Origin of the sequence: Ciceribacter sp. RN22, assembly GCF_024054295.1 — a bacterium.
GTDB classification, from domain to species: Bacteria; Pseudomonadota; Alphaproteobacteria; order Rhizobiales; family Rhizobiaceae; genus Allorhizobium; species Allorhizobium lividum.
In genome coordinates, this window is the sequence record NZ_JAMXLD010000001.1 from 738375 (window position 1) to 794012 (window position 55638).

Sequence of the window (55638 nt, forward strand, 5' to 3'; positions counted from 1 at the left end):
TCAGAGCGCGCCGAGACCGCGTCCCGGCTTGCCGGGACGGCCCGCAACAATTCCGACCGTTCGGCGGGGATCGTCGGCGAGGCGGTGAACGCGATGGCGCGCATCGAGAGCGCCTCGTCGGAAATCTCGAAGATCATCAACGTCATCGACGAGATCGCCTTCCAGACCAACCTGCTCGCGCTCAATGCCGGTGTCGAGGCGGCGCGCGCGGGCGAAGCCGGCAAGGGTTTTGCCGTCGTCGCGCAGGAAGTCCGTGAACTTGCCCAGCGTTCCGCCCAGGCGGCCCGCGAGATCAAGGCGCTCATCATCAAGTCCGGTGACGAAGTCGCAAGCGGCGTCGGGCTCGTCAAGGAAAGCGGCGACCTGCTGTCCTCGATCGCCGGCCAGGTGGTCGAGATCAACGACCACATTCACTCGATCGCCACTGCGGCGCGGCAGCAGTCGGAGGGACTGAAGGAGATCAATTCGGCCGTCGCGCGGATGGAGGACGTCACCCATCAGAACGCCCGCGCCGCCGAGCAGACCGACCGCGAGATGACCACGCTCTCGAACGACACCCAGACGCTTTCCGATGTCGTCGGGCAGTTCAACGTCGACCGGAGCCTCGCGCCGCAGGGCGCGACCGGCCTCAGGCAGGCTGCGAGTACCGGCCCTGCCGAGCCGCGGGTCTTCCAGGCGCCGTCGCCGCGTCCGCGCGTGACACCGGCCAGCCAGACCTCCCGTCCCGTCAGTTCGCCGGCCCGTGCGCTTCTTGGAAAGATCACCAACCGGCTGAACGTGAAAACCGGCGCTTCCGGCGCCGAGGCTTCCAGTGGCGGGGACTGGGAAGAATTCTGAGACCGGCGTGGCGGCTTCCGCCGCCTATGCCTGAATCGGGACGAAAGGATCAGCCTTTGCCGCTCGGCACCACATCGCCTTGCGGCGCCGGCTCCCCTTGCGGGGTCTCATGCGTCTGGCCGAGATAGCTGTCGAAGATCTGCTCCATGCTCTTCTGGTAGCTCTTCTGCACTTCGAGCCCGCTGTCGAACATGGCGTTCACCATCGTCGTGAACTGCTCGGTCGCCTGACCCTTCGGCTTTTCGGCAGGCTTGGCGGCCTCGCCCTGTGGCGTCGGAGCCGGCCCGGCATAACCCGCCATCATCTCCTGGAAAGCCTTGGTGAAAGGATTGTCGAAGAAGGGGTTGGCGGTCGGTGCGGGTTGCGGCTGGGCGGGCTTGACGCCGAACATCGTCTGCATCGCCTGCGTGAACGGATTGTCGAAGAGGTTCGGCTCCTTCGGTTTGGCCTTCGGTGCGAAGCCCATGCCTTCGAGCCACTGCCGGGTCATCGCTCCCATCGGCGAGTTGGCGAAGGCCGTGGCGTCGAACTGGCCGGTGGTCTGCTTGGAAAGCCCGCCCATGATCGTGTCGGCCATCACCGGCATCATCTTCTTGAAGATGTCCTGGCTGATGCCGGTGAACTGCGCCGCCTGGGCGGCGATTGCGCGCGAAACCTCCTTTGAGCCGAAGAGCTGTTCGAGCACGGTGTTGCCGTCGGCGATGCCCTGCGGCGTAAACGCCGCGGTCATGTCCTCGAAGTATTTCGCATAGTTCCCGGATGCCATCGCGCTGAGGAGCGCCGTCATGTCGTAGGGATTGGTGGTGTTGCGCTTGAAGCCGGAGGAAAAGGCCGGCATCAGCGCCGCCACCGCCTGCGCAGCCTGCTCCTGCGCGAGGTTGAACTGTCTGGCCACCGCTTCCATGGCCGTCCCGTTCTGCGCCTGCAACATCATCTCGAACAGTGGTAGCATGGATGGCGGCCCTCCGGTTGCATGCAGCGCGTCGTTCCCGCACTATAACCGGAAAAAGCCGAGCGCAAACCGCTTTTTAGCGGCGCCCGGCCGGGTGGGGCGGGGTGCGGCCGATGGTGCCTGCCTCAGTACTGGTAGTCCTCGAAGACGTGGTCGATATCCCGGTTCCACCGACCGTCGTAGAGTGCCAGCATGTCCTCGGCGAGCGTCGTCTTCTTGGCGAGGATTTCATCGAGCGATGCGAGGAAGACGCTCTCGTCCTGGCCTTCGCTGTTGAGGCGCGCACGCGCCTTGAGGCCCGCGCGCGAGAGATCGACGACCTGCCGTGCGACGTCGAGCACGCTACGGCCGGCAACTTCGGCGGCCAGCGCCTTGGCCGGCACCGCGTCGCGCATGGCGATGACGTCGGCATGGGTCCAGTTACGGGTGAGGTCGTCTGCCGCGGCAAGGCTCGCATCGTCGTAGAGGAGGCCGACCCAGAAGGCAGGCAGTGCGCAGATTCGCCGCCACGGCCCGCCGTCGGCGCCACGCATCTCGAGGAAGCGCTTCAGACGGACATCGGGGAAGAGCGTCGAGAGGTGGTTGGTCCAGTCGCCGAGCGTCGGCTCCCAATCGGCGATTTCGCCCTTCAGCGCGCCGGCCATGAACTGGCGGAAGGTGACGTGGGTGCAGTCGTGGTAACGCCCGTCGCGGACGACGAAATACATCGGAACGTCGAGTGCCCATTCGACATAATCGGCAAAGCCGAAAGTCTCGTTGAAGGCGAAGGGCAGGGCGCCGGCACGTGCATTGTCCGTATCCCGCCAGATGTCGCCGCGCCAGGAGAGCAGCCCGTTCGGCTTGCCGTCGGTAAACGGCGATGAGGCGAAGAGGGCGGTCGCGACCGACTGCAGCTTCATTGACACGCGCATCTTCCGGCGCATGTCTTCTTCGGACGAGAAGTCGAGGTTCACCTGGATGGTGCAGGTCCGGTACATCATGTCCAGTCCCTGGCTGCCCACCTTCGGCATGTAGCGCGTCATGATCTCGTAGCGCGATTTCGGCATGCGCGGCGTTTCGGCAAGCGTCCATTTCGGGCTGCCGCCCATGCCGAGAAAACGGATGCCCATCGGCTCGGCGACGTCGCGCAGCACCGAAAGATGCTGGTTCGATTCCCGGCAGGTCTCGTGAAGCGTTTCGAGCGCGCCGCCGGAGAGTTCGAACTGCCCGCCCGGCTCGATGGAGATCGCGCCTTCACCGTCGCCGCCGGCAAGTCCGATGATGTTCTCCCCGTCCATGATCGGTTCCCAGCCGAGCTTCTGCTGCATGCCGTTGAGCAGCGCCGAAATGCTCGCTTCGCCGGAATAGGGGACCGGGCTGTTGTCCGCCCGGAAGAAGGCGAACTTCTCGTGCTCCGTTCCGATCCGGAAAGCCTCCCGCGGCTTGCAGCCGTCTGCGAGATAGGCGACCATTTCGTCGACCGACGTGAGCGGAGTGTGATCGGTGGTGTCGCGGGCCATGCAGTGAACCTTGTTGGCGAGGTCGGCCCAAGGAGCGGACCATCGCGTGAATGGACCGGAATGAAGCCGGTGCGCAAGTGAAATTCTCTCAAGCCTTCGTCAAAAAAATCGGAAGCTTGCGGCAGGTCAAGCCCGTCTCGTCAACGCCAGTCGCCGACGGTTGCCTGCACGACAGCAAGCGCCGCGACCGCGGCGGTATCGGCGCGAAGGATGCGCGGCCCGAGCGGGATCGCAGTGACGAAATCGAGGTCGCGCAGCAGGGTTCGTTCCTCCTCCGAAAAACCACCCTCCGGCCCGACGAGCAGGGCGAGCGAGCGCTCGCGGATACCCTGAAGGGCGGCGAGCGGGTTTTGTGTCGCGCTATCCTCGTCGCAGAAGATGATCCGCCGCGTCGCGGGCCAGCGTTCCAGCAGGTCCTTCAGCCGCTTCGGCGCCTCGACCGTCGGGATCGAAAGGACGCCGCACTGTTCGGCGGCCTCGACGGCGTTCGCCTGCAGGCGGTCGAGATTGGTGATCTTGCCCTGGACGTGCTGGGTCATCGCCGGCTGCAGGAGCCCCGCACCCATTTCGACGGCCTTCTGCACGAGGTAGTCCATGCGCCCGACCTTCAGGGGCGCAAAGAGAAAATGCAGGTCGCAGGGCTCGGGCTGCGGGCGCGTCTGTTCCGCCGCGGTCATGACGATGCGCTTGCGCGTCGGGAAGGCGAGGGTCGCCTTCCATTCGCCGTCGCGGCCGTTGAAGAGGAGGAGTTCGGAGCCTTCCGCCATCCGGAGCACGTTGGCGAGATAGTTGAACTGCTCCGGGCTGGCCTCGACCGTCGCGCCGGCAGAAAGCCCCGCGGCGACGAAAAGCCTCTGCATCCGGTAGTTGGCGCGCATGGGTTCCCCGTCTTCCCCTCGTTACACGAAGAGCTGGAACATAACCCAGTAGATCAGCGCCGCAAGCCCCGCAGCCGCCGGGACGGTGATGATCCACGCGGCGACGATCGTCATGAAGTGCGAGCGCCGGACGAGATAGCGGCGACGCATTTCGTCTGAGTTGCGGTCGGTGGCTTCCTCGACGACCCAGCGGTCCGACTTGGCGCGGATGTAGTCCACGCGCCGCTTGGAGTTGCGGGTATACCATTCGCGGAAGAAGCCGACCCCGAAGACCGCACCGACGGCGATGTGCGTCGAACTGACCGGCAGACCCAGCCAGGAGGCGACGATGACCGTGACGGCAGCCGACAGCGAAACGCAATAGGCCCGCATCGGGTTGAGCTTGGTGATTTGCTCGCCGACGAGGCGGATGAGTTTCGGGCCGAAGAGGAAGAGGCCGAGCGAGATGCCGGTCGCGCCGATCACCATCACCCAGATCGGAATCTCGACCTTGGCGGCGATCTCGTGCGCGCGGATGGCGTGAACGATTGCAGAGAGCGGACCGATCGCATTCGCCACGTCGTTCGCACCGTGGGCGAAGGAAAGGAGTGCTGCCGCGAAGATGAGCGGCAGGCGGAAGAGCTTGCGGAGCGACTGGTTGCGGTTTTCGAGCCCGACGGACTGCCGCCGGATGAGCGGCACGCTGAGCGCCCAGCCGATCGCCCCCGTCACAACGCCGACCAGCACGGCGGCGGTAAGGCTGACATGCATCAGCTGCTTCAGCCCCTTCAGCGCCAGATAGGTGCAGAAGGTTCCGATCATCAGCGCGATCAGGATCGGCACCCAGCGTCGGGCGGCCGCGATCTTGTCGTGCCGGTAGATGATGAATTCCTTGATGAAGGCGAGGAACAGGGCGGCGATGACACCGCCGAGCAGCGGCGAGATCACCCAGCTTGCGGCGATCCCGATCATCGATTCCCAGTTGACCGCACCGACCCCGGCAGCGGCAATTCCCGAACCCATCACCCCGCCGACCACGGCATGGGTCGTCGAGACCGGCGCGCCGATCCAGGTGGCGAGATTGACCCAGAGCGCCGAAGAGAGCAGAGCGGCCATCATCGCCCAGACGAAGACTTCGGCGTTCGGCACCTGTGCCGGATCGACGATCCCTTTGGAGATGGTCGAAACCACGTCGCCGCCGGCAATCAGGGCGCCGGCGGATTCGAAGATCACCGCGATGACGAGCGCCGTCGTCATCGTCATCGCCCGCGATCCGACCGCCGGGCCGACATTGTTGGTGACGTCGTTGGCGCCGATGTTCATCGCCATGTAGGCACCGATCGCGGCCGCCGCGATGACCATGACGGCGCCCGGCTGGTTGATCACATAGGCGCCGGCGAAAATCATCGTCGTCACCAGGAAGATCAGGCCGATGCCGACCGGCGCGTAGCCGCGGGAGATGTGCTGGGCTGCCTCCTCGACATAGGCGAATTTGTCGAGATCCTTGTCTAGGGTGGGCTTGACGAGGCTGGGCGGCGACTTGGCCATGACGATACTGCCTTCCTGAGGGGCAACCCCCGAGGGCCGCCCTTCCACGAAATCCTGTAGATGACGACGAAACGCTGCTGTGACCGTCCGGTTCTGCGCGATGTTCCGAATTCGCCCTTTGCCCTAGTGGCAAAGCGGCGCAGGCGCAATATGACAGTTTTATGACAGCTCGATTTTACGAGCCTTCGACAGGATTCTTGGGCTTGGCGAGTGCACCGGCCGTCTTTTCGGCGAACGCGTGCAGCAACACCTTCAGTTCCGGCTCGCGGACCCGGGCGGCTGCTTCCTCGGGGCTCACCCATTCCAGCCGGCGCATCCCCTTCTCCGGGAAGTCCTTGGTCATTTCCTTGACCTCGAGCGCGTGCACCTGAACCCGGCACGCGACCTTGAGGCCCCCTTCCATGCCCTTGGCATAGCCGTAATAGCCGATCGGCTCGCGGGAGACCTTGCCCCGCACGCCGGCCTCTTCCCAAGCCTCGCGCTCGGCCACGGTATGGGACTTCTTGCCGGCCATCGGCCAGCCTTTCGGGATCACCCATCGGCCGGTGTCGCGGCTCGTCAGCAGAAGGATCTCGATGCCCCCCTGCTTCTTGCGCGGACGGTAGCACAGGGCGGCATATTGCTGGCGCGGCGGCCGCCGCAACATCAACTGCACGTCCGAGGCTATCCGGCTCATGATCGTCAATTCCCGCTGTCTCCCGTCTTCGAAGCTTACGCTCTGGTTGTGTTCGTTCGGTGACCTCTCCGGATTCACACGGCGAATCAGTCAAACGACCGTTTAACCGTCGATGTTGGATCAACGGCACGTCAGGTCAAGTGTTCCGCTTGTCCACTTTTGGGCTATGCGCCGATCGTGTGCCGCCCGATCTCCTGCCAGTAGTGGAGCCCTTCGATGACGCCGTCGGCCCGGGCGCGATCCGCGAGATAGACGTCGTCGCGTTCCTCAGCGAGCCGGCGCAGTACGGTGTGCCCATTCGAGGGAACGATGCCGCGCACGCCGTCGAGAAGGAACATGCCGAGGTCGTTGCCGGTGTCGCCGGCGACGACCGCCTCATGCAGGCCGATGCCGAGCTCTTCGCAAAGCCAGGTCAGCGCCTTGCCCTTGTCGGCATTGCCCGGCAGCACGTCGAGGTCGCGTCCGCTCGAATAGACGAGCTTCACCGACAGGCCCTCGGCGCGCAGTTCTTCTTCCAGTGCCTCGATGCGTTCGAGCGGGGCATCGTGGAAATACCAGCTGGACTTGTGCATGTGCTGATAGCGTTCCGGTTGACGCCTGATGCCGGGCAGGGACTGCAGCCGCTCCGCGATCCGGAGCGGGTCATAGTCGCGGTCGAGCGAAGCGGCATAGGCCGCCGCGATGTCCGGCACTGTCGCGGCGTGCATCATCGTGCCGACGCCGCCGATGAGGTAATCGGCCTCCGGCAAGCCCTCCTCGGCGATGAAAGCCAATATGTCTTCGATCAGACGCCCGCTGTTGTAGACAAGCAGCGGGCGGCTGTCAGGATCGAGGCTCGCCCAGTAGTCGGCGAACCGCCGGGAGGCGTCACGATCTCCCGCGAGCGTGCCGTCGAGGTCGGAGGAGAAAATCCGCGCTGGGTTCAGTCGCCGTCGTTCCATGGTTCATCCCAGTCCGCGTCATCGAGCGCCTGCGCCACCGGACGGCCTTCGACAAGCGCCACGAGCTGTTGGGCGATCCCGGTCCAGGTGAAGAGGCTGCGGGCCTTGTGGGCGCCCATGCGCGACAAACGACCATAGAGGCGCGGATGCTTCAACGGTTTCATCATCGTGATGCCGAGATCCTCCTTGTCGAAGGGATCGGCAAACAGCGCGTGCCGGCCATAGCTGACCGCACGGAAGAGGCCGCCGTGAACGGTGACCACGGTCGGCGTGCCGCTGGCCATGGCCTCGATCGCCGTCATGCCGAATGGCTCGTAGCGGCTCGACAGCACGAAAAGGTCGGCTGCGCGGTAATGATCCGGCAACTCCTCGTCGGGGATGAAGCCGGAGAAATCCACGCGGTCGGAGAGTCCCAGTGCTTCCACCTGCTCATGCAATTGCTTGAGAAGGGCGCTTTCCTGGGCGTCGAGATTTTCGCCACCGAGCGCCAGCCGAAGCCGTGCGTCGGGAATGCGGCTCGCGAGCACCGAAAAGCCGTCGATGAGAAGGTCGTAGCCCTTGTTGGTGGCAAGCCGCCCGAGGGCCAGCACCACGTGATCGGAAAAGCCGAGCCGCTGCCGGATCATCTGACGCGACGCCTGTGAGACCGGGAAGAACCGGTTGTCGTCGTAGCCGGGCGGGATCATGTGGACGCGGCTGCGCGCGAGCCCGTAATCGTCGAGCAGCATGTCGAGCTGGATCGGTGTGGTGGCGATCACCAGCTGGCAGCTGCGGTAGATGATCAGCTCGTGCTGGATGCGTTCGCGGAAATTGAACTCTTCCTCGAACTTGTCGGCGCGCTCGGGATAATCCGTCTCCATCTGACGCTTCTTCCACATGCCGAGCGAATGCGGCGTGTGGATGTGCGGGATCGAGAGCGCCTCGGAAAGCCGCTGGCCGGCGACGCCGCCGTCCCAGTAGTGGCTGTTGACGAAGAGATAGGAAAGGTTCTCGTTCTTGATGAAGCGGAGAGCCTTCTCGCCCCACTCCGCCAGGTGCCGGTGCAGGTACTCCTTCGGGATGAAATCCGGTCCGCCACAGGGAATGCGGATCACTCGCACATTGTCGTCGACGATGTCGACCGGCGGCTGGTCCTCGAAGAGTCGGGTGTAAATGTCGACCTTGTGCCCGAGCTGGCCGAGCTTCTTGGCCAGCTCGAGGACGTAGACCACTTGCCCACCGGTATCGGCGGCGCCGAGTGGCGGATGGGCGGCGACGTAACCGTGAGTAGAGACGAGCGCGATCCGCGGCGTTTCGACCAGTTCGTTGATTGTATTCGTCATCCTTGAACAGTAGAAATTTGGTTCATAAAAGGCAAGTTTTTAATGCCAAAATACGGAACTTTGTTCCTAAACGAGAACGAAATTTCTATTTTGTACCTGGTGGCGGCAACAAGACAGGATGGCCCGCAGGCCATCCGAAGCTTCACGCGGAGGGTTCGCCGACGATGACGATGTGCAGCGCCCGCGGCCCGTGGGCGCCGAGCAACAGCGTCTGCTCGATGTCGGCGGAGCGCGACGGACCGGTGACGAAGTTCACGGTACGCGGCATCGCGGCCTTGCCGTTCACGGCCCGCAGCCGCGACCAGACCGCTTCCATGTCGCCGGCGATGTCGCGGGCGTCGAGCGCGACGATGTGGTGCTCCGGCAGGAAGGTCAGGGTCACCGGATTGTCCGGGCCTGAAAGGAGCGCGAGCGTTCCCGTCTCGGCGATCGCGCCGAAGGCATGGCTGATGGCGGCAAGGTCGTGGCCGTCGGAGGCGCCGTGGCGGATTTCGAGTGTGCGTTCCTCGCCCCATGGTGCAACGGCGAGCCGTGGATCGTTTCCGATCCGCACGGAGGCCGGCAGGTTGCGGCCTTTCAGATAGTCCGCGACCGCGGCAGGCAGTGCCGAGAGAGCGGCGATGCGCGTGGTGCTGGCGTTGTACTTCTCCGCCATCGCGACGAAGAGGTCGAGGCGTGCCGCGCCCGGCAGCTGGCCACGGGCAGGAATGATGCCGCGCGGCGTTTCGGCGAGGCGTGAGGCGACCGCAGAGCGGCGCGCGGAATCGTCCGGCGAAGCCTTCAGCGAGGCGCGGACCTTCTTGAGAATTGCCGATTTGCCGTCCATGACGCTCACGCCTCCTGCCTGTTTGCCTGCCGTTCTGCCCATTGCTGCACGAAGGTCCGGCCTTCCGGTGCGGGTAGGTCGCGGTATTTCGTCCAGCCGGAGGCGAGCGGCATGGCGCCGATCCTCCGCTTGTCGCCGCCGAGCATCGCGAGCGTCCGGGCGCCGAGCGAGGCTGCCAGCCGGTAGAGAGCCGGCCGCCTGGCGAAGAAGGCCCAGAGGCCGAGGCCGTAGCGGCTCGTCGCCGGCGTGAGGTGCCGCTCGAATTCCCGCTCGCGCCAGTGCCGCATCATTTTCGGCAGCGGGATGCGCATTGGGCAGACGCTCTCGCAACGCCCGCAGAAGGTCGAGGCGTTCGGCAGGTGGCCGGACTGGTCGATGCCGAAGAGCGACGGCGTGAGCACGGCGCCCATCGGACCGGGATAGACCGATCCGTAGGCGTGGCCGCCGACCGCGTGATAGACCGGACAATGGTTCATGCAGGCGCCGCAGCGGATGCAGCGCAACATCTCCTCGAACTCGGTGCCGAGCATGGTCGAGCGGCCGTTGTCGAGCAGCACGACGTGGTATTCGTCCGGGCCGTCGGGGTCTTCCGGACGACGCGGGCCGGTGGAGAAGGTGGTGTAGACGGACATGTCCTGGCCGGTCGCCGAGCGGGCGAGCAGACGGAGGATCTGCGCGCAGTCCTCGAGCGTCGGCACGATCTTTTCCAGCGAGGCGACGACGACATGCACCTTGCCGAGTGTCTGGGTGAGGTCGCCGTTGCCCTCGTTGGTGACGATCACCGAGGTGCCGGTCTCGGCGATCAGGAAATTCGCACCGGTGATGCCGATATCTGCCTGGAAGTAGCGCTTGCGCAGCACCTCGCGCGCCTCGGAGAGCAGCGTTTCCGGCGCGGTCAGGTCGCGGTCTGCCGGCAAATGGGTGTGGACGCGGCGGAAATCGGCCTCGACCTGGTCCTTGTTGAGGTGCACGGCCGGCGCGATGATGTGGCTCGGATGCTCGCCGCGCAACTGGATGATGTACTCGCCGAGATCGGTCTCGACCGGCTCGACACCCTGGGTTTCGAGGAATTCGTTGAGGTTGATCTCCTCGGTAATCATCGACTTGCCCTTGGTGACCGTCTTCGCGTTCACCTTGCGGCAGATGTCGAGGATGATCCGGCGGGCGTCTTCCGCGCTCTCGGCCCAGTGGACGTGGCCGCCGGCCGCTTTCACCTTCGCCTCATAGGCTTCGAGATAGAGGTCGAGATGGGCGAGCGTGTGGTTCTTGATGTCGCGGGCGTTGTCGCGCAGGAGGTCGAACTCGGGAAGGGCGGCGGCAGCCGTTGCGCGCTTGGCGATGAAGCCGGTCTCGACGTTCTTCAGCGCCTTCTGCAGCTGCGGATCGTGAAGGGCGGCAACGCTGTTTTCCTTGAACTGGGGAGCGGTGAACTGCATCGGCCGACCCTCACTTGCCCGAGCCGGCGATCGGCGCCGTGTCCGTCATTCCGGCGAGAACCTCCGCCACGTGGCGGACCTCGACCTTCGAGCCCTCGCGCCGCAGCTTGCCGGCCATGTTCATGAGACAGCCCATGTCTCCGGCGAGCAGGACGTCGGCCCCGGCGGCCTCGATGTTCTCCGTCTTCTTGCCGACGATCTTGTTGGAGATGTCGGAATACTTGATGCAGAAGGTGCCGCCGAAGCCGCAGCAGACGTCGCTGTCGGCCATCTCCTTGAGCTCCAGCCCTTCGACGCCCGCAAGCAGCTTGCGCGGCTGCTTGCTGATGCCGAGTTCACGCAGGCCCGAACAGCTGTCGTGATAGGTGACGCTGCCCTCGAAGGTCGCATCGACCTTCGGCACGAACATCACGTCGGTCAGGAAGGAGACGAGTTCATGAACCTTCTCGGCGAAGGCGTGGCTGCGCGCCTCCCAGGCCGGGTCGCCTTTGAAAAGCTCGGGATAGTGCTTCTTCAGCATGGCGCCGCAGGAACCGGAGGGGGCGACCACGTAGTCGAAGCCCTCGAAGAGCTCGATCACCTGTTTGGCAAGCGCGCGCGTGTCCGCCTTGTCGCCGGAATTGTAGGCCGGCTGGCCGCAGCAGGTCTGCGCCATCGGAACATGCACCTCGCAGCCGGCATCCTCGATCAGCTTGGCGGCGGCAAATCCGACGCTCGGACGGAACAGATCGACGAGACAGGTGGCGAAGAGGCCGACGCGCGGCCGCACTTTCTGCGGTTCTGGGGTCATTTGGAAAGGTCCGTTCCTTCGGTTGTCGTCTGTTTCGATGCACGGCCGGAAGCCGGCTGTGCCGAGCGGCTCAAGAGCCGCAGGCGTGCGACACGGCCGCGCTCGTCGGCGCGGCTTGCATCCTCGACGGCCTGCATCACGAAATCGATATGGGCCTGGGCCGCCTGCTTGGCACGCTCGCCGTCACCCGCGACGATTGCCTCGTAGATCGCCACATGCTGCTGCAACAGCCGCTCGCCGGCGTCCTCCAGCGCGAACACCGCCTTCCTGTTGAAGAAGATGCCCTGCGAGAGCAGCCGGTAGCAGGCCCGCATCGTGTGCAGCAGGATGACGTTGTGTGCAGCCTCGCCGATGGCGTTGTGGAATTCGATGTCGGCAGCGAGTTCGCCTTCGGCCGAGCCGTTCTCGTGCGCGCGGCGCATGTCTGCGATGATGCGGGCGAGAAGCGCCTTGTCGGTCTCGGTCGCGCGTCGCGCCGCAAGCTCGGCGGTCAGGCCCTCGAGTTCGCGGCGGTATTCGAGATAGTCGCGCGCGGCGCGCTGATGGCGCGAGATGAGTTCGGTCACGGGTTTAGAGAACACCTGGCCGATGATGTCCGCAACGAAGGTGCCGCCACCGTGCTGGCTGACGAGCAGGCCGCGTGCCTCAAGCTCCTTCAGGGCTTCACGAAGAATGGGGCGCGAGACGTCGAAAGCCTGCGCCATGTCGCGCTCGCCGGGCAGGCGGTCGCCGTCGCGCAGCACACCGTCGAGGATCAGCTGCTCGATCTGCAGCACCACCTCGTCGGCCGTGCGGCTGTGGCTGATCTGGGTGAAAAGTCCCCGATCGCTCTCGGCATCCGTCTCGGTCACGCCATTCTCCTTCGGGCGCATGTGTAGCAAGCGCCCGAAGGATTGGTCAATTAATTTGTCCAGTTTGAAAGGACGAGCGTCGAGGGTTCGTCAGCCGAAGGTGAGGAAGAACTTCGAGTACGGCGCCTTCAGCCCGCCGATCGCCGCCTTGGTCGCCGCGGCATCGTTGTTCGTCGCCGCACCGCGCAGCTTGGCGACGCTCGTCTCGACGGCGCCGAGCAGGGCCTCGAAGTTGCCGCCGGCGTCCCTTGGCGGATGCGCCTTTATGTCGGAGAGGAGGTATTCCAGCACGGCGGCTTCCTCGCGCACCGCGATGGTGTCGGCGGCATCCATGCCGAGAACCTTTTCCATGCGTGCGTGGTAGGCGTTCATGCGGTCGGAAAAGCTGTAGATGTCGTTGCGCAGGTGCAGGTCGCCGATTTCGTCACGAATGCCCTCGAGCGTGGCGTGCGCCTTGGCGAGATCGCCGCCGGCGACCTGGGCCGAGGCGCTCTCGGCGATTGCCGTCACCTTTTTCATCGTGTCGGGAAATGCAGCATCGTCGACGTACTGGGGCGGCGCCGGCAACGCCGCAAGCGCCGACCATGCCTTGGTGAAGCGATCGAGCGCGGCGGCCGATTCGGAGCTGCCGCCCGTGTTGGTCGCGAAGAGGGCCGCCCGGTAGTCGCCGTAGGCTGTCCGCAGGCTGGTCTCGAAATCCCGGACCTCTCCGGCCATTGCAGGCACGGCGAGGACAAGGGCGACCAGAAGGGCGGGCATTGAACGTTTCATCGGGTATCCTCCTTCAGGGGCATTCGTCGTCGGTGTTTCGCCGCATCGGGGGCAGCGGCGCGCGTTGCCGATATTCTTGGCAGCACTCTCGAAAAACAGCAACAACAACGATGCGCATGTCGCCTAAGTGCGACGAATGTAAGGCCCTGTGGCAAACGACCCCCTGACGGCCGGACGCGACATTTGCTAGAAGGAGCGGATTGGTCGCAGAACCTCAAGCTGGGAGTTGGGATTGGATACCGGAAGACTTGCATTTCCCGCCGCACCGGAGCGGGCAATTGCCCTCGGCGAAATCCACGCCCGGCCCTTTCCTCTCGTCAAGTCGTCACGGGTGATCCTGCAACTCGCCTTCATGATGGACGGCGGCGCAGCCGTGCACCACAGCGTGCTTGCGGAACTGTCGCGGGCCGCAGGCGTGTCGCCGCCCGATCGTGCCTCACGGCATCATGCGATGGCCTGGGGTGCGGGCACGTTGCGCTGGGAACGGCACACCGAATTCTCCGCCTGGCTCTGGGAAGGACCGGCGCCGGAGAATTTCGGCGGCGACATCACCACTCATCCTTTCGGCAGCGCCTTTTCCGCGCCCGGCCCGCTGATATCCGGAATCCGGCTGGAAATCCGCCCCGAAGGCAAGGAGGCGACGCTGGCGATCGGCAGCTTCGATCCTGCGAGCCTGTGCTACAGCGAAGTGAAGAAGGGGCAGGCAACCGTCGTCACCGACTTCCGGCAGGATGGCGACGGATTGACACGCATCCTGGTCATCGACCGCGGGCTCAACGATGCGGGTCGCGGCGCACTGGTGCAGCGGCTTCTCGACATCGAGACCTACCGGACGCTCGCCATGCTGGGCCTGCCGCTCGCCCAGACCCTTTCGCCGGATATCCGCCGCATCGAGGATGGATTGACCGCCGTCACCCAGCGCATGAAAGGTCATGCGCGGGAGGAAGCTGACTCGATGCTCGGCGAGATCACGCGGCTCGCCGCAGAACTCGAGGCGAACGCCGCGCTCAGTCTCTACCGTTTCGGCGCGAGCAGAGCCTATGACGGCATCGTCCACGAGCGTATCAAGACACTCGACGAAAGCCCCGTGCCCGGCTTCGAGACGATCGGTTCTTTCCTCGAACGACGACTGGCGCCGGCCATGCGCACCTGCCAGTCGGTCGAGGAGCGGCAGGCCAACCTCTCGCGCAAGCTGTCACGTGCCACCGGCCTCGTCCGCAGCTGGATCGACGTGGAACTGGAGCGACAGAATTCCGATCTGCTCGCCACCATGAACCGCCGCGCCGAGATGCAGCTTCGCCTGCAGCAGACGGTCGAAGGCCTCTCCGTCGCAGCGATCTCCTACTATGTCGTCGGCCTGATCGGTTATCTGGTCAAGGCGGTGAGCCATGAGGTCATGCCCGTCGATCCGGGCATTATCACCGGGCTTTCCGTTCCCTTCGTCGTGCTCGGCGTCTGGCTGGTCGTGCGGCGGATCCGCAAGCACCATGTCGACGGTGAGGAATAGGTCGGCTCATCGCTCCCAATAGGGTATTGGCCCATAGAGTTCGGCGAGATAGTCGATGAACAGCCGCACCTTGGCCGGCAAAAACTGCCGACTCGGATAGACCGCCGAAAGCGAGACGTTGCGTGAACCCTCATAGGCCGGCAGCACCTGCACGAGCTCACCCGTCTTCAACTCCGGCCCGACGTCCCAGGTCGAGCGCAGCGCGATGCCGAGGCCGGAGATGACTGCCTCGCGGATCACCTCGCTCGAATTGGTGACGAGCATGCCGTCCGGCCGGATGTTCAGCGCGCCGTGCGGCCCTTCCAGCCGCCAGGCGTCGTAGTTGTGGGCCGGCAGGCAACGGTGCTGCTTCAGGTCATCGATCGTCAGTGGCATGCCGTGTTGGGCGATATAGTCGGGCGAGGCGCAGAGGATGCGCCGCACCGGTGCGAGCCGCCGGGCGACCAGCGAGGAGTCGCTGAGGTCGGCGATGCGGATGGCGAGGTCGAAGCCGCCGCCGACGATGTCGGTGAATTCGTCGGAGAGCACGAGGTGGATGGCAAGCTCCGGATGGGCGTCCATGAACGCCTTGAGGTGCGGCGCGATATGCAATCGCCCGAAGGAGGTCGGCGCGGAGATCTTGAGGGTGCCGCGCACCTCCGACGACCTGCCGGAGGCATAGGCCTCGGCGTCTTCGATACCGGCGAGCACGGCCACGATACGCTCGTAGAAGCCCTGGCCGGCTTCGGTGAGCGAGATCTGCCGGGTGGTTCGCTGAAGGAGCCGGGTGCCGAGCCTGTCCTCGAGCCGTTTGATCCGCTTTGACACCACCGCCGGCGACAGGCCGAGCGCCCGTGCCGCCGTCGACATGCTGCCGGTGGCGATCACCCGCGAGAAGACCTCGAGATCTCCCAGATTGGTCATGCGGCCTCCATTCTTTCCGGTTTTGTCATAAGTCCATAGCATTTGCATGCATTTGGTCAAAGTGGTAAAGAAAGAATACCAGTTGAAGCCGTGGGCAGGGCGGTGTATGCCGATCTTGCCTTGCGAGGGAAGGACCATGACGGAAGCCATCAAGTTTCTTGAGCCCGATGCCGCGATCCTTGCCCGGCGCAAGGAGATCATCGACGATCTCGCCGAGCTGCTTCCGCCGGAGCGGCTGGTGCATGAGCCGGTCGAGCTCGTCCCCTTCGAGACGGACGGTTTTCTCGCCTATCGTCGCCGGCCGCTGGCGGTCGTGCTGCCGGAAACAACCGCGCAGGTCGCGGCGGTGATGAAGTACTGCCATCGTTACGGTATTCCCGTCGTCCCGCGCGGGGCGGGAACGTCGCTCTCGGGCGGTGCCATCCCGCAGGAGGATGCGGTCGTGCTCGGCCTTTCGGCAATGTCGCGCATCCTCGACATCGATTACGCCAACCGTACCGCGACCGTTCAGGCCGGCGTCACCAATCTTTCGATTTCGGACGCGGTCGGCGCCGACGGCTTCTTCTACGCGCCCGATCCGAGCTCGCAGCTTGCCTGCACGATCGGCGGCAATATCGGCATGAATTCCGGCGGCGCCCACTGCCTGAAATACGGCGTCACCACCAACAACCTGCTCGGCGTGAAACTGGTGCTGGTGGACGGCACCATTGTCGAACTCGGCGGCAAGGCGCTGGATGCGGCGGGTTACGATCTTCTCGGCCTCGTCTGCGGTTCGGAAGGCCAGCTCGGGATCGTCACCGAAGCGACGGTGCGGCTGATCGCCAAGCCGGAAGGCGCGCGTCCGGTTCTCTTCGGCTTCGACAGCGCGGAAGCCGCCGGCTCCTGCGTCGCCGACGTCATCGGCGCCGGCATCGTCCCGGTCGCGATCGAATTCATGGACAAGCCGGCGATCGAGATCTGCGAGGCCTTCGCCCATGCCGGCTATCCGCTCGACGTCGAGGCCTTGCTGATCGTCGAGGTCGAGGGTTCCGAGGCCGAGATGGAGGCGATGCTCGCCTCGATCGTCGAGATTGCCCGCCGGCACGGTGTCAGAACGGTGCGCGAGAGCCAGTCGGCGCTGGAAGCGGCGCTGATCTGGAAGGGGCGCAAATCCGCCTTCGGTGCCACCGGCCGCATCGCCGACTATATCTGTATGGACGGCACGGTGCCGCTCGGGCAGCTCGCCTACGTGCTCAGGAATACGTCCGAAATCGTCGACCGTTACGGACTTCGGGTCGCCAACGTCTTCCACGCCGGTGACGGCAATATGCATCCGCTGATCCTCTACAACATCAACGATCCCGAGGATGCCGCCCGCGCCGAGGCGGCGGGCATGGAGATCCTGAAGCTCTGCGTCGACGCCGGCGGCTGCCTGACGGGCGAGCACGGCGTCGGGATCGAGAAGCGCGACCTGATGCGCCACCAGTATTCCGATATCGACCTCGCCCAGCAGATGGCGGTTCGCGCAGCCTTCGACCCGGCCTGGATCCTCAACCCTTCGAAGGTTTTTCCGCTGGAGGGACGGGCGTGATGGCAATTGCTGTTGTTCACCCCCCTCTGCCCTGCCGGGCATCTCCCCCACAAGGGGGGAGATCGTCAGCGGCGAACGCTCGCTCCTTGGCGACGCTGGCTCAAGCACGGAACAGGCCCTGTACTGGTGGCCAGAACGTGGCCACTTCACCTTGGGATCGGAAGTCAGCGCGGCGGATGCCACAGCCGATCTCCCCCCTTGTGGGGGAGATGGCCGGCAGGCCAGAGGGGGGTGTTTCATGCTGACTCCAGCGACCGAAACCGAAGCTGCCGAAATCATCCGCGACCATGCCGAGCGGGCGGTCCCGCTCGAGATCCGGGGCGGGGGCACGCGCGCCGGTTTCGGCAATGCTGTGCAGGCCGCTGCGACGCTCTCGTCCTCCGGGCTCTCCGGCATTCTCACCTACAATCCGGCGGAAATGGTGATGACGGCACGCGCCGGCACGTCCGTCGCCGAGATCGAGGCGGCCCTCGACGCGAACGGTCAGGCGATGGCCTTCGAACCGCCGGATCATCGGCCGGTCATGGGAACGGCAGGCGAGCCGACCATCGGCGGCATCTTCGCCGTCAATGCATCCGGGCCTCGCCGCATCACCGCGGGTGCTGCGCGCGACAGCCTGCTCGGCGTGCGCTTCGTCAACGGCCATGGCGAGATCGTCAAGGCCGGCGGGCGGGTGATGAAGAACGTGACCGGGCTTGACCTCGTCAAGCTGATGGCCGGCTCCCACGGTACGCTCGGCCTCCTGACCGAGGTCACCTTCAAGGTCCTGCCGCGGCCGAAGACGGCGGCGACCATCGTGCTCTCCGGCCTCGACGACGAGGCCGCCACGCACGCCATGGCGGCGGCGATGGCGCTGCCGGTTGAGGTCTCGGGCGCCGCCCATCTGCCGGAAAGCGTCAGGTCGCGTTTCCTTTCCGGTGGCCTGCCCGAAGGCCCGGCAACCGTCCTGCGCGTGGAAGGACTGGAGGCATCCGTCGCCGTCCGGGTGGAAAAGCTCGCGGCTGCCATGCAGCGCTTCGCGCCTGCCACCTGCCTCGGCCCGGAAGAGAGCGTGCTGCTGTGGCGCGAGATCCGCGACGTCAAACCCTATGCCGACGGCACGATGCGGCCCCTCTGGCGCGTCTCGGTCGCGCCCTCCCAGGGAGAGAAACTCGTCGCGGCGCTGCGGCTCGCGACCGGCGTCGACGCCTTCTACGACTGGCAGGGCGGCCTCGTCTGGATGCGGATGGAGGCGGACCCGGAAGCGGAGATCCTCAGGCGCTACGTCCGGGCGCTCGGCGGCGGCCACGCGACGCTCATGCGGGCCTCCGGCGCGGTGCGCGCATCCGTCGCGTCCTTCGAACCGCAGGAACCGGCGGTGGCCTTGCTTTCGCAACGGGTTAAGGCAAAATTCGACCCTGTGGGGATCTTGAATCCCGGCCGCATGACGACAGGAGAATCCGCATGACCGAGCCGACCTCGCAGATGCCGCAGACGCCGCCAACACCGCCGGCCCGCCGGACCGACAACTGGATGGACCCCGGCAAGCTGAATGTCCAGATCATCTATGTCCTTTACCTCGCGAGTTTCGTGATCGGCATCACCGCCGTCGTCGGGGTGGTTTTCGCCTATCTCAACCGCGGCAAGTCCGATCCGTGGCTCGAGAGCCACTACACCTGGGCGATCCGCACCTTCTGGATCGGCATCCTCTATGCCGCGATTTCCGTCGTGCTGACGCTCGCCCTCGTCGGCGTCATCCTGGCGATCGCCACCGCCGTCTGGGTGATCGTCCGCTGCGTGATCGGGCTGCAGCGGGTGAGCAACGATCAGCCGATCGAGCGGCCGGAGAGCTGGCTGATCTGAGACGGGATGTCGCCCGAACGAGCTATAGGACCTGAGGACACGGAATGGCGAGTCTCTTGCTCAACGCCGAATTCTGGAACGCGTTATCCAATTTTGCTTGGCCGGCGATGGCCGCGTTCCTTCTCATCAAATTTCATCCACTTTTCGCGTCGCTGCTTAAGCGAGAGAATATGCAGATAAAAGTCGGAAATCTGGAGCTCTCAGTGCAGGAGGCTGCCAAGCACAATGGTGCCGACATTGCAGATTTGCAGCAACGAATTGCCATTATAGAGGCGAATATAAGTAACGAAAAAGATATAATTGTTAATTCCGCTGAATATCAAAATTCGAAGAAATCAAAATCAATTTTGTGGGTTGATGATTTTCCTTCAAATAACGCCTTCATGATTGAAAAACTAAAGGAAAAGGGTATTGAAGTAGTGCTTTCAATCGGTACAAATGACGCTCTGGCGAAGATAGAATATAACGAATTTCGTGCAATTATTACGGATCTAGGTCGAATCGAGGATGGCGTGGACAATCCCAACGCGGGTTTCGACCTTTTGGCGCGTCTGAAGGCGTTGGGTAAAGAAATACCTGTTTTGGTTTTCGCGGGCCGTCGGGCTCTCCAGAATCGTGCCGCATTACTGGAGGCTGGAGCGGAAAACGCGACGAACTCGGGTGTTGACGTTCTGGCTTTCGTTGAGCGTCACTTGGGAGCTTTGTAGTGCAGACCAATTTCACCGCCGAGCAGCTGGCCGACCCGCATGTCGCGGAGGCCGAGAATATCCTGCGCAAGTGCGTGCATTGCGGCTTCTGCACGGCGACCTGTCCGACCTATGTGACGCTCGGCAACGAACTCGATAGCCCGCGCGGACGCGTCTACCTCATCAAGGACATGCTGGAGAACGGTCGCCCGGCGGACGAGCAGATCGTTCGCCACATCGATCGCTGTCTCTCCTGCCTAGCCTGCATGACGACCTGCCCCTCGGGCGTTGACTACATGCATCTCGTCGACCACGCCCGCATTCACATCGAAAAGACCTACCGGCGCCCTCTGACGAGCCGCCTGACCCGCGGCGTGCTCGCCATGGTGCTGCCCTATCCGGCGCGGTTCCGCTTCGCCCTGACGCTCGCCCGCATCGGCCGACCTTTCGCCGGTCTCCTGAAGCGGGTGCCCCAGCTCAAACCCTTCGGCGCGATGCTCGAGCTCGCCCCGCGCGCCCTGCCCGCGAAGGCGGTATCGCCGGCGCCGGGCGAACCTTCCGCCGGGGTGCCGAAGCGTGGTCGCGTCGCGATCCTGGCAGGCTGCGCCCAGCCGGTGCTCGATCCCGGCATCAACGAGGCGACGGTCCGGCTGCTGACGCGTCTCGGCGTGGAGGTGGCATCGCCGCAAGGCGAGGGCTGCTGCGGGGCCCTTGTCCATCACATGGGGCGCGAAGAACAGGCGTTCGATTTCGCCCGCCGCAATGTCGATGCCTGGACCCGCGAGATCGAAAGGGGCGGTCTCGATGCGATCATCATCACCGCCTCCGGCTGCGGCACGACAATCAAGGATTACGGCCACATGCTGCGGCTCGATCCGGCCTATGCGGAAAGGGCCGCGCGCGTCTCGGGGCTTGCAAAGGACGTGACGGAGTATCTCTCGACGCTCGAACTTCCCCGGCTCGAAGCGAAAGGGATCGTCGTCGCCTATCACTCCGCCTGCTCCCTGCAGCACGGCCAGAAGGTAACCATGGCGCCGAAGACATTGCTGGCGAATGCGGGCTTCACCGTCCGTGAACCGGCTGAAGGCCACCTCTGCTGCGGTTCGGCCGGCACCTACAACATCCTGCAGTCGGAGATTTCCGAGAAGCTCAAGGCGCGTAAGGTGAAGAACATTGCTGCGACGAAGCCGCAGGTGATCGCCGCCGGCAACATCGGCTGCATGACCCAGATCGGTTCCGGAACCGATCTGCCGGTGGTCCACACGGTCGAGCTCCTCGACTGGGCTTATGGTGGCGAGCGCCCAAGGAAATTAGCCAAATCCTAAGGATGTTTCGCTAAATTCTGCCCTCTGGCCGGGACAGTTTTCCGGTTCCGGAGGAGATTCGGCAATGTGCGCCAGAATAGCGATCGCTCTTATCGCGGCACTCACGGGCTCGTGCGAGGCACTCGCTGCCCAGCGCATCTACTGCGTCGCCGACGATGCAAACCTGAAGATGTCGCTCGAAAGCGGCTTCAGCACCGAAAAGCAGGGCGCTCTGGAGCATTTCCGTGGCGTGCTGACGCTGAAGGATTCGAAGGTCCCAGGCCTCGTCGAGACGATGCGTCTCACCTCGTCGATGCTGAAACAGCACTGGATGGACGGCAGCGAGCTGCGCCTGCAGGTCTACACTGAATCACAGAGCGGCCCTTTCGCCACTCTCGAACTGACCGTGGACACCGCGGTCACGCCCGACGACAAGTCCCGCTTCCAGGGCGGCTATACGGTCAAGGTACAGACGGGTACGGACGCCAGCGGCAACCTTCAGACGGCCCTTTCCCGCGACGGGCGGGTCGTCTGCGAACTGAAATAGCAGAGGCCGGCGGCTGCCTGTCGGATGCGCCGGCCTGACCGCCTACCAGCGGAAGGTGATGCCGGCGTTGACCGCGTTCGTCATGATGTTGGTCTTCAGCGTCGCGCCGCTGTCGATATCCGCATCGACCCACGAATAGTTGCCCTTGTATTCGACGAAGGCCTGCCAGCGGTCGGCGATGTCGTAGGCGACGCCGACCTGGGCCTGCACCGTCGCGCCGCCGAGCTGGAATTCGGAGGTGGTGCCGGAGGCGCGGGTCACTTCGACATGCGGGATGTTCACGCCGGCGCCGGCGCCGACGTAGGGCGTGAACCGGGTGCCCTCGATCGGGAAGCGATAGAGCGCGTTCAGCGTCACGAGGTTGAGGCCGTCGGTGAATTCGAAGTGGCTCCAGCCGGTATCGGCGAGCGTGCCGTCGTCGGCATAGACCTTGGCATGGCTGTAGTCGAGCGAGAGGCCGAGGTTCGGCTGGCCAATTTCCTCCATCCACCAGGTGCCGCGAATGCCGTAATAGGGCGGCATGGAGAAGGAGTTGCCTTCCCAACCGGCGGTGAAATCCGGTCCATCGGAGACTTCGACGTCGCTGTGCGGTGCCGACTGGACGCCGCCGTAGACGGAGATCGCCATCTCGGCACGAGCCGCGGAGGTGAAAAGCAGGAGTGCGGCGATGGCCGCGGAAGAGGACAGGCAGGCGATTTTCTTCGACATGAGGCAACCTGATTCTGCTGTTTGAGCTCGCCCGCATATTAGGAGGTGTCAAAGACCAAGTCTGTTTCTATTTTGCATCACTGCCGGCTGGAATGTTGTTTCCTATAAGGAACTTCGGGATGCCGGCGCCGCCGGCTCATCACGTTTGCGTGTCCGGGCCCCTGAAAAGGAAAAAGGCGCACGATTTCTCGCACGCCTTCCGAAAGCCTGATCGTGAAGCGACGCCTCAGCCGCCGAGAATCGTCCGCAGGAGGTCGATGCCGCGGTCCTCGAAGCTCACCTTGCCCTGTCTGTTGCCGGGGCCGACGACGATCACCTTGGTGCCGACCGAGGCGCGCTCGTAGAGGTGCTCGACGTCCTTGTTCATCATGCGGATGCAGCCCGACGACATGTTGAGCCCGATCGTCCAGGGCTGGTTCGTGCCGTGGATGCGGAAGATCGTGTCGTGGCCGCCCTTGAAGAGATACATGGCGCGGGCGCCGAGCGGATTGTCGATACCGCCTTCCTGCACGACCGGCAGCATGTGACCCTTGGCGGCTTCGCGGGCGCGCATCTGCGCCGGCGGGCGCCAGCTCGGCCACTCTTCCTTGCGACCGATCTTGACCACACCCGACCAGCCGAAGCCCTCGCGGCCGACGCCGACGCCGTAGCGGGTCGCGCGGTTGTTGCCCTCGACGTAGTAGAGGAACTTGTTGTTGGTATCGATGATGATGGTGCCGGGTTTCTCGTCGGTGACGAGCCGCACGACGCGGCGGCGGAACTTCTCGGCCGGCTGCTTCGGCTTCTGCGCCACGAGCGTGACGTCGCTTGCGACGGCCGCAGGCCTGGCGGCACCGCCGAAGGCGTCGGCCTCGACCGGCGCCAGCATGCCGGTCGCAGCGATGGCGGCTGCGGTAAGCACGGACAAGTATTTCGACATGGTGGACTTCCCCCGTAAATTATACCGGGGAAAAGCCATAGCCGACTCGCTTTGGAATTCAAGTCCAAAGCCGTCGGCCAAAGCAGAAATGGTACGGGATACTACGATAAACTTCGTCTGAGTGGCCAAAAATGGTCAGATGACGATGACGGTCGTGCCGACGTTCACGCGTTCGTAGAGATCGACGACGTCCTCGTTGCGCATGCGGATGCAGCCCGAGGAGACGGCGTTGCCGATCGTCCATGGCGCGTTGGTGCCGTGGATGCGGTACAGCGTCGAACCGAGATACATGGCCCGCGCGCCGAGCGGATTGGCGGGACCGCCTTCCATGTGGGCCGGAATGAAGTGACCCTTCGCCGCCTCGCGCGTGATCATTTCCTGCGGAGGGTTCCAGGCCGGCCACTCGGCCTTGCGGGTGACCTTGTGCTTGCCGGCCCATTCGAAGCCCGGCTTGCCGACGCCGACGCCGTAACGGCGTGCCTTGCCGTCGCCGAGCACGAGGTAAAGGAAGCGGTTGTTGGTGTCGATGACGATGGTGCCGGCGGGTTCGGCTGTCTGGTAGTCGACCATCTGCGGCAGGTAGATCGGGTTAAATTCCTTCGGCGCCGGATTGTTCGGCCGCACCGCGACCGGCTGCGGGGCGACTGCGGCCGGCTGGTCGAAGCTTCGCCGGATCTGCCGGCGCGGAGCAGGGGCGACCGGCTGAGGACGCGGCGCATAGACGACCGGACGGACGGCGCCGCCGAGCTGCATCACCCACGGCGCGGTGAGGTCGGGACTGACGACGACCGGCGGACGATTGCCGTAACGGTCGTTGGCCTCGGCCGCGGGCGCCAGGGGCAGGATGAGGCTCGTTGCCAGGAGAAGCGTTTTCTTGATCATCGGGCGGACTCGCTACAATTAACACCGAGAACTGAAGAAGGGCCGTCCTCCGGCCCCGGATTGCCGCACGGTGCCACTCGGCCGGCGCAGAATTGGTAAATCGCCGTTCATGAAAATGCGGTCTTCTCGATAAACCTTTCGTCAGGGTTAGCAGCCGGTTTTGAGAACTGGTGAACAAATGGTAAACATCGCCGCGTTGTGAGGGAGAATCACTGAGATGGACGGAACGGGACTGATTACCGGCGACGACGGGCTCGTGCGCTGCTTCTGGCACGGCAATCTGGAGGATTACCGCCGCTATCACGACGACGAATGGGGATATCCGGTCTCTGACGACCGCCGCCTTTTCGAGAAGATCTGCCTGGAAGGCTTCCAGTCAGGGCTCTCCTGGCTCACCATTCTGCGCAAGCGCGAGAATTTCCGCGCCGCGTTCGCGGGCTTCGATTTCGAGAGGGTGGCGCAATTCGGGGAAGAGGACATTGCACGATTGCTCGCCGATGCGGGCATCGTGCGTCATCGCGGCAAGATCGCCTCGACGATCAACAATGCCGCCCGCGCGATCGAACTCAAGGCGGAGTTCGGCTCGCTCGCCCGCTATTTCTGGGGCTTCGAACCGGGGGCTGACGAGCGGCCGTCGCGAGTGGATTACGCGACGCTGAGGGCGAACCCGACCTCGCCGACCTCGGTGCGGCTCTCGAAGGATCTGCGCAAGCGCGGCTGGACCTTCGTCGGCCCGACGACCGTCTATGCCTTCATGCAGGCCATGGGGCTGGTCAACGACCACATCGAAGGCTGCGTCTGCCGCGACAGGGTCGAAACGATGCGCGAGGCCTTCGCCCGCCCGCGTTGACGATCTACTCCAGGCTTGCGAGCAGGTCCGGCAACTCGCCGAGATGGGCGATCTCGCGGAAACGCGGCGCCTCGACCGGCTTTTCCACTTGCTCCAGCACCCAGGTGAGTTCATGCGGCACGAAGACGCCCCAGGCGCCGGCGGCGATCGCCGGCACCACGTCGGACTTCAGCGAATTGCCGACCATCATCGCCCGCTCCGCGCTGTCGCCGTTGCGGGAGAAGACGCGGCGGTAGGTGGTCGCAGTCTTGTCGGAGACGATCTCCACCGCGTCGAAGAGTTCGCCGAGACCGGACTGCGCAAGCTTGCGTTCCTGGTCGAAGAGATCGCCCTTGCTCACGAGCATCAGGTAATAGTCGCCCGCGAGCCTCTCCAGCGTGTCGCGGGCATGCGGCAGTGTCTCGACGGGATGGCTGAGCAACTCGCGTCCGACCTGGAGGATATCGTCGATCACCCGTGCAGGCACGCAGCGGTCGGTGATTTCGAGTGCCGTTTCGATCATCGAAAGCGTGAAGCCTTTGATGCCGAAACCGTAGTAGGCGAGATTGCGCTTTTCCGCCTCCAGCAGTCGCCCGGAGATGTGCTCGGGCTCGGCGAAATCGGCGAGCAGAGCGGTGAAATGCTCTTCCGTCAGCCTGTAGTATTGCTCGTTCTGCCAGAGCGTGTCGTCGGCATCAAAGCCGATCGTGGCAAGGGGGCGCAGGGTCATTGTCGGTAGTCCGCCGCATCGTGTCGATCGGCCCCGAAGTTTAGCCCTCGCCTGTGGCAAAGCAATGGTTTCGCGTGGGAGACCCCCGGACACGATCAGTTGATCGCGAGAAGTGTGAGCAGGGTCAGGCTCATGGCGCAAAGCACGAGAAGCGAGGCGATCGCGGCGAGGACCACCCGACCGCCGGAGCGGGTGACGGAGCGCACGTCGACGGTCAGCCCCAGCCCGGCCATGGCAACGGTGGTGAGCAGGCCGGAGGCGGTTGTGATCGGCCCGAGGAGAACCGACGGGATTGCTCCGGTCGAGCGTAGCGCCATCATTGCGGCGAAGCCGGCGATGAACCAGGGCGCCACGTGCCGAAGCGATACCTTGCCGTCCGCACCGTTGTTGCCAACGGCTCCGAGCGCCAGCAGTACCGGGCCGAGCATCAGCACGCGGATCAGCTTGACCACCGTACCGGCATGGCTGCTGATTAGGCCGGCCGAGGCGGTTGCCGCCAGCACCTGCGGCACGGCGTAGACGGTGAGGCCGGCAAAGATGCCGAACTGCAGGTCGCTGAGATGTGCGGCGGCATGCAGTGCCGGCATCGCGAGGACGGCCGCAACGCCAAGCACTGCGGTGAAGGCGATTGCGGCTGCCACGTCGTCGGCCTCCGCGCCGATCACCGGTGCGGCGGCGGCAATTGCCGAATTGCCGCAGATCGAGTTGCCGCAGGCGACCAGCGTCGCCAGCTTCGGGGTGAGGCCGAGCGCCCGTCCGATCCCGTAGCTGATGGCAAGCGAGAGCACCACGACGGCGGCGATCCCCGCGACCAGCAGAACGCCTGCCGCACCGATCTCGGCGATGCTTACCGAGGCGCCGAGCAGGACCACGGCCACTTCGAGCAGGACCTTGGCGCTGAAGGCGATCCCGGCGTCGAAGGCGGACGGGATACGAAAAGAGGAACGCAGTGCCGTCCCGAGGAGGATGGCGAGCACCAGGCTCTCGATCCAGTGCCCGCCGGAAAGCGCGACTTCGAAGCGCTCGAGGAGAATGGCGAGGCCGGAAACGAAAACCGAAAGGGCAATGCCAGGCAGGAGACGGGGACGTGCGGAAAGCGGGAGCATGGCGACCGAGTAGGAACGTGGACGACTGGCCGCAACTTGCTCCGCGCAATCGTCGACTTCCATCGAATAGTCTCTTATGTTTCGTTCGGAAAATCAGAACGAAAGAAGCCATGACCTTCGAGCAGCTCTCCATCTTCGTCGCGGTCGCCGAACGCGAGCATCTGACCCGCGCCGCGGAAGCCCTGAGGCTGACGCCGTCGGCCGTCAGCGCCGCGATCCGCAACCTAGAAGCCTTCTATCGTGTGGCCCTGTTCCACCGGGTCGGCCGGCGGATCGAACTCACCGAAGAGGGCCGGCAGTTCCTCGAAGAGGCCCGCGCGGTGCTGCGCCGCGTGCGCTCCGCCGAACAGACGCTTGCCGAACTCGGCGGCCTGATGCGCGGCACGCTCGTGGTCGAGGCGAGCCAGACGGTCGCGAGCTACTGGCTGCCGCCGGTGCTGATGCGCTTCCATCGGGCCCATCCCGGCGTGGACCTCAAGTTCACCCTCGGCAACACGACCTCCGTCACGGCCTCGGTTGTGGAGGGAAGGGCCGATATCGGCTTCGTCGAGGGCGTGGTCGACGCGCCGGCGCTCTCGGTCTCGCGCCTCATCGACGATGAGATCCTCGTCGTCACGGCGCCGGACCACCCCTGGGCGGACGGCAGGCCGCTTGCGCCGCGGGACCTCGTGGACGGCTCCGACTGGGTGATGCGCGAGGCGGGGTCCGGCACCCGCGCGGCCTTCGAAACGGCGATCGCCGCGCGCGGCATCGATCCGAGATCCCTCAAGGTGGTGCTGGAACTGCCCTCCAACGAGGCGGTGCTTTCGGCCGTTCGTGCCGGCGGCAGTGCGACCGTCGTCGCCGGCGTTGCCGCACGGTGCTTTGTCGATGCGGTGCGACTCGCGCCGGCGAATTTTGCGCTGCCGCCGCGCGCCTTCTCCGTCCTTCGCCACAAGGAGCGGCGCGCGAGCCGCGCGGCCGATGCGCTCGAACGGCTCGCCCGCGAAGCCGCCCTGTCCCCAGTCTCGGAATAGCGCCAGCCCTCGGGCATTCCGTCAGACGGCGATCACCTCGTGGACAATGCGATAGTCCCGGCTTTCCTCGCCGAGCGGCGCGACCGGCCATTGCCAGTGTGCCTTCGGCGCTGGTGCGGAAACGCCGTGGAGGAGGTCGGCGGTTTCGTGGAGATGTCCCGTGCGGTCGATCACCGAGAAGCTCACGTCCGTGATGAGGCAGGTCCGGCAGGGAAGGCCGGCGAGCCCGTCGATATGGGCGCGGATGAGGCGCGGCAGGGCGTCCTCGGGCATGGACCCGGCGGGCTCGGCGGCGAGCCGCCGCTTCACACCGAGGCCGATCTGCGACAGGAGGTTCGCCGAGACGACGAAATCGAGATAGGGCACCTGCCGCAGGAAGGAGAGTGGTTCCGGTTCCTCGCCCGCGGCGAGCTGGTCGTATCCCGAAAGGTCACGCTCGATCAGACGGACGTTGCGGCGGCCCTTGAGCGCCAGCCGAAGCCTGACACTCGCCAGATGCACGAGGTCTACGAGGATGACCGTGTCGAAGCTTGCGGCGAGCGTGTCGATCGGCACGTCGCGCAGCAGGCCGGAACCGAGCACCACCGCGGTTCGGCGTTGCCGCAGGTCTTGCATCGCGTCGAGGGTGAAGGTCCGGCTGTTCTCCTCGTGCGGTGCCCAGTCGCGCGCGCAGCGCCGCGCCCGCGCCCAGAGCCGCACCGAGGAGTTGATCTCTCCTCCGCGCCGCCTGCCGGAGAGGGCATAGGTCGCGGCGAAGTTCAGTGCTTCGGCAAGCATCAGGCGAGCGAAAGCGCGGCCGGCGCCAGTGCCACATGCAGCTCGTGCGGCGTGTCCGGAAGGCCGGGGGCATAGCCGAAGTCGAGCTTGAACTCGGTGGTCCTCAAGCCCCTGCGGTCGGCATGGGCATAGAGCATGGAAAAACCCTTGTAGATTTCGGCGAGCGGCCCGGTGTGGACGAGCCGGAGATAGCGTTGCGCCGGCACCACGAGCCGGGTCATGCCTTCGGGCACTTCCGTCGCCGTGGCGGCCATGAAGCCCACGAGTTCGCGGTAGACGCCGTCTTCGCTGCCGGTCGAGACCTCCAGGAAGGCCGTCGCCCCGGTTTCAGCCTCGAACAGGCGGGTCCAGGCATCCGGCACCACCCGCGAAAGGTCCTCGAAGCGTCCTTCGACGGCGATACCGACGACAACCAGTTCCGGTAATTCGACAAGCTCGATCATGGTGGCCTCCTGCGGTGTTGCGGGCGATCGATGGCCTGCCAAGGCCAAGGTGCAAGTCGGGGCGAAGCTAGTGCCGCGCCTCAAGCCGGTCAAGCGCCGTGAGAGGGTGCGCGGATCATTCCGCTTGCCGGTTTTTCCCCAATCCGTTAGAGCAGGCCGCAGCCCAAATCCCGCAATGTCCGGACACGCCCGCCATGAATGAAAAGCCCAGGAAACCGCAGAAGCTGAAGGCCCGCCTGCCGCGCGGCTTCGTCGATCGCGAGGCCGCCGACATCCGCGCCGTCAACGAGATGGTGGGCAAGATCCGCGAGGTGTACGAGCGCTACGGTTTCGATCCGGTCGAGACGCCGCTTTTCGAATACACCGATGCGCTCGGCAAGTTCCTGCCCGATGCCGACCGACCGAACGAGGGTGTCTTCTCGCTGCAGGACGACGACGATCAGTGGATGAGCCTGCGCTATGACCTGACGGCGCCGCTCGCCCGCCATGTGGCGGAGAATTTCCAGGAAATCCAGCTTCCCTACCGCACCTATCGCGCCGGCTACGTCTTCCGCAACGAAAAGCCGGGTCCGGGCCGCTTCCGCCAGTTCATGCAGTTCGACGCCGACACCGTCGGCGCGCCGGGCGTGCAGGCGGATGCCGAGATGTGCATGATGATGGCCGACACGCTGGAAGCCCTCGGCATCAAGCGCGGCGACTACGTGATCCGGGTGAACAACCGCAAGGTTCTGGATGGGGTGCTGGAGGCCTCCGGTCTGATCGGCGATGACACGACTGGGCAGCGCCTCACGGTCCTGCGAGCAATGGATAAACTCGACAAGTTCGGGCTGGAAGGCGTGCGGCTGTTGCTGGGCGAAGGCCGCAAGGACGAGTCCGGCGACTTCACAAAAGGCGCGGGACTGGCTCACACTCAGATCGAGAACATCATTCAGTTTCTTCAATGGAAGACTATTCAATACACACCAGTTGATGGCGGCGTCCGTTTGGAGACGAACACGATTTCCTCCAATTTGGCAGTATTGGACGGCTTCGTAGCCTCTTTCCCGGCTGATAATCCCTTGTTCTTGGAGGGTATTGGCGAGCTGCGTACCATCGCCTCTATGACGGACGCAGCGGGGTACGATCGCACGCGTATCCAAATCGACCCCTCCGTCGTCCGCGGTCTCGAATACTACACCGGCCCGGTCTACGAAGCCGAGCTCACCTTCGACGTCACCAACGAGAAGGGCGAGAAGGTCGTCTTCGGCTCGGTCGGCGGCGGCGGGCGTTACGACGGCCTCGTCTCGCGCTTCATGGGCCAGCCGGTGCCGGCGACCGGCTTTTCCATCGGCGTGTCGCGCCTGATGACGGCCTTGAAGAACCTCGGCAAGCTCGGCGCCGACGAGGTGGTCGCGCCGGTCCTCGTCACCGTCATGGACGGCGACGTCGAGAGCATGGGCCGCTATCAGCAGTTCACGCAGGATCTTCGCAATGCCGGCATCCGCGCCGAAATGTACCAGGGCAACTGGAAGAAATTCGGCAACCAGCTGAAATACGCCGACCGCCGCGGTGCCCCCATCGCCATCATCCAGGGCGGCGACGAGCGCGCTCAGGGCGTCGTGCAGATCAAGGACCTGATCGAAGGCAAACGCCTCTCCGGCGAGATCACCGACAACGCCGAGTGGCGCGAGGCCCGCGTGGCGCAGGAGGTCGTGCCGGAAGCCGACCTCGTCGCCAAGGTTCGGGAAATCCTCGACGCCCAGGCGGAGGACCGCCGGCGGGCGAAGCAGGTCGATGTTTAAGCTCTGCGGTTATCCCCTCCCCAACCCTCCCCACAAGGAGGAGGGGGCAGGTCAGCGCGTGCCGTTGGCCTCGGGGATAACCTCCCCGCTGAGCCAGGCTGGGGGAGCAGGCATCTTCCCCGAGTCCTCTCCCCCCTTGTGGGGGAGATGGGCGGTAGCCCAGAGGGGGTCTTTTTCCTCTACTGCAGGAGCCAGCCCATGCCCCTGATCAATATGCCCGGCTTCGCCGCCGATATCCTCGCCGAGTTCGCCGATCGTGGCACGGCGCGGGTCGACACGCCCGTGATCCAGCCGGCCGAACCTTTCCTCGACATGGCCGGCGAGGATCTCCGCCGGCGCATCTTCCTGACTGAGAACGAGCGCGGCGACAGCCTGTGCCTCAGGCCGGAATTCACCATTCCCGTCTGTCTCCGCCACATCGAGACGGCGACCGGAACGCCGAAGCGCTACGCCTATCTCGGCGAGGTCTTCCGCCAGCGTCGCGAGGGCGGCAGCGAGTTCTACCAGGCCGGCATCGAGGACCTCGGCGACACCGCCACGGCGCGTGCCGATGCCCGCGCGATCGGCGATGCCTGGGGCGTGCTCGCCCGCCTCCTGCCGCAGCGGCACCTTTCGGTCGTGCTCGGTGACCAGGCGGTGTTCGAGGCGGTCGTCGAGGCGCTCGGCCTGCCCGCCGGCTGGCAGAAGCGGCTGATCCACGCCTTCGGCAACAGCGAGCAGATCGAACAGCTGCTGCGCAAGCTTGCGAGCCCCAACCATGTGCAGGGTCTCGATCCGGTCGTCGCGAACCTCCTTGCGGCCGGCGACGAGGCCGCGCTGATCGCCCACATCGACGCCACCATGCAGGCGACCGGCTATTCCACCAATGCCAGCCGCTCGCCGGTCGAGATCGCCGCGCGGCTGAAGGAGAAGCTGGCGCTCGCCGAGACACGCCTTGATGGCGCGGCGCTGCTGCTCTTGCGTGAGTTCCTGTCGCTCGAACTGCCGCTTTCGGAAGCCTCCGGCGCGCTCGCCGGTTTCGCCGATGCGGCCGGCTTGTCGCTCGGGCCGGCGCTGTCGCGCTTCGACGAGCGGGTCGCCTCGCTTGCGGAGGCCGGGCTCGACCTGACGAAGATCACCTATCGTGCCGCGTTCGGGCGTCCGCTCGACTATTATACCGGCCTCGTCTTCGAGATTTCCGCCGAGGGTTCGCCGGCCGTTCTTGCCGGCGGCGGTCGCTTCGATCGGCTGCTGACCCTTCTCGGCGCAAAGGAACCCATTCCGGCTGTCGGTTTCTCGCTGTGGCTTGACCGGATCGAGGCAGCGAGGGCCTCCCAATGACCATCACGATCGCACTCCCCTCCAAGGGCCGGATGAAGGACGACGCCTCGGCGATCTTCGAAAAGGCCGGCATGAAGATTGTCGCCGTCGGCAACGACCGTTCCTATCGCGGCCGTGTCGAAGGCTGGGACGACGTCGAGATCGCCTTCCTCTCGGCCTCGGAGATTTCCCGCGAGATCGGCAACGGCACCGTCGATTTCGGCATCACCGGCGAGGACCTGATCCGCGAGGGTCTGGCGGAGGCCGACAAGCGCGTCGAGATCTGCGCCCGCCTCGGCTTCGGTCATGCCGATGTCGTGGTCGCCGTGCCCGAGATCTGGCTCGATGTCGACAGCATGGCCGACCTCGGCGATGTCGCCGCCGATTTCCGCACCCGCCATGGGCGGCGGCTCACGATCGCAACGAAATACTGGCGGCTGACGCAGCAGTTCTTCTCGAGCCAGCACGGCATCCAGCTCTACCGGATCGTTGAAAGCCTCGGCGCGACGGAGGGGGCTCCCGCGGCCGGCCAGGCGGATATCATCGTCGATATCACCACGACCGGTTCGACACTCAAGGCCAACCACCTGAAGATTCTCTCGGACGGCGTGATCCTCAAATCCGAGGCCTGCCTCGTCAGGGCGAGAAAGCCCGTGCACGAAGGGGATGCCCGGATCGCCGAGATCGTCGCCGCCGTCCGCGCGGTCCTGTGAAGTGGCGATGAGCGACGCGGAGCGGGTGATCAGTCTCTATGAGCGCCACGCCCGCGCCTTCGATGCGCTCCGCTCGAAACATCTGTTTGAAAAGCGCTGGCTCGACCGTTTCGCCGGAGAATTGGCGGCCGGTGCTTCGGTGCTCGACATTGGCTGCGGTTCCGGCGAGCCGATGGCGGCCGATCTTGTCTCTCGCGGCCTCCTCGTCACGGGTGTCGACAGTTCGCCGACGCTGATCGGTCTCTGCCGGGCGCGCTTTCCGGTGGGAGAATGGCACGTCGCCGATATGCGCCGTCTGGGGCTCGGGCGGGTGTTCGATGCACTTCTCGCCTGGCACAGCTTCTTTCATCTGACGCCTGACGAGCAGCGCGACATGTTTCCGATCTTTGCCCAACATGCGGACGAAGGCGCGATGCTGATGTTCACCTCCGGTCCGCGCGAGGGCATATCCGTCGGCACCTTCGAGGGCGAGCCGCTCTACCATGCCAGCCTCGCGCCCGAGGAATACCGCCGGCTTCTCGGCGCGAACGGGTTCGCCGTCATCGATCACATGGCGGAAGATCCGGACTGCGGTGGCGCGACGATCTGGCTGGCGCGACAGGGCCTCTGAATGCAAAGAACCCGCCGGATCGCTCCGGCGGGTTCTTTCATTAGGGCAGGGGTTCTTAACGTATCAGGCGATCGCGTAGGCGCCGCGGCGGGCGTCGAGCGAGTAGGCGCCGGGGCCGAAGGTGGCGAGCACGATATAGGCGCCGGCGAGCGTGATGTTCTTCATCATCATGATCTGGTTCAGCACGGTCAGCCAGCCGTTGGCTGCAGCCGGGAAGTCCGGAACGTTGATCGCCGAGCCGTGGAAGACGACGCCGGTGAAGACGCAGAAGGCGGCGAGCAGCCAGCCGGCGATCCGGGTCTGGTAGCCGACGAGGACGGCAAGGCCGGCGACGAATTCGAAGAAACCGGCGAGGTAGGCGAGTGCGCTGGCGGCGGGCAGGCCGGCGCCGGCGATCATGCCGGCGGTGGCGCTCGGGTCAGCAAGCTTGCCGAAGCCGGAATAGATGAAGATGAAGGACAAGAGGACGCGGCCGAGAAGGATGGCCAGGTTGTTGGCGTTCGACATGAAAGGCTCCTGTTTGCGTGTGCCTGCATGCAGGCGGTCAATGACGATTTCGCAAACCTTTTCCCACGCGACCACTGTTGCGGATAGATGCACAATTCTTGACTATTCGTTCAAGAATAGGGAACGACAGCCGTCGGGGCCGGCCGGTGTCTCCCGTCCTCAGGCGTAGATGCTGGCCTCGAGCGTCGGCCTCAGCCTAAACCGCGGGAACATGAAGACGCCGCAGATGCTGCCGGCTGCCCCGCCATCGAGCCCCGTCGTCTCGGCAATACAGAAGACCGGCTGCCGATACTCCCGCCCGGAGACGATCGTGGTGGAATAGCAGAAGGTCGAGGAGGCGGTCGCCGCCTGCTCGAAGAGATCGAGCACGAGCGCCCGGTCATGAGGATCGTAGCAGCGGGTCATGTTGAGAAGGCCGCATTCAGGGCCGTCGAGACCGTGCAGGAGGGTCGCACATTCTCCGAGACGGATGATTCCGTTGGCGAGATCGCCGGTCCAGGATTCCGAAACGGTGAACCGCGATAAGCCGTCGGCATCGTCGTCGTCCGTCGGCAGGTGCTGCATGGGATGCGCGGCGAGGGTAGTTCTGGCAATCTTAAACAAGGCATTCCCCAAAGTCGAAGCCGATGGCCAGGGCCGTCCGGGTTCCGTTTCGGTCAGTGTGGTTTAAGCTACGCGTCGGTCGGGACCGGCAGGTCGCCGCGCCCTTCCATGGCACCAGAACGAAGACGTCCGGAACTAACGCTTCCGGCGAATCCGTGGTGTATATTATCTCTTTCTTAATGACAGGCAATGTCGAAGCGGGAGCCGCGTACCTACTCCGGGTAGTGCAAAGTCTCCAGACCGTCTGTCCGGGGCGGAATAGTAAAGTTGAAGTAGGGATGCGGCAAAACTGTCCCGTCATGGGACAGTTCTCAGGAAGCGATATAAAGTTTGCAGAATGCCCGCAATTGAAATTTTCGACACGAGGAAGTTCTTTTGCGACTTTTTTGCGGGAAACATCGAAGGCGGCGAAAGTCATCTCGGGCGGTTGCGCACTTCTTCGCGCGAAACCGGTCGAAGGCGGAGCGTGGCACCGCAGTCCCGCTGCTCGGGCGAGGGAACAGTGAGGTCCCCTGCGTCGGTGATTCGTGCAACGAAAAAGGGCGGACCTTGCGGCCCGCCCTTTCCTTATCCGTCAATGCGGATCGGCTTAGGTCATGTTCGCTGATCGCGATCGGCTACGCCGATCACATCATGTCCATGCCGCCCATACCGCCCATGCCGCCCGGCATGCCGGCCGGAGCGTCCTTCTTCGGCAGTTCGGCGATCATGGCTTCCGTGGTGACCAGCAGGCCGGCAACCGAGGCTGCGTCCTGGAGAGCGGTGCGAACGACCTTGACCGGGTCGACGATACCCATGGAGATCATGTCGCCATATTCGCCGGTCTGGGCGTTGTAGCCGTAGTTGTCGTTGTCCTTTTCAAGGATCTTGCCGACCACGATGGAGGCTTCGTCACCAGCATTCTCGGCGATCTGGCGGGCCGGAGCCTGCAGAGCGCGACGAACGATGTTGATGCCGGCTTCCTGGTCCTGGTTGACACCCTTGACCGTGATCTTCGCCGACGAACGCAGCAGAGCCACGCCACCGCCGGGCACGATGCCTTCCTGAACGGCAGCGCGCGTCGCGTTGAGCGCGTCGTCGATGCGGTCCTTCTTTTCCTTCACTTCGACTTCCGTCGAGCCGCCGACGCGGATCACGGCAACACCGCCGGCGAGCTTGGCAAGGCGTTCCTGCAGCTTCTCGCGGTCGTAGTCGGAGGTGGTTTCCTCGATCTGGGCCTTGATCTGGCCGACGCGGCCTTCAATGTCGGACTTTGCGCCGGCGCCGTCGACGATCGTGGTGTTTTCCTTGGAGATCGAAACCTTCTTGGCGCGGCCGAGCATCTCGAGGGTGACGTTCTCGAGCTTGATGCCGAGGTCTTCGGAGATGACCGTACCGCCGGTGAGGATCGCGATGTCTTCCAGCATGGCCTTGCGGCGATCGCCGAAGCCCGGAGCCTTGACGGCGGCGATCTTCAGGCCGCCACGCAGCTTGTTGACGACGAGGGTGGCGAGAGCTTCGCCTTCGACGTCTTCAGCGATGATGACGAGCGGCTTGCCGGTCTGGACGACGGCTTCCAGAACCGGCAGCATGGCCTGGAGGTTCGAGAGCTTCTTCTCGTGCAGGAGAATGTAAGCGTCTTCGAGGTCGGCGATCATCTTTTCCGGGTTGGTGACGAAGTAGGGCGACAGGTAGCCGCGGTCGAACTGCATGCCTTCGACGACTTCGAGTTCGGTTTCGGCGGTCTTGGCTTCTTCGACCGTGATCACGCCTTCATTGCCGACCTTCTGCATTGCTTCGGCAATGTCGAGACCGATCTGGCGCTCGCCGTTGGCGGAAATGGTGCCGACCTGGGCGACTTCTTCGGACGTGTTGATCTTCTTGGCCTTGGCCTGGAGATCCTTGACGACTTCGGCGACGGCGAGGTCGATACCGCGCTTCAGGTCCATCGGGTTCATGCCGGCGGCAACGGCCTTGGCGCCTTCGCGAACGATGGCCTGGGCGAGAACGGTTGCCGTGGTGGTGCCGTCACCGGCGATGTCGTTGGTCTTCGAAGCGACTTCGCGGACCATCTGGGCGCCCATGTTCTCGAACTTGTCTTCCAGTTCGATTTCCTTGGCGACCGAAACGCCGTCCTTGGTGATGCGCGGAGCGCCGAAGGACTTGTCGATGATGACGTTGCGGCCCTTCGGACCGAGGGTGACCTTCACTGCATCGGCGAGGATGTCGACGCCGCGCAGCATCTTTTCGCGCGCAGTACGGCCGAATTTGATTTCTTTAGCTGCCATTTTCAAAACTCCCGGGCGTCAGCCCACTGGTGAATTGGTAATTTTGGGGAAGAGGTGACCGGCTGGATCAGCCGATGACGCCCATGATGTCGGCTTCCTTCATGATGAGGAGGTCGACGCCATCGAGCTTGACTTCGGTGCCGGACCACTTGCCGAACAGGACGCGGTCGCCGACCTTGACGTCGAGCGCAACGACCTTGCCGTGTTCGTCGCGGGCGCCGGGACCGACGGCGACAACTTCGCCTTCAGCGGGCTTTTCCTTGGCGGTGTCGGGAATGATGATCCCGCCCTTGGTCTTTTCTTCGGATTCCACGCGGCGAACGACGACGCGATCATGAAGCGGACGGAATTTGGTGTTTGCCATTGTCTAATCCCTCGATCAAATGACATCTACGGGACGAGAGCCGTCCCGCATCGAAATGATTAGCACTCGCCTTTGATGAGTGCTAGCGCGATCGATTTAGGGAGCGCGCGGAGGGGAGTCAAGAACCGCGTCGAAAAATGCGGCTTGGCCTGAGAAAATACTTTCGGAACCAGTTAATAGGGGCGGGTAAGCCGGGCGGGTAGGCCCGGCTTCGCGATGTCGGCCTCAGATTGCGAGGCCGGCATAGGTGCCGAACTCGGCGACGATGCCGCGCTCAGCCATGAAGGCCTTCGGATCGAAGCCGATCGCGGCGTAGAAATCGGCAACCTTCGCCTTGGCATCGTTGAGCGCCTTCTGGCTTTCCCACTCGACGACGGTGACGATGTGCACGGCCTCGCCGCCATCGGCAATGGCGACCTTGTTGTAGAGGCAGCCGGGCAACGTGTCGAAATAGCCGTGGATGATGGCCAGGCGATCCTCGAGTGCGAGGCGATGATCCGCAGGGCACGTCATACGGTCGACGCGGAAGATGGAGGTGCGGCTCTTGGTGAGGGTCATGACGTTCATTTTCGGAATCCTGAATATTGTTTTGCTGACAACGGTGGGAGGATCGGACCTCAACCAATGTTGAGGTCAATAGGGTCGCGAGATTTTTCCGGGGTGTACCCGTCGTTGCCGGAGTAACGGGGGAACTCAAGTCGCCCGAGCCGGCTTGAACAGCGGTCCCCTCGGGCATATTTCCGCAAACGGCTGCAAATCCCCTTGCCTTGCAGGCTCTCCTTTGCGATGTCAGCCGGGACCGTTTTCCATGACAGGACCGAGGAATGCCCGAACACATTTCCAGCTTGAACGACGTTTGCGACCGTTACGACGTGATCCTCTGCGACGTCTGGGGCGTGCTGCACAACGGCGTCGACGCCTTTTCCTCGGCCTCGGAGGCGCTGACCGAAGCGCGCGGCAAGGGCTTGTCCGTCGTGCTGATCACCAATTCCCCGCGTCCGTCGCCCGGCGTCATCAGCCAGTTGAAGACCATCGGCGTCGCCGACACCGCCTATGACCGGATCGTGACGTCCGGCGACGTGACCCGCAAGCTGATCGCCGAGGGACCATCGAAGGTCTTCTTTCTCGGACCGGACCGCGATCTCTCGCTCCTCGACGGCCTGCATGTCGAGGCGGTCGCACAGGACGTCGCGGAAGCCATCGTCTGCACCGGCTTCTTCGACGACGAGACGGAGGTGCCGGAAGACTATCACGACATGCTCACCGCCTTCTCCGCCCGTGGGGTCCCGCTCATCTGCGCCAATCCGGACCTGATCGTCGAGCGGGGGGCACGGATGATCCCGTGCGCCGGCGCGGTCGCCGCTTATTACGAACAGCTCGGTGGCACGACGCGGATTGCCGGCAAGCCGCACCGGCCGATCTACGAGGCCGCCCTTGCCGCCGCCCGCGAGCAGCGCGGTGCCGACTTCCCGGTCTCGCGTGTGCTGGCGATCGGCGACGGCCTGCCGACCGACGTGCGCGGCGCACTCGATGCCGGGCTCGATCTTCTCTATGTGAGCGGCGGTATCCATGCCGGCGAATACACCGTCAACGGCCGCACCGACGAGGCGATTCTGAAGGCCTATCTCGCCCGCGAGCGGGTGGCGCCGAAGTGGTGGATGCAGAGGCTCGCCTGACGCGAGGGTAGTTCGCAGGGACAACGCATGACCGTCTTTCACCGCAACGAGAAGAAGAAGCCCCTGCCGGAGAAGCTGAAGGGCGGCGTCATCGCCATCGGCAATTTCGACGGCGTGCATCGCGGCCACCAGAGCGTCCTGAGTCGCGCGCTCGACCTGGCGAAGAGCCGCCACGTGCCGGCGCTGGTGCTGACGTTCGAGCCGCATCCGCGCACCGTGTTCAACCCGGAGAAACCGGTCTTCCGGCTGACGCCCGCGCCGCTGCGCGCCCGTATCCTCGAAGCCATGGGCTTCCACTCGGTCATCGAATATCCCTTCGACCGCGAGTTTTCCCAGCGATCCGCCGACGATTTCGTGCACGCGGTCCTGATCGGCTGGCTCGGCGCGAGCGAGGTCGTGACCGGCTTCGATTTCCACTTCGGCAAAGGCAGGGAAGGCGGCCCGGCCTTCCTGATGGAGGCGGGGCGAACGAACGGTTTCGGCGTCACCCTGATCGATGCCTTTCGCGACGAGAGTGCCGAGGTCGTCTCTTCGAGCCGCATCCGCGCGCTTCTCGGCGAGGGTGATGTTACCGAGGCGGCGGCGCTTCTCGGCTATCGCTATACCGTCGAGGCCGAGGTGATCGGTGGCCAGAAGCTCGGCCGCACGCTCGGCTATCCGACCGCCAACATGGCGCTCCCGCCGGAAACCGAGCTGAAGCCCGGCATCTATGCCGTCCGTCTGCGCCGCGCCGACGGCTCGCTGCACGACGGCGTGGCGAGCTTCGGCTTCCGTCCGACCGTCACCGAGGACGGCGCGCCGTTGCTCGAAACCTTCGTCTTCGATTTCTCCGCCGATCTCTATGGCGAAGTCTGCGCCGTCTCCTTCTTCGGGCGCTTGCGCGACGAACTGAAGTTCGCGGGCCTCGAACCGCTGGTCGCGCAGATCCGCCGCGACGAGGAGGAGGCGCGGGCGCTGCTCGCCGGCGTCCAGCCGATCAGCGCGCTCGACCGCAAGATCGCATTCTGAGCCTGTTGTTTTCTGCGTTTTGCCCGGGAGCCGCAAAAGCGTTTCCGAGTGGGCGACGGAAATATAAGGAAATTTCTATATCACGCCTGCCGCGACCGATAGAGTCCGGCCATTCTCGCCGCCAGCCTGCCAGGATCGATTGTATGACTGAATTCACCCCCTTTCTCTCCTTTGCCGGCGGCCTGCTGATCGGGCTTGCCGCCGTGCTGCTGATGGCGTTCTGGGGGCGGATCGCCGGCATGTCGGCGATCGTCATCGGCGTCTTCCCGCCGCTTGCCGCCGACTGGGGCTGGAGGGCTGCCTTCCTTGCCGGTGCGATCGGCGCACCGGCGCTCCTCCAGGCGTCCGGTCACACGGTGAGCTTCTCGGCGCCGCTCTCGCTTGCGGCCCTCGTCGTCGGCGGTGTGGTGACGGGCCTCGGCGTCACCTTCGGCTCCGGCTGCACCTCCGGGCACGGCGTCTGCGGGCTGGCCAGGCTGTCGCCGCGCTCGATCGCCGCGACGGCGAGCTTCATGGCCGCCGCATTCGTCACCGTCTTCCTGCTTCGCCACGTGTTCTGAGGGCCGCCGCCATGAAATATCTCGCTGCACTCCTCATCGGCGCCGTCTTCGGCCTCGGCATCGTGCTGTCCGGCATGGCCGACCCGTCCAAGGTCATGAACTTCTTCGACATCGCCGGCACCTGGGACCCGAGCCTCGCCTTCGTCATGGCGGGGGCTCTCCTCGTCACCGCTCCCGGCTATGCGCTCCTGCAGCGCCTGCGCAAGAAGCCGGTCTTCGACGCGCGCTTCCATATCCCGGTCCGCGGCCGCATCGACGGGCGGTTGATCGGCGGCTCCGTCCTCTTCGGTATCGGCTGGGGGATCGCCGGCTTCTGCCCCGGCGGCTCCATTCCGGTGCTCGGCCTCGGCCATCGGGAAGCCTACATTTTCCTTGCCGCGATGGTCACCGGCATGCTGATTGCGCGCCGTCTCCTCGACATGAAGGTCTTCACGCTCGCCGAACGGCCGGCGTGAAGCATTTGCCGCGGCGGGCCTCTTCCTTTTCTCGGCAAAAACGCTTAAACAGCGCCCCATGAACAGGGTACGGCTGACCATGTCCCTTCGAATTATTGGCCCGGCCTTCCGCGCGCTTTGAAAGCTGCCGGAGGGTCCGGGTTTTCGGCGCTTGCAAAAGCGCCTTTTTCGTTTCCGCCTTTTCCAGGAACTTGGCGCCGCCCTTCGCCGGCGCATCTCTCGATGGCAAGATCATGACCGATACCGCAGAAAAGCAAGACTATTCCTCGACCCTCTACCTCCCCCAGACCGAATTCCCGATGCGCGCAGGCCTGCCGCAGAAGGAGCCGGAGATGGTGGCACGCTGGCAGGAAATGGGTCTCTACAAACGGCTCCGCGCCTCCGCCGCCGGCCGCGAGAAGTTCGTCCTCCACGACGGCCCGCCCTATGCCAACGGCAACATCCATATCGGCCACGCGCTCAACAAGATCCTGAAGGACGTCATCACCCGCTCCTTCCAGATGCGCGGCTACGACGCCAACTACGTTCCGGGCTGGGACTGCCACGGCCTGCCGATCGAATGGAAGATCGAGGAAGAGAACTACCGCGCCAAGGGCAAGGAAAAGCCGGATCTCAAGCAGCCTTCGGCGATGATCGAGTTCCGCAAGGAATGCCGCGCCTATGCCGAAAAGTGGATCGGCGTGCAGTCCGGTGAGTTCAAGCGGCTCGGCATCGAGGGTGACTTCGACAATCCCTACACCACGATGAACTTCCACGCCGAAGCCCGCATCGCCGGCGAGCTTCTGAAATTCGCCACCTCCGGCCAGCTCTACCGCGGCTCCAAGCCGGTCATGTGGTCGGTCGTCGAGCGTACGGCGCTTGCGGAAGCGGAAGTCGAGTATCACGAGGTCGAGAGCGACACGATCTGGGTCAAGTTCCCGGTGCAGCATGTCGACCGGGAACGGGAGAAGGCTTGCATAAGCCAGTACTTTGACTTCGTGCAGATGAATTCTGAATTGGCCGCCTCCGAACGAGCGGCCGCGGAAGCGGCTGCGAAGATTGATGGCGCATCGATTGTAATCTGGACGACGACTCCGTGGACAATCCCCGGAAACAGGGCAATCTCATTTTCAAGTCGCATTGAATACGGACTTTATGAGGTTGTTTCTGCAGTCAACGATTATGGTCCACAGCCAGGAGAAAAGCTGGTTTTGGCCGAGACTCTTCACCGAGATTGCGCAAGCAAGGCGAAAATCGAACTGAGACCAATCCGAAAAGTATTCTCGGATGAACTCGCCACGATCATCTGCGCGCATCCGCTCGAAGCCTTGGGCTACACCTTCCCGGTTCCGCTCCTCGACGGCGACCACGTCACCGACGATGCCGGTACCGGCTTCGTGCACACCGCGCCGTCCCACGGCCGCGAGGACTTCGACGCCTGGATGGACAATGTTCGCGCGCTGGAAGCCCGCGGCATCTCGACCAAGATCCCGTTCACGGTCGGCGACGACGGCTATTACACCGACGAAGCGCCGGGCTTCGGTCCGTCCGCAGAAGGTGGTGCTGCCCGCGTCATGGACGACAACGGCAAGAAGGGCGACGCCAACAAGCGCGTCATCGAGGCGCTGATCGCCGCGAACCATCTCTTTGCCCGTGGTCGTATCAAGCACGACTATCCGCATTCCTGGCGTTCCAAGAAGCCGGTCATCTTCCGCAACACGCCGCAGTGGTTCGTCTACATGGACAGGGACCTCGGCGACGGTTCGACGCTGCGTTCGCGTGCGCTCAAAGCCATCGACGAGACCCGCTTCGTGCCGGCCATGGGCCAGAACCGCCTGCGCGGCATGATCGAACAGCGTCCCGACTGGGTGCTGTCGCGCCAGCGCGCCTGGGGCGTGCCGATCTGCGTCTTCGCCGACAAGGACGGGAACGTGCTGGTCGATGACGAGGTCAACGCCCGCATCCTCGAGGCCTTCGAAAAGGAAGGCGCCGATGCCTGGTTTGCGCCGGGCGCCAAGGAGCGCTTCCTCGGCAACGCCCACAATCCGGACATCTGGAACCAGGTCATGGACATCCTCGATGTCTGGTTCGACTCGGGTTGCACCCACGCCTTCACGCTGGAGGACCGTCCGGATCTGAAATGGCCGGCCGACGTCTACCTCGAAGGCTCCGACCAGCACCGCGGCTGGTTCCACTCGTCCCTGCTCGAAAGCTGCGGCACGCGCGGCCGTGCGCCCTACAACGCCGTCATCACCCATGGCTTCACCATGGCCGAAGACGGCCGCAAGATGTCGAAGTCGCTCGGCAACCAGGTCTTCCCGCAGGACGTGATGAAGGAATCGGGCGCCGATATCCTGCGCCTCTGGGTCATGACCACCGATTACTGGGAAGACCAGCGTCTCGGCAAGTCGATCATCCAGACCAACATCGACGCCTATCGCAAGCTCAGGAACACCCTCCGCTGGATGCTCGGCACGCTCGCCCACGACAAGGGCGAGGAGATTGCCTATGCCGACATGCCGGAGCTGGAAAAGCTGATGCTGCATCGCCTCGCCGAGCTCGACAAGGTCGTGCGCGAGGGCTACGACGCCTTCGACTTCAAGAAGATCACCCGTTCGCTGATCGACTTCTCCAACATCGAGCTTTCGGCTTTCTACTTCGACGTCCGCAAGGATGCGCTCTATTGCGACGCGCCGTCCTCGCTGCGCCGCCGTGCATCGCTCGCGGTCATCCGCAAGCTCTTCGACTGCCTCGTCACGTGGATGGCGCCGATGCTGCCCTTCACCACCGAGGAAGCCTGGCTGTCGCGCAATCCCTCAGCAGATTCCGTACATCTCGAACAGTTCCCGGAAATTCCGGCCGAATGGCTGAACCCGGCGCTCGACGAGAAGTGGGGCAAGATCCGGCAGGTTCGCACCGTCGTCACCGGCGCGCTTGAAATCGAACGCAAGGACAAGCGCATCGGCTCCTCGCTCGAGGCCGCCCCGGTCGTCCATGTCGGCGACCCGGCGCTCTTCCAGGCGCTCAAGGGTCAGGACTTCGCCGAAATCTGCATCACCTCCGACATCACGGTCGTTGCCGACGAAGGACCGGCGGACGCCTTCCGCTTGCCGGAGGTCGGCAAGGTTTCGGTCGAACCGAAGCTCGCCGAGGGCCGCAAGTGCGCCCGTTCCTGGCGCATCACAAAGGATGTCGGTTCCGATCCGGACTATCCGGAGGTTTCGGCCCGCGACGCCGCGGCGCTACGGGAGCTCGCCGCGCTTCGTTAAGCAAAAGTTACCGGGTGATTTGCGCTTTTGCCTGTCATCCGGTAAAACCTGCCTGAAATTGGCCGAAATCCTCGTTCAGGCGAAGGTTGAATGGGTGTTGTCGGCCGGATAGACTGTGCCGGCGAGGCTGGAAGGGCGTTTATGAAAGCGGCTGATATGTTCAGAGTGGGTGCCGGGGCGACGGGCATCATTGCGGTTTGCCTGAGCCTGACGGGTTGCGTCGGCAGCCCGACATACGGCACCGACAAGACGGCGATGGAACAGCTCGTCGATGACGTCGGGTCGGCGGTGTCGATCGGGGCGAGCCCGAACAAGAACGCCGGTACCAAGTACAATCCGCGTCCTGCGCTGGTCATGCCGCCGGAGACCGCCAGGAACACGCTTGCCGAGCCGCAGCAGTCGCTGGCCAGCAAGGAAAATCCCGAATGGCTGGAATCGCCGGAAGATGCGCGTCAACGCCTGGTCGCCGAGGCCGATGCCAACAAGGACAATCCGCGTTACCGCTCGCCGCTGCTCGCCGGCTACGGCACGGCCGGCACCATGACCGAGAGCCAGAAGTGGGCCGCCTTCCGCGAGGCGCGCCAGCTGCAGAAGGGCGCCTATCTCGACCAGCGCCGTTTCCTCTCCGATCCGCCGACGCAGTACCGTCAGGTCGCGTCTGCGGGAAACCTCGACGACCTCGGCGAGCCGGAGCTCAAGAAGGAAAAGCGCCGCAAGAAGGAGGCCAAGGCCGCCCGCCAGACGTCCTCCTGGTGGATGCCCTTCCAATAAGCGTGCATTCCTCCTTAGTCTCGTAACATGTCGCAGGCCGGAAACGGCCTGCACGTCTGTTTGGCCCCTGGGATATCCATGACCAGCTTCACCATCCGCAATGCGACGCCGGACGATGTCGGCGCGATCCTGCGTTTCATCACCGAGCTTGCCATCTACGAGAAGGCCGAGCACGAGGTCGAAGCGACGGAAGAAAGCCTGACCCGGACGCTCTTCGGGCCTGGTGCCGTCACCGGTGCCGCGATCCTCGAGGCGGACGGCGTTCCGGCCGGTTTCGCCATCTGGTTCTACAGCTATTCCACCTGGCAGGCGCGCAAGGGCCTCTATCTCGAGGACCTCTACGTTTCCCCCGACTACCGCGGTTCGGGCGCCGGCAAGCGCTTGCTGCGCTACCTCGCGAAGACTGCCGTCGACGAGGGTTGCGGACGCTTCGAATGGAGCGTGCTCGACTGGAACACCCCGGCGATCCGCGTCTACGAGGCTGTCGGCGCAGAACCGCAGTCGGAGTGGATTCGCTACCGCCTCTCCGGCGACCGGCTCAGGGATTTCGCGGCCGGTTGACAGGCTCCTATCCGGGATTTTGCCTCCCCGGCGTCACAGCCCGTTAACCGGACCGATCATAGTGTCCGGCCCATGTTCGGAATCAGCAGGAAAACGGCGACGAAGGCGGCGATCGTGACGGCATTGTCCGTCGCGGTCTCGGTGTCGATCGTGCTGTTGCTCGTGCCGCTGCTCGGCGGTCATCCCGACGGACCCGGCTTCTTGATGAGCGTCCTGTGCCCGCTCGTCATCGCCGCACCGGCGAGCGCCTGGCAGTTCCACCAGAAGGAGACGATCGAGCGCCAGCGTGACGAGATCGCGCGCATGCACGTCGAACTGGAGGACATGCATGCGGAACTCTCCGTGCTGCATGCGGACCTGAAGCAGCGATCGCGGATTGATTCCCTGACCGGCGGATTGAACCGTGAAACCTTCTTCGCCGCCCTCGACTCGGCGGCATTCGGGCCGCAGCCGTCCGCGCTGCTGATCGCAGACGCCGATCACTTCAAGAAGATCAACGATACCTTCGGCCATCTCGTCGGTGACGACGCATTGCGCATGATCGGCCGCACGATCGCCGCCGCGCTCGGGCCGCGGGACTTCTGGGGCCGGATCGGTGGCGAGGAATTCGTATTGTTCCTGGAAGGGGCGGATCGCGTGAAGACGCTTGCGATCGCCGAGGCTCTTCGCCGCGCGGTGGCCGGCAGCGAGCTCGTCGCCGAGGGCATGCGCGTGCCGTTGTCCGTCAGCATCGGCGGACGTTGTGCAAAAGGTGTGTTCGATCCAACGGCACTTTTCCGGCAGGCCGACGAGGACCTCTACCGGGCGAAGAGGGCGGGCCGTAACCGCATCGTCATCGATGGTGAGGAGGCAGGAACGGTCGTCGCCTGACGGCTCCTGCTCACGGCTCCTCGCGCCGTTCCCGGAAAAAGGTCCTGAGAATATCGGCCGCACGGCTCTCGCCGATGCCGGAATAGACCTCCGGCGCGTGGTGGCAGGTCGGCTGGGCGTAGAAGCGCACGCCGTTGTCGACGCCGCCGCCCTTCGGGTCCTCGGCGCCGTAGTAGAGCCGCCGGATGCGGGCGAAGGAGATCGCCGCCGCGCACATCGTGCAGGGCTCCAGGGTCACGTAGAGATCGGCGCCGGAGAGCCGTTCGTCACCGACGCGCTCCGCGGCGAGCCGGATCGCGGCGATTTCGGCGTGCGCCGTCACGTCATGCAGTTCGCGGGTACGGTTCCCGGCGCTCGCGATCACCTCGCCGTCGAGCACGACCACGGCACCGATGGGCACTTCACCGCGTTTCCCGGCCGCTTCGGCTTCCGCCAGCGCAAGCTCCATGAAACGATTCGCCGGCGGCATGTGACATTTCCTCTTAACCAAGGCCCCGCGACCTGATAGGACACGGCCAAACCACAGGCAAACAACAAATGACATCCAAAGACAAGCCTAAGCGTCCCGGCGCCAAATCGTCCGAACGCGGCGCAAAGCCGTCGCCCCGCAAATTTACCCGTTCCGCCGAGAAGGGCGCGCCGAAATCCGCCGCCAAGGCGGCACCGAAGGCCGCAGCCAAACCCGGCAAGCCGGCGCCTGTCGTGGCGGCCGCCACCGACGCGGTCGTTCCGGAGCGCATCTCCAAGCTTCTCGCTCGCGCGGGCGTCGCCTCGCGCCGCGACGTCGAGCGCATGATCATGGAAGGTCGTGTCAGCCTCAACGGCAAGGTGCTCGACACGCCGGTCGTCAATGCCACACTCGCCGACAAGATCGAGGTGGATGGCGAGCCGATCCGCGGCATTGAGCGCACCCGGCTCTGGCTCTACCACAAGCCGGCCGGGCTGGTGACCACCAATTCCGATCCGGAAGGCCGCCCGACGGTGTTCGAGAACCTGCCGGACGACCTGCCACGCGTCATGTCCATCGGCCGCCTCGACATCAACACCGAAGGCCTGCTGCTCCTGACCAATGACGGCGGCCTTGCCCGCGTGCTCGAACTGCCGACGACCGGCTGGCTGCGTCGCTACCGCGTCCGCGCCCACGGCGACATCGACCAGGACCGGCTCGACAAGTTGAAGGAAGGCATCGCCGTCGAAGGCGTTCTCTACGGTGCGATCGATGCCACCCTCGATCGCAAGCAGGGCCATAATGTCTGGCTGACCATGGGCCTGCGCGAAGGCAAGAACCGCGAGATCAAGAACGTGCTCGGCGCGCTCGGCCTCGAGGTGAACCGCCTGATCCGCATCTCCTATGGCCCCTTCCAGCTCGGCGACCTGCCCGAAGGCCAGGTCCAGGAGGTCCGCGGCCGGATGCTGCGCGACCAGCTCGGACCGCGTCTCATCGAGGATGCCAAGGCCAATTTCGACGCGCCGATCTATTCGCGCGAACGTGACGAAGACGAGGGCGAGGCGGCCGAGAAGCCATCCGAAAAACCCCAGCACGGGAAGCGCGAAAAACCCGAGGATCGCCGCGAGCGCGCCCTCGGCCGGCTCGACACCCGCCGCTCCGGCCCGGCGCCCAAGGCCGGGCGCGGCGACAAGCGCGAAGAAGGCGATTTCGCCGATCGCCCGAAGCGCAAGCCGGCGGGACAGAGCCGTACCGCCAATGTCTGGATGGCGCCGGGTGCGCGTCCGCTCGGCGAAAAGGCAGCCGCCCGCAAGGCGGCTTCCGGCGCCGGCAAGCCGGGCGGCCGCCCGCGCTTCGAGGAAGCGTCGCGGGGCGGAAAGCCCGCTTTCGGCCAGCCCGACGCCCGTTCGCGCGTGACGATCAGCAAGACCCGCGACGAGGAAGGCGAGTGGATCCGCGCCGAGGCGCCGCCCCGCCGCAAGGACGAGGACGAGGGTTTCGGCGGCAGGCGGAGTGCCGGTGGCCGGCCGGATCGCGGCGATCGTCCCCGTGAAGGGCGTTCCTTCGAAGGCAGGTCTTTCGAGGATCGGCCCCGTCGCGAGCGTCCGCAGGAGGCGCGCGACCGCAGCGATCGGCCTCGTGGCGACAGACCCTACGGCGATCGCCCGCGCAGTGGCGAAAAGCCCGCCGGCGACCGGCCGTTCTCCGGCAAGCCCGAGCGCAAGGGCGGCAAGAGCTTCGGTGGCAAGAGTTTCGGCGGGAAGACCGGTGGTGGCAAGCCTGCCGGGGGAGCCGACAAACCGCGGGGTGGCCGTCCGGGTGGCGGCAAGCCTTTCGGGGGCAAGCCTTCCGGCGGTGGCCGGGGTCCTTCGAAGGGCAGGAGGTAACGGGCGGTGCGGATCGTCGGCGGTGAGTTTCGCGGTCGCAACCTGGCGACGCCGAAATCGAACGCGATCCGGCCGACCATCGACCGGACGCGCGAGAGCCTGTTCAACATCCTGACCCACGCGCATCCCGGCTGTCTCGACGGCACGCGCGTGCTCGACCTCTTCGCCGGCACCGGCGCAGTTGGCCTCGAGGCGCTGTCGCGCGGCTGCCGTGCCGCGCTCTTCGTCGAAAACAGTGTCGAAGGCCGCAGCCTTCTCTGGGAGAACATCGACGCGCTCGGCCTGCACGGGCGGGCGAAGATCCTGCGGCGCGATGCGACCCTGCTCGGTCCCGCCGCCAATATCGAACCTTTTCATCTGATGTTCGCAGACCCGCCCTACAACAAGGGTCTCGGCGAAAAGGCCTTCGCCGCCGCCCACGAGGGGGGCTGGCTGGTGCCGGGGGCGCTCGCGATCCTGGAGGAGAAGGCCGAGGCGGTGATCAACATGCACCCGGCCTTCCGCCTGATCGAGGAGCGGACGTTCGGCGACACGAAGATGTATTTCTACGAATACCGTCCCGCCTGACGGTGATGGGCGAACGAGGGCTGCCGGTGGAAAGCGAAACGACGCCAGCGACGATACCGGCTCCGGCCGCCGCCAGCGGGCCGACGCTGGCACTCGCGCTCGGAGCAGGCGGCGCCCGTGGGCTTGCCCATATTCCGGTCATCGAGGCGCTTGACGAAATGGGCATCCGTCCGGCGGCGATCGCCGGCTCTTCGATCGGCGCGATCATCGGCGCGGGAATGGCCGCCGGCATGACGGGTCGCGAGATTCGCGACTATACGCTGGAGACCGTCGGCAAGCGTTCGGTGCTCGCCAACCGCCTCTGGAGTCTCGGGCCGGCCACCATGCGCGACGCCCTCGGCGGGTTCCGGCTCGGTCAGTTCAATCTCGAACGTATCCTGAAGGCGTTTCTGCCGGAGCGCCTGCCGGAGGTTTTTTCCGGCCTCTCCATCCCGCTGAAGGTCGTCGCGACGGACTATTTCGGCCAGACCGAGGTCGTCTGCGAGAGCGGCGATCTCCTCAATGCTCTGGCGGCGTCGGCGGCAATCCCCGCGCTCTTCATGCCGGTGCGCCTCGGCGGCCGCTTCATGATCGACGGCGGCATTTACAATCCCGTTCCCTATGACCACCTCGCCGGCACGGCCGACATCGTCATCGGCGTCGATGTGATCGGCGGGCCGGTCGGCGACGACGGCGAGTCGCCGAACCGCATCGACAGCCTGTTCGGCGCGAGCCAGCTGATGATGCAGGCCAACCTGGCGCTCAAGCAGAAGCTCTCGCCACCCGACATCCTGCTGCGGCCGGACGTCAATTCCTACCGCGTGCTCGATTTCCTGAAGGCGCGGCAGATCCTCGACGCGGCGGAAGCCCTGAAGGACGATCTCAAACGCCGGATCGAGGTGCGGCTGGAGGATGTCGTCCGCAGCTGACGGCCTTCAGGAGTTCTCCGTGCCCGTATGGGCGCGAACGGCGGCCTCGACGTCGTCGGGCGTCGTGCGCTTCGGCTTCACCAGCGGTTCCGGCCGGACGGGACGGTTGTGCAGCATGTGCCGGCCGGCGTGCAGACCGTCCGTCAACTGGATGCGCAGCCGCTCCTCGTCGCGACGGCGGATATCCTCGCCGATCGCGAGGGCGTCCTCCTCGCTCATGCCGAGGGCTTCCAGCGTCTTGCGGCCGAAGAGCAGGCCCGATTCCAGTGTCTCGCGCAGCTCGTATTCGACGTTCCGCGCCCTGAGCGACAGGCTGTGGATACGGTCGTAGGAGCGGACGAAGAGCCGCACGTCGGGGCATTCGGCGAGAATGAGATCGACGATCCGGTCGGTCGTCTCCTTCTTCTGCGTGCAGACGGCGACGATCTTCGCCCGCTTCAGCCCCGCCGCGCGCAGCACGTCGAGCCGGTTGCCGTCGCCGTAGTAGATGCGGAAGCCGAAGGACGCCGCCTGGCGGATGCGGTCGGCGGAATCGTCGATGATCGTCACGTCGCGCCCGCTTGCGAGCAGGATCTGTGCGGCGATCTGGGCGAAACGCGAAAACCCGATGATCAGTACGTCGGAGCCCGCACCTTCGAAATCCTCGTCGAGTTCCTCGCGGCTGTCGCCTGTGAGCAGGCGGCGCGAGAGCGTCGCGCCGATCGGCGTCAGCGCCATGGTCAGCGTGACGATCGAGATCAGCAGCGAGGCGGTGCCGTTCGAAAGAAGCTGTTGCGTGGTCGCGGTCGTGAACAGCACGAAGCCGAACTCGCCGCCCTGCGGCAGCAGAAAGGCGATCCGCACCGCATCGTCGTGCGAGGAACCGGATGTCCGGCAAAGGCCGTAGAGGATCGCGGCCTTGATCGCCATCACTGCCGGCACGGCGACCAGCACGAGAGCGAGATTGTCCAGGATGACCTTCAGGTCGAGCGACAGGCCGACGGCCATGAAGAACAGCCCGAGCAGCACTCCGCGGAAAGGCTCGATGTCGGCTTCGAGTTCGTGGCGGTAGGAGGATTCGGCGAGCATCACGCCGGACAGGAAGGCGCCCATCGCCATGGAAAGGCCGGCGAGCTGCATCAGCACCGCCGATCCGAGCACCACCAGCAGCGCCGCCGCGATCATCACCTCCCTTGCGCCGGTGCGGGCGATGATCTGGAAGAGAGGCGTCAGAAGGTAGCGTCCGGCCATCACCATCGCGACGATAGCGAGCACGGCGACGACCGAGTCGACGAGCACGGATCCGTCGGCCGCCTCCTGGCGGCTGGACAGGATGGAAACCATCGCGAGCAGCGGGACGATCGCAAGGTCCTGGAGCAGCAGGATCGAGAACGAACGCTGGCCGTAGCGGGTGTTCATGTCGCCGGCGTCGTTCAGCAGCTGCAGGGCGAAGGCGGTCGAGGAGAGCGCGAGCCCAAATCCTGCGACGAGGCCGCCGCGCCAGTCGACGAGGCCGGAAAAGACGGCGGCGCCCGTGAGCGCGAGACCGGTCAGCAGCACCTGCGCCGTTCCGAGCCCGAAGATGTCGGCGCGCATGCGCCAGAGTCGCGTGGGATTGAGTTCGAGCCCGATGATGAAGAGCAGGAACACCACGCCGAGTTCGGCGACGGCGAGAATTTCGCCCGCACCCGTCAGCAGGTGAAGAATGGGGCCGATGACAACACCGGCGGCAAGATAGCCGAGCACGGTCCCGAGGCCGAGCTTGCGGAAGATCGGGGCCGCCACGACAGCCCCGCCGAGCAGAAGCAGGGTTTCGGTAAAGAGCGCGTCGGGTGCCGTCGTCAAGCTCTCATTCTCCTTCTCTGTTTATCGTGACGGCTCTCGGGAATCGGCGCCGCGGCCCTTGATGCCTACTGGAATGCACAATACATGGAGCCCTAATGAAAGGCCAAGTCATGACCCCTGAAATCGATTCCGCCACTCTCCTTTCCCGCGCCGGCCAGCTCGTCGATCTTGCCCTGAAGGCGGGAGCCGACAGTGCGGACGCGGTCGTCGTCCGGTCGCGCTCGAAATCGGTCGGCGTTCGGTTGGGTAAGGTGGAGACGACGGAGTCGTCCGAAAGCGACGACTTCTCGCTGCGGGTCTTCATCGGCAGGCAGGTCGCGAGCGTTTCGGCCAATCCCGGCTTCGATCTGAAGGTGCTTGCCGAGCGGGCGGTCGCGATGGCGAAGGTGTCGCCGGAAGACCCCTTCGCCGGTCTCGCCGACGCGGCCGATCTCGCACGCTCCTATCCCGACCTCGATCTCTTCGATCCGGCCGAGGTATCGAGTGACGAATTGCGCGATGCGGCCCTTTCGGCGGAAGAGGCGGCGCTTGCGGTCAAGGGGGTCTCCAACTCGGTCGGAGCGGGAGCCTCGGCCGGCATGGGCGGTCTCGTGCTCGTTACATCCCACGGCTTTTCCGGCAGCTTCCAGTCCTCGCGCTTCGGCTGCTCCGTCGGCGTCATCGCCGGCGAGGGCACGCGGATGGAGCGCGACCACGACTTCGATAGCCGGCTCTTCTATGCCGATCTTGATCCTGCTTCCGAAATCGGGCGACGGGCCGGCGAGCGGGCGGTCCGCCGCCTCGATCCCCGCCAGGTCGAAACCGGCCAGAACGTCACCGTCGTCTTCGACCCGCGCGTGGCGCGTGGCTTCGTCGGCCATATCGCCGGCGCGATCAATGGCGCTGCGGTCGCCCGCAAGACCTCCTTCCTGCGCGATCGTATGGGAACGGAGGTGCTGAAGTCCGGGTTGAACATCACGGACGATCCGCTGAAGGGGCGCGGCTCCGGCTCGCGGCCCTTCGACGGCGAGGGCGTGAAGGGCGAGAAGCTGGTGATGATCGAAGACGGTGTCCTGAAGCACTGGTTCCTGTCTTCCTCCGCCGCTCGTGAACTCGGCCTCCATACAAACGGCCGCGGTTCACGCGGCGGGACGGCGGTGTCTCCGACGTCGACCAATCTCGCGCTCGAGCCGGGCAGTATTGCGCCGGAAGACCTGATCCGCTCCGTCGGCAACGGCTTCTACGTCACCGAGCTGATCGGCCAGGGCGTCAACATGGTGACGGGTGAATACAGCCGCGGCGCCACCGGCTTCTGGATCGAGAACGGCGAGCTTGCCTACCCGGTTTCCGGCGTGACGATCGCCTCGAACCTGAAAGACATGTTCATGCGGCTGACCGCGGCGAACGACATCGACCGCAAGTTTGCCGTTGCGGCCCCGACCGTCGCCATCGAGGGCATGACGATCGCCGGCCGCTGACGTGACTCGCAAAACGCAGAGGATGGTGCCATCATGACCGCCGCTCTCATTTCCGACTGGCAGGCGGATATCGACCTGATCGCCGCCGCGGCGCGGGAGGCGGCCGCCGTCGCGCTGACCTTCTTCGGCCAGTCGCCGCAGGTCTGGTGGAAGAACGAGGGCCGCTCGCCGGTCAGCGCCGCCGACCACGCCGCAAACGAATGCCTCGAAGAGCGGTTGCGCACCGCCCGTCCGTCCTACGGCTGGCTTTCGGAGGAAACCGACGACGATCTCGGCCGGTTGAAATCGGACACCCTGTTCGTCGTCGACCCGATCGACGGTACGCGCGCCTTCATCGGCAACAAGCCGACCTGGTGCATCAGCGTCGCCGTCGTTCATCGCGGCAAGCCGGTGGCCGGCGTTCTCGTCGCGCCGGCGCTCGGCGAGGAGTATTCGGCGGTCGAAGGCGGACCGGCGCTGAAGAACGGCAAGCCGATCGCGGTCGCCGTCTTCGATCCGGTGAAGAAATTGCGCGTCGCAACCCCGATGGACATTATCGATGTGTTCGACGCGCCGCTGAAGGGCCGCATCGAACGCGTCGAACACGTCCCTTCGCTCGCCTACCGGATCGCGATGGTCGCCGAAGGCCGCATCGACGCCACGTTCGTCAAGCCGAACTCCCATGACTGGGACATCGCAGCCGCCGATCTCATCCTGCAGCAGGCCGGAGGGCGGCTCACCGATCTCGGTGGAAACGCACTCACCTACAATCGTCCGGAGGTCACCCACGGCGTCCTGTGTGCGGCGGTTGAAGGCGAGCTTCCGGATCTCCTCGAGAGGCTTGCCGCCTTCCCGCGCGGTTGACGTTTTCGTCGAAATCGATCACAGGAAAAGGGGAGGCGAACACGAATGGAAAGAAACGTAGAATGACCGAATCCAGCGATCAGAAGCAGCTCCTCCACCTCGTCTTCGGCGGTGAGCTGACCAGCCTCAAGGACGTGCATTTCAAGGACCTGAACGATCTCGACATCGTCGGCATCTTCCCCGATTATGCAAGCGCGCTGGCGGCGTGGAAGGGCAAGGCCCAGGCCACTGTCGACAACGCCCACATGCGCTATTTCATCGTGCACATGCACCGCCTGTTGACCCCGGGTGAGAAGGTCGTGGGTCAGGACTGATGAATTCGACCGTACCGCATCCGGCTTTTAGATCGGGTGCGGTGGCGGGACGTCAATTTTTGAACGCAGTTTTGCAGCATCGACAGTTTCAGTTTGGCCAGCCTGATCGAAAGGGCGCCATGGCACCGAAAGCTAAGAGAAGCGGTCTTTATTGATGGCGATGATCGACGGTTTCGCATCGATGGCGATTACCGGCTACAGCTGGGCGGGCATTGCTGCCTACCCGCTCGCCGGACCGCTGCTGGCGTTGCGGGCCGCCAAGGGCAAGGAAGACCGCGCGCGTCGGCTGGAGCGCTTCGGCTATCCCTCGACAGACCGTCCGCACGGACCGCTCGTCTGGATTCATGCCGCGAGCGTGGGCGAGACGCTCGCCGTCGTTGGCCTCATGCGCGAATTGCGCCGCCGCGACATCAACGTCTTGCTGACCACCGGAACCGTCACCTCCGCCGAACTCGTGCGGCTGCGCCTCGACGGGGAAATCATCCACCAGTATGTGCCCCTCGATTTGAGGCCGGCGGTGCGCCGTTTCCTCGACTACTGGGGACCGGACATCGCCATCTCCGTCGAGTCCGAGATATGGCCGACGACGCTCGGCGAGCTCGACCGGCGCCACATTCCGCAGATCCTCGTCAACGCCCGCATGTCGGACCGCTCCTTCGAGCGCTGGCATCGCCACAACTCGATCGCCGAGGCGCTGTTTTCCAGGCTTTCACTGGTGATTGCGCAGTCGGATGTCGACGCCGAGCGCTTCCGTGATCTCGGCGCATGGCCGGTCGCCGTCTCCGGCAACCTCAAGGTCGATGGCGACGCGCCGCCCTGCGACATGACGGCGCTTGCCCGCTATCGGGAGCAGATCGGCCATCGCAAGACCTGGGCGGCCATCTCCACCTTCGAGGGCGAGGAAAAGATCGCCGTCATGGTGCATCGGGCGCTGAAGGCCCATGTCGGACTGTTGACCATCATCGTGCCACGCCATCCCGAACGCTGCGACGAGCTCGAAGCGATGATGGTCGAGAAGGGATT

At 64.8% G+C, this 55638-nt stretch carries 57 protein-coding genes (2 of these 57 running past the window's edge); 29 read left to right on the forward strand and 28 right to left on the reverse strand.

The window, feature by feature from the left end; all coding sequences use genetic code 11:
- A protein-coding gene (locus NHF53_RS03620; RefSeq protein ID WP_252833138.1) for a methyl-accepting chemotaxis protein crosses the window boundary here: on the forward strand, window positions 1–837 show its 3' portion. Its footprint begins 1629 nt before the window's first position; 837 of the gene's 2466 nt are visible here — the last part of the coding sequence; its start codon lies beyond the left edge, outside the window; it ends in the stop codon at window positions 835–837.
- Between the two features lie 49 nt (window positions 838–886).
- Here NHF53_RS03620 and NHF53_RS03625 read toward each other — a convergent pair whose 3' ends face one another.
- The 12 genes from NHF53_RS03625 to NHF53_RS03680 form a co-directional block, all read right to left on the reverse strand.
- On the reverse strand, window positions 887–1789 hold the full coding sequence (locus NHF53_RS03625) for a DUF937 domain-containing protein (RefSeq protein WP_252833139.1): 903 nt from the start codon (window positions 1787–1789) through the stop codon (window positions 887–889).
- Window positions 1790–1914: 125 nt separating this feature from the next.
- Entirely contained in the window at window positions 1915–3288 is a 1374-nt protein-coding gene (locus NHF53_RS03630; protein WP_252833140.1) for a glutamate--cysteine ligase, read from the reverse strand.
- A gap of 140 nt (window positions 3289–3428) precedes the next feature.
- Complete coding sequence (locus NHF53_RS03635) at window positions 3429–4166, reverse strand: 16S rRNA (uracil(1498)-N(3))-methyltransferase (RefSeq protein WP_252833141.1); 738 nt, start codon at window positions 4164–4166, stop codon at window positions 3429–3431.
- A 21-nt stretch (window positions 4167–4187) separates the two neighbouring features.
- A complete protein-coding gene (locus NHF53_RS03640; RefSeq protein WP_252833142.1) occupies window positions 4188–5693 on the reverse strand; it encodes an inorganic phosphate transporter in 1506 nt (501 codons plus the stop codon).
- Between the two features lie 175 nt (window positions 5694–5868).
- On the reverse strand, window positions 5869–6369 hold the full coding sequence (locus NHF53_RS03645; RefSeq protein WP_374591000.1) for an NUDIX hydrolase: 501 nt from the start codon (window positions 6367–6369) through the stop codon (window positions 5869–5871).
- 164 nt (window positions 6370–6533) lie between these two features.
- Window positions 6534–7310: an HAD-IIB family hydrolase gene (locus tag NHF53_RS03650; RefSeq protein WP_252833143.1), complete on the reverse strand. Its 777-nt coding sequence runs from the start codon at window positions 7308–7310 to the stop codon at window positions 6534–6536.
- Window positions 7292–8632: a glycosyltransferase family 1 protein gene (locus tag NHF53_RS03655; RefSeq protein WP_114362607.1), complete on the reverse strand. Its 1341-nt coding sequence runs from the start codon at window positions 8630–8632 to the stop codon at window positions 7292–7294. Before NHF53_RS03655 ends, NHF53_RS03650 begins: the two co-directional genes overlap by 19 nt.
- A gap of 142 nt (window positions 8633–8774) precedes the next feature.
- Entirely contained in the window at window positions 8775–9458 is a 684-nt protein-coding gene (locus NHF53_RS03660) for a lactate utilization protein (RefSeq protein WP_252833144.1), read from the reverse strand.
- Between the two features lie 5 nt (window positions 9459–9463).
- Window positions 9464–10894: a LutB/LldF family L-lactate oxidation iron-sulfur protein gene (locus tag NHF53_RS03665; protein WP_252833145.1), complete on the reverse strand. Its 1431-nt coding sequence runs from the start codon at window positions 10892–10894 to the stop codon at window positions 9464–9466.
- Between the two features lie 10 nt (window positions 10895–10904).
- Window positions 10905–11684, reverse strand: a complete 780-nt coding sequence (locus NHF53_RS03670; protein WP_112689197.1) for a (Fe-S)-binding protein — start codon at window positions 11682–11684, stop codon at window positions 10905–10907.
- Window positions 11681–12535 carry a FadR/GntR family transcriptional regulator gene (locus tag NHF53_RS03675; protein ID WP_252833146.1) on the reverse strand — a complete coding sequence of 285 codons (855 nt, stop codon included), beginning with the start codon at window positions 12533–12535 and terminating at the stop codon, window positions 11681–11683. The genes NHF53_RS03670 and NHF53_RS03675 overlap by 4 nt, the downstream gene beginning before the upstream one ends.
- A gap of 90 nt (window positions 12536–12625) precedes the next feature.
- Window positions 12626–13306, reverse strand: a complete 681-nt coding sequence (locus tag NHF53_RS03680) for a hypothetical protein (protein WP_252833147.1) — start codon at window positions 13304–13306, stop codon at window positions 12626–12628.
- A gap of 232 nt (window positions 13307–13538) precedes the next feature.
- On the opposite strand from NHF53_RS03680, the gene NHF53_RS03685 reads away from it, so the two are divergent.
- The gene (locus tag NHF53_RS03685) at window positions 13539–14813 is read left to right on the forward strand and encodes a DUF3422 family protein (RefSeq protein ID WP_252833148.1); all 1275 of its coding nucleotides are present in this window, start codon (window positions 13539–13541) and stop codon (window positions 14811–14813) included.
- Between the two features lie 6 nt (window positions 14814–14819).
- Here the strand turns inward: NHF53_RS03685 and NHF53_RS03690 are convergent, their stop codons facing one another.
- Window positions 14820–15716, reverse strand: coding sequence for a LysR family transcriptional regulator (locus tag NHF53_RS03690; protein WP_252833149.1), 897 nt, complete (start codon window positions 15714–15716; stop codon window positions 14820–14822).
- A gap of 136 nt (window positions 15717–15852) precedes the next feature.
- On the opposite strand from NHF53_RS03690, the gene NHF53_RS03695 reads away from it, so the two are divergent.
- The 6 genes from NHF53_RS03695 (at window position 15853) to NHF53_RS03720 (ending at window position 21665) form a co-directional block, all read left to right on the forward strand.
- On the forward strand, window positions 15853–17286 hold the full coding sequence (locus NHF53_RS03695) for an FAD-linked oxidase C-terminal domain-containing protein (RefSeq protein ID WP_252833150.1): 1434 nt from the start codon (window positions 15853–15855) through the stop codon (window positions 17284–17286).
- A 238-nt stretch (window positions 17287–17524) separates the two neighbouring features.
- Entirely contained in the window at window positions 17525–18733 is a 1209-nt protein-coding gene (gene glcE / locus NHF53_RS03700; RefSeq protein WP_252833151.1) for a glycolate oxidase subunit GlcE, read from the forward strand.
- Window positions 18730–19128 carry a DUF4870 domain-containing protein gene (locus NHF53_RS03705; RefSeq protein ID WP_114362617.1) on the forward strand — a complete coding sequence of 133 codons (399 nt, stop codon included), beginning with the start codon at window positions 18730–18732 and terminating at the stop codon, window positions 19126–19128. The genes glcE and NHF53_RS03705 overlap by 4 nt, the downstream gene beginning before the upstream one ends.
- A gap of 44 nt (window positions 19129–19172) precedes the next feature.
- The gene (locus tag NHF53_RS03710) at window positions 19173–19835 is read left to right on the forward strand and encodes a response regulator (protein ID WP_252833152.1); all 663 of its coding nucleotides are present in this window, start codon (window positions 19173–19175) and stop codon (window positions 19833–19835) included.
- On the forward strand, window positions 19835–21139 hold the full coding sequence (glcF, locus tag NHF53_RS03715; protein ID WP_252833153.1) for a glycolate oxidase subunit GlcF: 1305 nt from the start codon (window positions 19835–19837) through the stop codon (window positions 21137–21139). Before NHF53_RS03710 ends, glcF begins: the two co-directional genes overlap by 1 nt.
- 64 nt (window positions 21140–21203) lie before the next feature.
- The gene (locus tag NHF53_RS03720; protein WP_252833154.1) at window positions 21204–21665 is read left to right on the forward strand and encodes a hypothetical protein; all 462 of its coding nucleotides are present in this window, start codon (window positions 21204–21206) and stop codon (window positions 21663–21665) included.
- 42 nt (window positions 21666–21707) lie between these two features.
- Here NHF53_RS03720 and NHF53_RS03725 read toward each other — a convergent pair whose 3' ends face one another.
- From NHF53_RS03725 to NHF53_RS03735, 3 genes are all read right to left on the reverse strand, one after another.
- Window positions 21708–22373 (reverse strand): outer membrane protein, encoded by a 666-nt coding sequence (locus NHF53_RS03725; RefSeq protein ID WP_252833155.1) that lies wholly within the window; start codon window positions 22371–22373, stop codon window positions 21708–21710.
- A 226-nt stretch (window positions 22374–22599) separates the two neighbouring features.
- Window positions 22600–23292, reverse strand: coding sequence for a L,D-transpeptidase (locus tag NHF53_RS03730; protein ID WP_252833156.1), 693 nt, complete (start codon window positions 23290–23292; stop codon window positions 22600–22602).
- A 135-nt stretch (window positions 23293–23427) separates the two neighbouring features.
- The gene (locus tag NHF53_RS03735) at window positions 23428–24174 is read right to left on the reverse strand and encodes a L,D-transpeptidase (RefSeq protein ID WP_114362621.1); all 747 of its coding nucleotides are present in this window, start codon (window positions 24172–24174) and stop codon (window positions 23428–23430) included.
- 217 nt (window positions 24175–24391) lie between these two features.
- Here NHF53_RS03735 and NHF53_RS03740 point away from each other — a divergent pair, with 217 nt between their 5' ends.
- Complete coding sequence (locus tag NHF53_RS03740) at window positions 24392–25024, forward strand: DNA-3-methyladenine glycosylase I (protein ID WP_252833157.1); 633 nt, start codon at window positions 24392–24394, stop codon at window positions 25022–25024.
- A 4-nt stretch (window positions 25025–25028) separates the two neighbouring features.
- Here the strand turns inward: NHF53_RS03740 and NHF53_RS03745 are convergent, their stop codons facing one another.
- Complete coding sequence (locus tag NHF53_RS03745) at window positions 25029–25733, reverse strand: HAD family hydrolase (protein WP_252833158.1); 705 nt, start codon at window positions 25731–25733, stop codon at window positions 25029–25031.
- Window positions 25734–25828: 95 nt separating this feature from the next.
- Entirely contained in the window at window positions 25829–26839 is a 1011-nt protein-coding gene (locus tag NHF53_RS03750; RefSeq protein WP_252834902.1) for a YeiH family protein, read from the reverse strand.
- Between the two features lie 110 nt (window positions 26840–26949).
- Here NHF53_RS03750 and NHF53_RS03755 point away from each other — a divergent pair, with 110 nt between their 5' ends.
- Window positions 26950–27855: a LysR family transcriptional regulator gene (locus NHF53_RS03755; RefSeq protein WP_252833159.1), complete on the forward strand. Its 906-nt coding sequence runs from the start codon at window positions 26950–26952 to the stop codon at window positions 27853–27855.
- A gap of 21 nt (window positions 27856–27876) precedes the next feature.
- On the opposite strand, the gene NHF53_RS03760 is transcribed toward NHF53_RS03755, so the two are convergent.
- Together NHF53_RS03760 and NHF53_RS03765 are read right to left on the reverse strand one after the other, a co-directional pair.
- Window positions 27877–28632, reverse strand: coding sequence for a hypothetical protein (locus NHF53_RS03760; RefSeq protein ID WP_252833160.1), 756 nt, complete (start codon window positions 28630–28632; stop codon window positions 27877–27879).
- Window positions 28632–29075 carry a GyrI-like domain-containing protein gene (locus tag NHF53_RS03765; protein WP_114362627.1) on the reverse strand — a complete coding sequence of 148 codons (444 nt, stop codon included), beginning with the start codon at window positions 29073–29075 and terminating at the stop codon, window positions 28632–28634. Before NHF53_RS03765 ends, NHF53_RS03760 begins: the two co-directional genes overlap by 1 nt.
- A 194-nt stretch (window positions 29076–29269) precedes the next feature.
- Here NHF53_RS03765 and hisS point away from each other — a divergent pair, with 194 nt between their 5' ends.
- From hisS to NHF53_RS03785, 4 genes are all read left to right on the forward strand, one after another.
- Window positions 29270–30856, forward strand: a complete 1587-nt coding sequence (hisS, locus tag NHF53_RS03770) for a histidine--tRNA ligase (RefSeq protein WP_252833161.1) — start codon at window positions 29270–29272, stop codon at window positions 30854–30856.
- Between the two features lie 198 nt (window positions 30857–31054).
- Window positions 31055–32176 (forward strand): ATP phosphoribosyltransferase regulatory subunit, encoded by a 1122-nt coding sequence (locus NHF53_RS03775; RefSeq protein ID WP_252833162.1) that lies wholly within the window; start codon window positions 31055–31057, stop codon window positions 32174–32176.
- Complete coding sequence (gene hisG / locus NHF53_RS03780; RefSeq protein WP_252833163.1) at window positions 32173–32868, forward strand: ATP phosphoribosyltransferase; 696 nt, start codon at window positions 32173–32175, stop codon at window positions 32866–32868. Before NHF53_RS03775 ends, hisG begins: the two co-directional genes overlap by 4 nt.
- Window positions 32869–32875: 7 nt before the next feature.
- Complete coding sequence (locus NHF53_RS03785; RefSeq protein WP_252833164.1) at window positions 32876–33478, forward strand: class I SAM-dependent methyltransferase; 603 nt, start codon at window positions 32876–32878, stop codon at window positions 33476–33478.
- A 63-nt stretch (window positions 33479–33541) separates the two neighbouring features.
- Here NHF53_RS03785 and NHF53_RS03790 read toward each other — a convergent pair whose 3' ends face one another.
- The 5 genes from NHF53_RS03790 to NHF53_RS03810 form a co-directional block, all read right to left on the reverse strand.
- Window positions 33542–33985 (reverse strand): DoxX family protein, encoded by a 444-nt coding sequence (locus NHF53_RS03790; protein ID WP_252833165.1) that lies wholly within the window; start codon window positions 33983–33985, stop codon window positions 33542–33544.
- 159 nt (window positions 33986–34144) lie between these two features.
- Complete coding sequence (locus tag NHF53_RS03795) at window positions 34145–34588, reverse strand: hypothetical protein (RefSeq protein WP_252833166.1); 444 nt, start codon at window positions 34586–34588, stop codon at window positions 34145–34147.
- Between the two features lie 626 nt (window positions 34589–35214).
- Window positions 35215–36855 (reverse strand): chaperonin GroEL, encoded by a 1641-nt coding sequence (gene groL, locus NHF53_RS03800; RefSeq protein WP_252833167.1) that lies wholly within the window; start codon window positions 36853–36855, stop codon window positions 35215–35217.
- Between the two features lie 67 nt (window positions 36856–36922).
- Window positions 36923–37219, reverse strand: coding sequence for a co-chaperone GroES (gene groES, locus NHF53_RS03805; RefSeq protein WP_114362633.1), 297 nt, complete (start codon window positions 37217–37219; stop codon window positions 36923–36925).
- A gap of 225 nt (window positions 37220–37444) precedes the next feature.
- On the reverse strand, window positions 37445–37786 hold the full coding sequence (locus NHF53_RS03810) for a hypothetical protein (RefSeq protein WP_252833168.1): 342 nt from the start codon (window positions 37784–37786) through the stop codon (window positions 37445–37447).
- A gap of 257 nt (window positions 37787–38043) precedes the next feature.
- Between NHF53_RS03810 and NHF53_RS03815 the strand changes: the two genes are divergently transcribed.
- From NHF53_RS03815 to NHF53_RS03830, 4 genes are all read left to right on the forward strand, one after another.
- The gene (locus NHF53_RS03815; RefSeq protein ID WP_252833169.1) at window positions 38044–38895 is read left to right on the forward strand and encodes a TIGR01459 family HAD-type hydrolase; all 852 of its coding nucleotides are present in this window, start codon (window positions 38044–38046) and stop codon (window positions 38893–38895) included.
- A 27-nt stretch (window positions 38896–38922) separates the two neighbouring features.
- Complete coding sequence (locus NHF53_RS03820) at window positions 38923–39903, forward strand: bifunctional riboflavin kinase/FAD synthetase (RefSeq protein WP_252833170.1); 981 nt, start codon at window positions 38923–38925, stop codon at window positions 39901–39903.
- A 143-nt stretch (window positions 39904–40046) separates the two neighbouring features.
- On the forward strand, window positions 40047–40463 hold the full coding sequence (locus NHF53_RS03825; protein WP_114362637.1) for a YeeE/YedE family protein: 417 nt from the start codon (window positions 40047–40049) through the stop codon (window positions 40461–40463).
- Window positions 40464–40474: 11 nt separating this feature from the next.
- Window positions 40475–40918: a YeeE/YedE family protein gene (locus NHF53_RS03830; protein ID WP_252833171.1), complete on the forward strand. Its 444-nt coding sequence runs from the start codon at window positions 40475–40477 to the stop codon at window positions 40916–40918.
- Here NHF53_RS03830 and NHF53_RS03835 read toward each other — a convergent pair.
- The gene (locus NHF53_RS03835; RefSeq protein WP_252833172.1) at window positions 40893–41153 is read right to left on the reverse strand and encodes a hypothetical protein; all 261 of its coding nucleotides are present in this window, start codon (window positions 41151–41153) and stop codon (window positions 40893–40895) included. The two genes, NHF53_RS03830 and NHF53_RS03835, sit on opposite strands and share 26 nt — an antisense overlap.
- Here NHF53_RS03835 and ileS point away from each other — a divergent pair.
- From ileS to NHF53_RS03855, 4 genes are all read left to right on the forward strand, one after another.
- Window positions 41152–44166 carry an isoleucine--tRNA ligase gene (gene ileS / locus NHF53_RS03840; protein ID WP_252833173.1) on the forward strand — a complete coding sequence of 1005 codons (3015 nt, stop codon included), beginning with the start codon at window positions 41152–41154 and terminating at the stop codon, window positions 44164–44166. The genes NHF53_RS03835 and ileS overlap by 2 nt on opposite strands.
- Before the next feature lie 141 nt (window positions 44167–44307).
- The gene (locus NHF53_RS03845; protein ID WP_252833174.1) at window positions 44308–44937 is read left to right on the forward strand and encodes a hypothetical protein; all 630 of its coding nucleotides are present in this window, start codon (window positions 44308–44310) and stop codon (window positions 44935–44937) included.
- A gap of 78 nt (window positions 44938–45015) precedes the next feature.
- Window positions 45016–45498: a GNAT family N-acetyltransferase gene (locus NHF53_RS03850; protein ID WP_252833175.1), complete on the forward strand. Its 483-nt coding sequence runs from the start codon at window positions 45016–45018 to the stop codon at window positions 45496–45498.
- Window positions 45499–45612: 114 nt separating this feature from the next.
- On the forward strand, window positions 45613–46368 hold the full coding sequence (locus NHF53_RS03855) for a GGDEF domain-containing protein (RefSeq protein WP_252833176.1): 756 nt from the start codon (window positions 45613–45615) through the stop codon (window positions 46366–46368).
- A gap of 10 nt (window positions 46369–46378) precedes the next feature.
- Here the strand turns inward: NHF53_RS03855 and NHF53_RS03860 are convergent, their stop codons facing one another.
- Window positions 46379–46816: a nucleoside deaminase gene (locus NHF53_RS03860; RefSeq protein ID WP_252834903.1), complete on the reverse strand. Its 438-nt coding sequence runs from the start codon at window positions 46814–46816 to the stop codon at window positions 46379–46381.
- A gap of 89 nt (window positions 46817–46905) precedes the next feature.
- On the opposite strand from NHF53_RS03860, the gene NHF53_RS03865 reads away from it, so the two are divergent.
- Genes NHF53_RS03865 through NHF53_RS03875 form a run of 3 tightly spaced genes read left to right on the forward strand, consistent with a single transcriptional unit; the run spans window position 46906 to window position 50177 of the window.
- Window positions 46906–48702: a pseudouridine synthase gene (locus NHF53_RS03865; protein WP_252833177.1), complete on the forward strand. Its 1797-nt coding sequence runs from the start codon at window positions 46906–46908 to the stop codon at window positions 48700–48702.
- A gap of 6 nt (window positions 48703–48708) precedes the next feature.
- Window positions 48709–49269 (forward strand): 16S rRNA (guanine(966)-N(2))-methyltransferase RsmD, encoded by a 561-nt coding sequence (gene rsmD / locus NHF53_RS03870; protein ID WP_112689269.1) that lies wholly within the window; start codon window positions 48709–48711, stop codon window positions 49267–49269.
- 26 nt (window positions 49270–49295) lie between these two features.
- Window positions 49296–50177 (forward strand): patatin-like phospholipase family protein, encoded by an 882-nt coding sequence (locus NHF53_RS03875; protein WP_374591003.1) that lies wholly within the window; start codon window positions 49296–49298, stop codon window positions 50175–50177.
- Between the two features lie 6 nt (window positions 50178–50183).
- On the opposite strand, the gene NHF53_RS03880 is transcribed toward NHF53_RS03875, so the two are convergent.
- Complete coding sequence (locus NHF53_RS03880; RefSeq protein ID WP_252833178.1) at window positions 50184–52001, reverse strand: monovalent cation:proton antiporter-2 (CPA2) family protein; 1818 nt, start codon at window positions 51999–52001, stop codon at window positions 50184–50186.
- A 110-nt stretch (window positions 52002–52111) separates the two neighbouring features.
- Here NHF53_RS03880 and NHF53_RS03885 point away from each other — a divergent pair, with 110 nt between their 5' ends.
- From NHF53_RS03885 to waaA, 4 genes are all read left to right on the forward strand, one after another.
- Window positions 52112–53458 (forward strand): TldD/PmbA family protein, encoded by a 1347-nt coding sequence (locus tag NHF53_RS03885; protein WP_252833179.1) that lies wholly within the window; start codon window positions 52112–52114, stop codon window positions 53456–53458.
- 33 nt (window positions 53459–53491) lie between these two features.
- Window positions 53492–54301, forward strand: coding sequence for a 3'(2'),5'-bisphosphate nucleotidase CysQ (locus tag NHF53_RS03890; RefSeq protein ID WP_252833180.1), 810 nt, complete (start codon window positions 53492–53494; stop codon window positions 54299–54301).
- A gap of 62 nt (window positions 54302–54363) precedes the next feature.
- Window positions 54364–54615, forward strand: coding sequence for a DUF4170 domain-containing protein (locus NHF53_RS03895; protein WP_129334475.1), 252 nt, complete (start codon window positions 54364–54366; stop codon window positions 54613–54615).
- Between the two features lie 160 nt (window positions 54616–54775).
- Window positions 54776–55638: the 5' portion of a lipid IV(A) 3-deoxy-D-manno-octulosonic acid transferase gene (gene waaA / locus NHF53_RS03900; RefSeq protein WP_374591154.1), read on the forward strand. 457 nt of this gene lie beyond the right edge of the window; only the first 863 of its 1320 coding nucleotides appear in the window; its start codon is at window positions 54776–54778; its stop codon lies beyond the right edge, outside the window.

Coding starts and splice junctions, on each gene's coding strand:
- NHF53_RS03625 (WP_252833139.1), bottom strand. CDS start 1,789: ATGCTACCACTGTTCGAGATGATGTTGCAGGCGCAGAACGGGACGGCC.
- NHF53_RS03630 (WP_252833140.1), bottom strand. CDS start 3,288: ATGGCCCGCGACACCACCGATCACACTCCGCTCACGTCGGTCGACGAA.
- NHF53_RS03635 (WP_252833141.1), bottom strand. CDS start 4,166: ATGCGCGCCAACTACCGGATGCAGAGGCTTTTCGTCGCCGCGGGGCTT.
- NHF53_RS03640 (WP_252833142.1), bottom strand. CDS start 5,693: ATGGCCAAGTCGCCGCCCAGCCTCGTCAAGCCCACCCTAGACAAGGAT.
- NHF53_RS03645 (WP_374591000.1), bottom strand. CDS start 6,369: ATGAGCCGGATAGCCTCGGACGTGCAGTTGATGTTGCGGCGGCCGCCG.
- NHF53_RS03650 (WP_252833143.1), bottom strand. CDS start 7,310: ATGGAACGACGGCGACTGAACCCAGCGCGGATTTTCTCCTCCGACCTC.
- NHF53_RS03655 (WP_114362607.1), bottom strand. CDS start 8,632: ATGACGAATACAATCAACGAACTGGTCGAAACGCCGCGGATCGCGCTC.
- NHF53_RS03660 (WP_252833144.1), bottom strand. CDS start 9,458: ATGGACGGCAAATCGGCAATTCTCAAGAAGGTCCGCGCCTCGCTGAAG.
- NHF53_RS03665 (WP_252833145.1), bottom strand. CDS start 10,894: ATGCAGTTCACCGCTCCCCAGTTCAAGGAAAACAGCGTTGCCGCCCTT.
- NHF53_RS03670 (WP_112689197.1), bottom strand. CDS start 11,684: ATGACCCCAGAACCGCAGAAAGTGCGGCCGCGCGTCGGCCTCTTCGCC.
- NHF53_RS03680 (WP_252833147.1), bottom strand. CDS start 13,306: ATGAAACGTTCAATGCCCGCCCTTCTGGTCGCCCTTGTCCTCGCCGTG.
- NHF53_RS03690 (WP_252833149.1), bottom strand. CDS start 15,716: ATGACCAATCTGGGAGATCTCGAGGTCTTCTCGCGGGTGATCGCCACC.
- NHF53_RS03695 (WP_252833150.1), top strand. CDS start 15,853: ATGACGGAAGCCATCAAGTTTCTTGAGCCCGATGCCGCGATCCTTGCC.
- glcE (WP_252833151.1), top strand. CDS start 17,525: ATGCTGACTCCAGCGACCGAAACCGAAGCTGCCGAAATCATCCGCGAC.
- NHF53_RS03705 (WP_114362617.1), top strand. CDS start 18,730: ATGACCGAGCCGACCTCGCAGATGCCGCAGACGCCGCCAACACCGCCG.
- NHF53_RS03710 (WP_252833152.1), top strand. CDS start 19,173: ATGGCGAGTCTCTTGCTCAACGCCGAATTCTGGAACGCGTTATCCAAT.
- NHF53_RS03720 (WP_252833154.1), top strand. CDS start 21,204: ATGTGCGCCAGAATAGCGATCGCTCTTATCGCGGCACTCACGGGCTCG.
- NHF53_RS03725 (WP_252833155.1), bottom strand. CDS start 22,373: ATGTCGAAGAAAATCGCCTGCCTGTCCTCTTCCGCGGCCATCGCCGCA.
- NHF53_RS03730 (WP_252833156.1), bottom strand. CDS start 23,292: ATGTCGAAATACTTGTCCGTGCTTACCGCAGCCGCCATCGCTGCGACC.
- NHF53_RS03735 (WP_114362621.1), bottom strand. CDS start 24,174: ATGATCAAGAAAACGCTTCTCCTGGCAACGAGCCTCATCCTGCCCCTG.
- NHF53_RS03740 (WP_252833157.1), top strand. CDS start 24,392: ATGGACGGAACGGGACTGATTACCGGCGACGACGGGCTCGTGCGCTGC.
- NHF53_RS03745 (WP_252833158.1), bottom strand. CDS start 25,733: ATGACCCTGCGCCCCCTTGCCACGATCGGCTTTGATGCCGACGACACG.
- NHF53_RS03750 (WP_252834902.1), bottom strand. CDS start 26,839: ATGCTCCCGCTTTCCGCACGTCCCCGTCTCCTGCCTGGCATTGCCCTT.
- NHF53_RS03755 (WP_252833159.1), top strand. CDS start 26,950: ATGACCTTCGAGCAGCTCTCCATCTTCGTCGCGGTCGCCGAACGCGAG.
- NHF53_RS03760 (WP_252833160.1), bottom strand. CDS start 28,632: ATGCTTGCCGAAGCACTGAACTTCGCCGCGACCTATGCCCTCTCCGGC.
- NHF53_RS03765 (WP_114362627.1), bottom strand. CDS start 29,075: ATGATCGAGCTTGTCGAATTACCGGAACTGGTTGTCGTCGGTATCGCC.
- hisS (WP_252833161.1), top strand. CDS start 29,270: ATGAATGAAAAGCCCAGGAAACCGCAGAAGCTGAAGGCCCGCCTGCCG.
- NHF53_RS03775 (WP_252833162.1), top strand. CDS start 31,055: ATGCCCCTGATCAATATGCCCGGCTTCGCCGCCGATATCCTCGCCGAG.
- hisG (WP_252833163.1), top strand. CDS start 32,173: ATGACCATCACGATCGCACTCCCCTCCAAGGGCCGGATGAAGGACGAC.
- NHF53_RS03785 (WP_252833164.1), top strand. CDS start 32,876: ATGAGCGACGCGGAGCGGGTGATCAGTCTCTATGAGCGCCACGCCCGC.
- NHF53_RS03790 (WP_252833165.1), bottom strand. CDS start 33,985: ATGTCGAACGCCAACAACCTGGCCATCCTTCTCGGCCGCGTCCTCTTG.
- groL (WP_252833167.1), bottom strand. CDS start 36,855: ATGGCAGCTAAAGAAATCAAATTCGGCCGTACTGCGCGCGAAAAGATG.
- groES (WP_114362633.1), bottom strand. CDS start 37,219: ATGGCAAACACCAAATTCCGTCCGCTTCATGATCGCGTCGTCGTTCGC.
- NHF53_RS03810 (WP_252833168.1), bottom strand. CDS start 37,786: ATGAACGTCATGACCCTCACCAAGAGCCGCACCTCCATCTTCCGCGTC.
- NHF53_RS03815 (WP_252833169.1), top strand. CDS start 38,044: ATGCCCGAACACATTTCCAGCTTGAACGACGTTTGCGACCGTTACGAC.
- NHF53_RS03820 (WP_252833170.1), top strand. CDS start 38,923: ATGACCGTCTTTCACCGCAACGAGAAGAAGAAGCCCCTGCCGGAGAAG.
- NHF53_RS03825 (WP_114362637.1), top strand. CDS start 40,047: ATGACTGAATTCACCCCCTTTCTCTCCTTTGCCGGCGGCCTGCTGATC.
- NHF53_RS03830 (WP_252833171.1), top strand. CDS start 40,475: ATGAAATATCTCGCTGCACTCCTCATCGGCGCCGTCTTCGGCCTCGGC.
- ileS (WP_252833173.1), top strand. CDS start 41,152: ATGACCGATACCGCAGAAAAGCAAGACTATTCCTCGACCCTCTACCTC.
- NHF53_RS03835 (WP_252833172.1), bottom strand. CDS start 41,153: ATGATCTTGCCATCGAGAGATGCGCCGGCGAAGGGCGGCGCCAAGTTC.
- NHF53_RS03845 (WP_252833174.1), top strand. CDS start 44,308: ATGAAAGCGGCTGATATGTTCAGAGTGGGTGCCGGGGCGACGGGCATC.
- NHF53_RS03850 (WP_252833175.1), top strand. CDS start 45,016: ATGACCAGCTTCACCATCCGCAATGCGACGCCGGACGATGTCGGCGCG.
- NHF53_RS03860 (WP_252834903.1), bottom strand. CDS start 46,816: ATGGAGCTTGCGCTGGCGGAAGCCGAAGCGGCCGGGAAACGCGGTGAA.
- NHF53_RS03865 (WP_252833177.1), top strand. CDS start 46,906: ATGACATCCAAAGACAAGCCTAAGCGTCCCGGCGCCAAATCGTCCGAA.
- NHF53_RS03885 (WP_252833179.1), top strand. CDS start 52,112: ATGACCCCTGAAATCGATTCCGCCACTCTCCTTTCCCGCGCCGGCCAG.
- NHF53_RS03890 (WP_252833180.1), top strand. CDS start 53,492: ATGACCGCCGCTCTCATTTCCGACTGGCAGGCGGATATCGACCTGATC.
- NHF53_RS03895 (WP_129334475.1), top strand. CDS start 54,364: ATGACCGAATCCAGCGATCAGAAGCAGCTCCTCCACCTCGTCTTCGGC.